Genomic DNA, 55557 nt, shown 5'->3' on the forward strand with positions numbered 1-55557 from the left:
AGGATGACCGCTTCATCATGGCCACCAGTCTGATTGCATTGATCGACGACATCGCCACCGTGCTTGACGATGTCTCCATCCTGACCAAGATTGCGGCGCGCAAGACCGCCAGCGTGCTGGGCGACGATCTGGCGCTCAACGCCGAACAGGTGCGCGGGGTCCGCGCCGAGCGCGAGCTGCCCGTGGTCTGGGCCGTCTTCAAGGGCTCGCTGCGCAACAAGCTGATCCTGGTGCCGACCGCCCTGACGATCAGCGCCTTCGCGCCCTGGGCCATCCTGCCCTTGCTGATGATTGGCGGGCTCTATCTCTGCTTCGAGGGGGTCGAAAAGATCGCCCACAAATGGCTGCATCACGACGCCGGGGCGGATGCGCATCACGCCGAACTGACCGCCGCGCTGGAGGATCCGGCAGTCGATCTCGCGGTCCTGGAGCGCGACAAGATCAAAGGTGCGGTGCGCACCGATTTCGTCCTCTCCGCCGAGATCATCGTCATCACCCTGGGGACGGTCGAGAGCGCGGCCTTCACCACGCAGATCCTGGTGTTGAGCGGCATCGCCGTCATCATGAGCATCGGCGTCTATGGACTGGTTGCCGGGATCGTCAAGCTGGATGACGCCGGGCTCTATCTCAGCCAGCGTCCGGGCGCGGACGCCTTCGTCCGTCTGCAACGCGCCATCGGACGCGGCCTGCTGCGCGCGGCGCCACTGTTGATGAAAACGCTCTCGGTTGCCGGGACGATTGCGATGTTCCTGGTCGGCGGCGGTATCCTGACGCACGGCATCCCGCTGCTGCATGACTGGATTCACCATGCCAGCGAAGCGGTCGCTGTGCTCCCCGCGCTGGGTGGCACGCTGTCCGCGCTCGTCCCGATGACCCTGGATGCGCTGGTCGGCGTGATGGCAGGGGCGGTCGTGCTGGGTCTGGTCAGTCTGGTCAAGCGGGTGCGGATGGCGGCGGCGGGACAGGGAGGCTCTTTGATTTAGACAGGATTAACAGGATGAAAAACAGTTGCTTAAAAAATCCTGTTCATCCTGTCGAAAAAGATTTTGATCGCAGGTGCGAATACCCCGACCTTCATTCCCGAATCTCAACCGGCATCCCGATCCGGGTCTGGTCGAAGAGTTCGATCAGATCCCGGTTGCGCATGCGGATACAGCCATGCGAACGGGGTTCGCCCATCGGTTCGGTATCCGGGCAGCCGTGGATATAGATATAACGGCGCAGCGTATCCACGCCGCCGCCGCGATTGCACCCCGGCTCGCAGCCGGTGAGCCAGAGGATGCGGGTGAGGATCCAGTCGCGCTCGGGATGGGCGGCGGCCAGTGCGGCATCGTAGATCTCGCCGGTTGGGCGTCGCCCTCGAAAGACCGTACCGGGCGGACAACCCGCGCCGATCCGCAGCCGCACCCGATGCAGACCGCGCGGGGTGCAGCCGCTGCCGGATTGCTCGCCGACGCCATTGCGGCCCGTCGAGACCGCATAGACCGCCAGTGGCTGATCGGCTTCCCAGATGGTCAGCGATTGGCGACCAAGGTCGATCGTGATACGTTTTGTCATGATTTCATGCTAAACCGCAGGCAAATGACTATGACGTTGAATTCAATCGCACGGCGGGCAGTGCTCGCCGCTCTCGTTTGGTGTGGCGGATCGATTGCCACCATCGCCGCCACGCCGGACGAGATCCGGCCCCTGCACACCGCCGTCATCAAGTCCACCACCGGGCTCTGTCATCGCGGCACCATCTGTCACAAGGATCGGGCGGGCGTCTGGATCCCTGAGACGCCCATCGCCATCCTTGGCGTGCTGGTCGCCGAACAGGCCGACATCGGGCTCTATACCGACCTGGAAGTGAGCACCCGCCCTGAGATGTATCAGTGCAACGGGGGCGATGCCCAGGGCTGCATCTTCCGCATGAAATACGCCGGCCCAGGGCTCTTCGACTACGGCGCTCAGTCAGGCAGCACCTATCTGGGTTCCAACATCACCAACACCAGCATCACCTTTCCGCCGGGCTATGGCATTCTGGTCCCGGCTGGTACACCCATCCATGTCCATCTGGACGTGCGCAACAACAGCCTCATCGACCTCAAGGTGGATCAGGATGCCTGGATCTATTATGTGCCGGTGAAGTGACGCCGGACAGTTTCTTTAAACCGCACCCGGTGCGGTATCTGATGTGTGGGGATTGGGTCGGTCTTGGCAGAATCGACGACGGTTGGATCTGGCGAGGTTTAAGCTATTCAATATTATGCAATTTTAAACCGCGTTCCCATGAGATTGTTGACCTCTCCAGAATTAAACACAAACTGAAAATGACGCATATCGCGCTGGACGCGGTTTAGATCTGACATACCCAGTTGCTCTCGCCGATCGAACGCCACTCATGTCCATTGCGTTCCAGCAGCCTGTCTGCCTCCGCCGGACCTTCACTGCCTGCTTCGTAGGTGGCCAGCGGCGTGTCGGTGTCCTTTGCCCAGGCGTCTTGGATCGGGGTGATCACCCGCCATTGCGCCTCGACTCCATCGCTGCGTGTGAACTGAGTCGAGTCGCCGCGCAGGGCGTCGAGCAGGAGCACGGCGTAGGCCGAGGGCGGGTCTTCGGCGAAGGCTTCCCGGTAGCAGAAATCCATGCTGACCGGGACCGCGTTGCGTGAGGTGCCCGGCTCTTTGGCGCCGAAGGTGAGGCTGATGCCCTCGTCCGGCTGGATGCGCAGGATAATCACGTTGGATTGCAGGCAATCCGTGCAAGGGAAGAAGCTCAGCGGTGGGCGCTTGAAGTGGACGGCGATCTCGGTCGCCTGCGCCGCGAGCCGCTTGCCGGTACGCAGATAGAAGGGGACGCCGCCCCAGCGCCAGTTGTCGATGCGCAGGTCGAGTGCGGTGTAGGTCTCCGTCCGCGAGTCGGGCCTGACACCTGGTTCTTCCAACCAACCCGGCACCCTGTCGCCATTGACAGCACCGGCGACGTATTGGGCACGAACGGTTCGCGCCGCCACGTCCGCCGGCGTCATGGGGCGGATGCTGCGCCAGACATCGGTCTTCCTGTCATGGACCGCGTCCGCATCGAGCGCCACGGGCGCCTCCATGGCCGTGAGCGCCAGCAGTTGAAGCAGGTGATTGGCCACCATGTCCCGGAGTGCGCCGGCTTCCTCGTAATAGCCGGCGCGGTGGCCCGCACCGAGCGGTTCCGCCGCAGTGATCTCGACGAACTCAATGTGGTTGCGGTTCCAGACCGATTCGAACAGCGCATTGCCGAAACGGAAGAAGAGGACGTTCTGGACGGTCTCTTTGCCCAGATAGTGGTCGATGCGATAGACCTGGGATTCCTGGAAACCTGCGGCGATCAGGCGATTGAGTGCCTGCGCGGAAGCCAGATCCTGTCCAAAGGGCTTCTCGATGACGAGACGCGAGAATCCATTGTCCTCGCAATTCAGCCCGACGGTCGCCAGCTCCCGAACGATGGTGGAGGTCGCGCTCGGCGCGGTCGCCAGGTAGAAGATCCGGTTGGCGGGCGGCGCTGAGGCTAAACGCTCTGCCAGCCGATCCAGCGTCTGCCTGTCGTTGAAGTCACCGGACAGGTACGAGATCTGCGCGGCGAAACCGCTCCAGAGGCTTGCATCGACGTGCTGACTCTCCGCCGACTCTTCGATACCCTGGCGCTGTTGCTCGCGAAAATCGTCATCGCTCAGTGCGCGCCGCCCGATCCCGATGATCTGGAACTCAGGCGGCAGACACCCCTTCCTGGATAGTGAATAGAGTGCAGGGATGAGCTTGCGTCGCGTGAGATCACCCGTCGCGCCGAAGATCACCAGTAAACAAGGCTTGGCCTGGGGCAGTTTGACGAGCGGCAGGTCGATGTGGGTCGTGAAGTCGATTTGCGGAGACATGGATGGTATTACTCCAGATCAAGGAAGACATCGACGCCTGCGTTCGCGCGGATGCGACTGGCCGGCGATCCGGTCCCGGCTCGCCAGCGGTCAACCGCCTCTCGCTTGTCACTTCCCGTGATGAGAAAGAGACATTGACGGGTGCGGCTCAAACGCGCCGGGCTCAGGGAGACGCGCTCGGGCGGTGGTTTGGGTGCATCCTGCACCGGGATGGCGTCCGGCCAGCTCGCGGCTGACTCCCAATCCCCATCGGGAAAGAGACTGGCGGTATGGCCGTCTTCTCCCAGGCCCAGCAGCACCAGATCAAAGGTATCGACTCCGGCAAGCTGCCGCGAATAGTGATCCGCCCCGCGTTCAGGACCAAGCTCGGCGGGGATGACATGGATCTGCCCGGCGGGAATGGGCACATGATCCAGCCATGCCTCAGCCGCCATCCGGCTGTTGCGGTGCGGATCATTTTCCGGCAGGCAGCGTTCGTCGCTGAAGTAGAGCACCCAGGCGGACCAGTCGGTTTGCGCCAGCCGCAGCGACGCATAGAGGCGGCGCGGTGTCCGGCCCCCGGACAGCACCAGTCTGAATCGCCCGGTGTCGTCAATCGAACGCATCGCCGCGTCGAGAATGAAGTCGTGCGCCGACCGCTCGAAGTTCGCGCGGCAGGAAAAGCGGTGCCATCGGTGATCGCGATGGTGCTCGACCTGCGTGCTCATGTCTTGTCCGGTTCCTGATGACCGCCGAACCCGTGCCGCATCGCCGACAGCATCTTTTCGGCGAAGGTGTGCTCCTGACGTGAGCGGAACCGCGCATACAGCGCGGCGGTGAGCACCTCGGCGGGCACCGCCTCATCGATTGCGGCCTGCACGGTCCAGCGACCCTCGCCAGAGTCCTGAACGAAGCCGCTGTAGCCGGAGAGGGTCTGATCGTCGGCGAGCGCCGCAGCCGAGAGATCCAGCAGCCAGGAGGTCACGACACTTCCGCGACGCCACACTTCGGCGATATCGGCAAGGTTCAGGTCGTAACGCTCGTCAGCCGGCAGCGATTCCGGATTCGCGTTGCGCAGGATGTCGAACCCCTCCGCATAGGCCTGCATCAGGCCGTATTCGATGCCATTGTGGACCATCTTGACGAAGTGACCTGCGCCTGCGGGGCCGCAGTGCAGATAGCCGACCTCGGCGCTGCCGCCGGGCGTGCGGCCGGGCGACGGCGGGATACCGGAATCGCCAGGGGCCAGTGTCGCGAAGACGGGATCCAGACGCGCAACGGCCTCGTCGGGACCGCCAATCATGAGACAGTAGCCACGTTCCAGACCCCAGACGCCGCCGCTGGTGCCCACATCGAGGTAGTGGATACCCCGGTCAGCCAGGGTCTTTGCCCGTCGCACGTCATCTTTGAAATAGCTGTTGCCGCCATCGACGATGATGTCGTCGGCGTCCAGACAGCTCGCCAGGGCGAATACCGCCTCGTCGGTGATGGTCCCGGCAGGGAGCATGACCCAGGCGGCGCGGGGTCGCCTGAGCTGGTCGGCCAGTGCGCTGAGGCTTGCGGCCCCAACGGCACCCTCGGCCACCAGCGCGGCCACTGCTTCAGGGTTGCGGTCATAGACCACGCATTCATGCCCGGCACGCATCAGACGACGCGCCATATTTCCGCCCATACGTCCCAAACCGACCATTGCGATCTGCATTTGCATCACTGTTCCATTTATCTTGAGCAAACTTGCTCATATGGATTTATCCGCACTTGGTTGACGTGGCGAGCCGCCCAACTCAAGCCTCTTGACGCTCAGTGGCGCCGGAGAACGGGCCAGCAGCAGCCGCTTCACGTCCCGATACGGCGTGAACCGCTTGATCTCGGGATCGGCGAGCCTTGCCAGCACGTTCAGAGCCGCGTTGTGGTCCGCCTGAAGAACGTCCCCGGTGACCCGGTAAAACTTATCGCCCACCCGACGGCCTTGCAGCCGGCCGGTGGTCGAGTCCATTTGCGACGTATAGGCGCCATTCACCAAGACATGCTCGGCGTCACGCTGCTCGCACACCGAGTCGAGGGCTTCAGCGAGTACGCCTTTCGCCCATCCACTCATACGTCGGTTGTATCGCTTCCATTGCTGCTTTTTGGCAATGGCCTGACGGACCTTGAGCTTGGCCGCCGCCTTGTAGGTCAGGAGATCGTTGACGACATCCTTGGTCGTTTCATTGCGAATCGTCCCGTCCACCGGAAGCCCGCCGTACAGGTTTCGCGTGACGATGTCCTTGCGAATGTCCAGCGCAGAACGCCCTATGTTGCCCAGCGCGCCGTAGCGCCGCCAGATGTCTGCACGCAGATAACCCATCGCCTGACAGATCGGCGTCAGTTCGGCGGGAACATCGGCGTGCAGGGTGCGCGTGACTTTCATTCGCAGGCTTTTTTCGGTGTGCCGATCTTCATGTTCGGGAAATCGTCCTTGATGGGTCCCATCGAATCGACGGTTTATCACATGTTTTCAGGCGGAAGCGGCTCTCCATCGCTGAACAGCCAATACGCCAGACCGCCGACCACAGCGGCCATGACCACGGGTGCCGCGATCACGGCCACGGCTCCCGCCGCCATTCCGCCGCCAACGAGTCCGCCGATGGCTGCCAGTTCGCCCGTCCCGGTGCCGACGAGCGCCAGGGTGCCCAGCGAACCCGCCGTGCCGACGACCGCACCGGTATAAGTGCCAATCTGCGCCATGTCATCGGCCTGGGTGCCCTGGGTGTAGAGATAGCGGTTCATCAATGATGCCGCACCCAGCCCCCCGAAACCGCTCATCAGGGCCGTTCCGGTCAGCACCCCGCCACCCAGCACTTCACCGGTTGCCGACAGCGTCACCAGCCCGGAGCGCGAGGCATCGACTGCCGCCATTCCTGTGCGACCAACGATGGCGGCATTTCTGACATCCCTGACTGCCTCGATCACCTCCTGTGTATCGGTGCTCAGGGCGAACGCAGCGGACGAGAAGGGAATGGCAAGCAGAAGACAGGTTCGGAACGCGGTTTTGATCTTCATCGTTCAGGCTTCTCATGTCAGAAGAGAACAGCCGCATTAAGCGGCGTCAAACACGCCATCAGGTCACGGCCGGTGCCTGATGCAGAAAGCTGTCACCGGTGAGCTGCCGCAATACGAAATCGGCGACATCGGCGCGACTGACGCGCCCGGCCTTGAGGGTCGGATCGGTCCCATAACGATAGGCGCCCGTGCGCGGGCCATTGGTCAGCCCGCCGGGGCGCACGATGACCCAATCGAGACCGCTCGCCTTCACCAACCGCTCCTGCTCCGCCTTGGCTTCGAGAATCGATTTGAGCGTGAGGTCCATGATCACCCGCCATACCCAGGCGAGTTGGGCGCGACTCTCGCCAACCCCCAGCGAGGTCACGACCACCAGCCGGCGCACGCCCTGGTCGTGCATGGCGGCGAGGATCCGTTCGGTGCCGCGCGCCTCAATCGGGGTCTTGGCCCCATGCGAGCCGAGCACGCAGACCACGGCCTCGGTGTCGGTCAGACATTCGGCCACCGCCGCCGTATCAAGGACATCGCCGACGACGAGCCTCAGGTCTGGATGCGGGGTGAGTTTGACGGGGTCGCGCACGAGGGCCGTGATCCGATGGCCCTGCTCCAGGGCTTGAGTGAGCACCTGCTGACCGGTGCCGCCGGTGGCGCCAAAGAGAGCGATGTGCATAGCCGTCTGTTCCTGTCGGTTGCCTGCAAAGATTCAGTTGCAGGATGAAGGATGGACGCGGGGAGGTTCAAACCGTTCCGGACGGGGCGAATGTCCTGTCCGGTTTGAGCATCCACGCCCGTCCTCAAGCCGGAACCGCTTTTTTCAGGATCAGCCGTCGGCGTTGATCCGCGCGATGAGTTCGCTCAAGACCTGCTCGGCGCGGTCATTGTCCACCTGACAGGTGCCGGCGGCCTGATGGCCGCCGCCGCCGTATTCAAGCATGAGTTCGCCAACGTTGGTCTTTGATCCACGGTCGAAGATGGATTTGCCGGTGGCGAAGACGGTGTTCTGCTGTTTGACGCCCCACAGTACATGGATGGAGATGTTGCACTGCGGGAAGAGGGCGTAAATGATGAAGCGGTTGCCGGCCCAGATGGTGTCCTCGCCGCGCAGATCCAGCACCACCAGATTGCCGTGGACGGTGGCGCAGCGCCGGATCTGTTCCTTGCACTTTTCCTCCTGCTCGAAATAGAGATCGACCCGCTCCTGGACATCGGGCAGGGCGAGGATCTGATTAATGTCGTGGTTCTTGCAGTAGTCGATGAGATCCATCATCAGGTTGTAGTTGGAGATGCGGAACTCGCGGAAGCGTCCGAGCCCGGTACGCGCATCCATCAGGAAATTGAGCAGCACCCAGCCGGTTGGATTCAGCACCTCGTCCTGATCGAACTGCGCCGAGTCGCCCTTGTCCACCGCCGCCATCATGTCGTTCCAGGCTGCCGGGAAGGCATCGTGACCGCCGTAATGACGCCACACCACGCGCGCCGCCGAAGGGGCGTCCGGGTCGATGATGTGGTTGTCATGCTGACCGGTGCGCAGGGTCTCGGACAGATGATGATCGAAGGCGAGATAAACGCCATCGACATAGGGCAGGTTGGTGGTGATGTCATGCCCGGTGATCGCGATCTTGCCATCCTGCATGTCTTTGGGATGGACGAAGGTGATGTCATCGATCAGATCCAGGTGCTTGAGCAGGACGGCACACACCAAGCCGTCGAAATCGCTGCGCGTAACAAGGCGGAACTTCTGGTCGGGCATGGGGACTCTCCGGCTGGATTGGATGGCTGTCTGGCAGCCATGATACGCAAGTCAGTTGTCAGTTAAACCGCGCCTCGTGCGGTATGTGATATTTTTGGTTTGAATCGGCCTTGGCAGCATCGACGATCATGTGAGCTGGCGCAGTTTAAGGCATTAAAAATTTAAAATTTTAAACCGCATCCCCCATCGATTCTCAAAAATTCCGGATATTTCAAAAAATTTTCGAGGACAATCAGTGCCAACTGCCAACTCATCCCTCCGGCAACCCCTTCCCCGGATTGAGAATGCCCGCCGGGTCGAAGCGGTCTTTGATCTCCCGCATGAGCCTTAGCGCGACAGGATCGATCTCTCTGGCGACGAAATCGCGCTTTTCCAATCCCACGCCATGTTCGCCCGAGAGCGTGCCGTCCAGCCGCAGGACCAGCGCGAAGACGGCATCCAGACAGCTCGCGGCGCGCGCGACCTCCTGCGGATCGTCGGGATCGATCAGCAGATTGACATGGATGTTGCCGTTGCCGGCATGACCGAAATTGACGATGCGGATGCCGCTTTCATCCGACAGCCGCGCCAGACCATCAATGAATTCACCCATCCGCGACACCGGCACCACCACGTCTTCGTTGATCTTTTTCGGGGCGATGTGACGCAGGGCGGGTGAGAGCGCCTTGCGTGTCTTCCAGAGCGCGGCAACCTCGGCGGCCGTCTCGGCCCGGCGCAGCTCGATCAGACCCGCGTTGCGGGCGGCGGCCATGACGGCGGACAGCGCCTCGTCGATGCCGGCGGATGGCCCATCGACCTCGATCATCAGCAGCGCCCCGGCGCCGTCCGGCAGATCCAGCCCGGCATAGTGACGCACGGTGGCGAGGGCGGCGCCGTCCATGAATTCGAGCGCGCAGGGTGTGACCGGCTGCGCCATGATCGCCGAGACCGCGTGCGCAGCGGCATGGATATCGGCATAGACGGCGCGGAGTGTGCGGCTCGTCTCCGGCAGCGGGGTCAGTTTGAGCGTGGCCTCGGTGATGAGCGCCAGGGTGCCTTCGGAGCCGATGATGAGCCGTGTGAGATCGTAGCCGACCACGCCCTTGGTGGTGAGCACGCCGGTGCGAAAGGTGTCGCCGTGACCGTCGATGGCGCGCAGACCCAGTGTGTTGTCGCGCGGGGTGCCGTATTTCACTGCGCGTGGGCCAGCCGAGTTATAGGCCAGATTGCCACCGATGGTGCAGGTCGCCGCGCTGGTCGGATCGGGCGGCCAGAAGAAGCCCGCTGCTCCCGCCGCCTGTTGCAGTTGCGCATTGAGCACGCCGGGCTGCACGACCGCCAGCCGGTCGCCGGGGGCGATGCGCAGAATCTGGTCCATACGCTCGAACGACAGCACGATACCGCCGCGATCCGGGACCGTGGCGCCGGTGGTGCCGGTGCCGCGTCCGCGTGCGATGAGCGGCACGTCGGATTCACAGCAGAGTCTGACCAGTGCCGCGAGCTGCGCCTCGTTCGTCGCGAAGACGACCGCCTGCGGTCGCGCATGGCGACGGCTGTTGTCGTAACCGTAGGGCCAGCAGTCGGCGGGGTCGGTGAGCAGACAGCCGTCCCCGGCGATCCGCGCCAGCGTGGCGCGGAAGCCGGCGGACAGCTCAGGCGGCGGATTGCTTAGTGTATTCAAAGAGTTTGACCACGCGCTTGACGCCGGGGACATAACGGATCTTTTCGACCGCTGCATCGGCCTCCTGTGGGCTGACCAGTCCCATGAGATAAACGACACCATCTTCGGTGACTGCCTTGACCCGGAGCGGAGTGAAGTCGGGCAGCGAGATTCCGGTCAGGGCCAGCTTGGCGCGCGAGGTGATGTAGGCGTCTTCCGATTTGCGGGTCAGGTCGAGGTTGGGGCCAATGGCGATTTCATCGACGACGCGCTTGACCTTGGGGAGTTGGCTGACCAGCAGGTTGGCCCGTTGCGCGACCTCGGTCGATTCGGCGCGTCCGCCGAGCAGCACGGTCTGGTTGTAGCTGGTCACCGAGATCCCCGAATGACCCTGTACCGCCGGATCCTGCAGGAGTGCATGGATGGCGGCGAGTTCGATCTGCTGATCGTTGGCGATCACCTCATAGGGACGACGGTCGTAAACGGCAGAGGCGCCAACCGCTGCCGCGCCGCCGACGATCAGTGGGACGCAGCCGGACAGGGCAGGGGCCAGTGACAGACAGAACAGGAGCGCCAGCAGTCGTCGGAGTCTAGTTGGAATCGAGTGTGAAGGCATGTTTGATCCATTGAATCTGATTTTCGCCACTGATGGCGAGGACATCGAAACGGCAGGCCAGTGACGTGGGATGGCCTTGCAGATAGTGCCGGGCGGCGGCGATCAGCCGTCGCTGCTTGCGTGCATCCACGGTGTCGGCGGGGCTGCCGAAGCGCGTCGAGCGGCGAAAACGCACCTCCACGAACACCAGCACCGCCGCCTCGCGCATGATCAGATCAATCTCGCCATAACGACAGCGATGATTGCGCGCCACGGGCCTGAGACCCTGATTGATCAGAAATGATTCCGCCAGCCGCTCTTTCTCCGCCCCGACCATCCCGGCAGTCGGCGGCGCGCCCCGTTCAGCCATGGTAGCCCCTTTCATATTTTTTAAACCGCGCCCAGCACGGTATGCGATCTTTGCGGATCGGGTCGGCCCTGGCAGACTCAAGGATTATCGGAGCTGGCGCGGTTTAAGGTATTAAAAAATATAAAATTTTAAACCGCGTCTCCACTGATGTCGTTGACATCCGCAGGGCCAAACACGAACTGAAAATTACGCATACCGCGCTGGACGCGGTTTAACGGTCGTCGATTCTGCCAAGGCCGACTCAATCCTCAACGATCACATACCGCGCCGTGCGCGGTTTAGTTTGCAGTACCATTTGTGCACTGCAAAAGCCTCATTCTCTGGTTCCTGATGATGTCCGACTCCGCCGCCCGTCTCCGCGAAATCCCCTATAACTATACCTCCTTCTCTGATCGCGAGATCGTCATCCGCTTTCTCGGCGAACCACTCTGGCGTCTGATCGAGGAGCTGCGCGGCACCCGTCGCACCGGGCGCTCGGCACGGATGCTGTTTGAGGTGCTGGGCGATATGTGGGTGGTGACCCGCAATCCCTATCTCCAGGATGACCTGCTGGACAATCTGGGTCGTCGCCGGCTGCTGCTCCAGGGTCTGACGCATCGGCTCGACCAGTTCGAGCGGCGCCTGAACGACAACCATCTGGCGGCTGAACTCCTGACAGCGGCGCGCGCTGCCGTGCAGCGGTTCGGCGACTGGTTCGAGACTGAACGGCAGCAGCGGGCGCGTCTGCGTCAGGCGCTGGCCGGGGTGACGCGCGCCGATAATCTGGATTTCGGCGGTCTGGCGCGGGTCTCCCATGCGACCGATGCGACCGACTGGCGCGTCGAGCTGCCCTTTGTGGTGATCTCGCCGGATACCGAGTCCGAGGTTGCGTCCATCGTGCGCGCCTGTATCGACTGCGGTCTGACCCTCATTCCGCGCGGGGGCGGGACCGGCTACACCGGTTCCGCCGTGCCGCTGCACCCGCTGACAGCGGTCATCAATACCGAAAAGCTTGACCGGCTCTCCGGTGTCGAGCGGGTCGGACTGCCGGGCGTCGAAGGTCTGGTACCGACGGTGCGCTGCGGCGCGGGCGTGGTCACGCGCCGCGTGTCGGATCTGGCCGACGCCAACGGGCTGGCCTTCGCGGTCGATCCCACCTCGCAGGATGCCTCCTGCATCGGCGGCAATATCGCCATGAACGCGGGCGGCAAGAAGGCGGTGCTCTGGGGCACGGCGCTGGACAATCTGGCCTCCTGGCGGATGGTCACGCCGGATGCCGACTGGCTGGAGGTCGAGCGGCTGGAGCACAACCTGGGCAAAATCCACGATCAGGCGCTGGCGCGTTTCCGTCTCAGTCGTTTCGAGCCGGACGGCGTGACCCCGAAGGGCGAGCCGGAGATCCTGGAGATTCCGGGGCGGTCGTTCCGCAAGGCCGGACTGGGCAAGGATGTGACCGATAAATTCCTCTCCGGTCTGCCGGGCGTGCAGAAGGAAGGCTGCGACGGACTCATCACCTCGGCGCGTTTCGTGCTGCACCGCATGCCAGACCATGTGCGCACGGTCTGCATGGAGTTCTTCGGTACCGATCTGGATCTGGCCGTGCCGGCCATCGTCGAGATCAAGGACTATATCGAGAGCCTGCCGGGCGTGCAGGTGGCGGGTCTCGAACATCTGGACGAGCGTTATGTCCGCGCGGTCGATTACACCACCAAGTCGGCGCGGCGCGAGCTGCCCAAGATGGTGCTGATCGCCGATCTGGTCAGCGACGAGGAATCGGCGGTCGCGGCGGCGGCGGCGCGTGTGGTGGAGCTGACCCAGGCGCGCGACGGTGAGGGCTTCATCGCCATCAGCCCGGAGGCGCGCAAGCGGTTCTGGCTCGACCGCGCCCGCACTGCCGCCATCTCGCGTCACACCAACGCCTTCAAGGTCAACGAGGACGTGGTCATCCCGCTCGACCGGCTGGCCGATTACAGCCGGGGCATCGAGCGGATCAACATCGAGCAGTCGATCCGCAACAAGGACGCCGTTCTGGCGGCGCTCCTGGATTATCTGAACGCAGAGATGCCCGGATCGCGTCTCGCGGGCGATGACGACGGCTCGGACGAGTCCGCCGCCATCCTTGCCGCCAAGCGCGAGGCCGCGCGCGAAGCGGTCAGCCGCGCACGGGGGCGCTGGCAGGACATCCTCGAACGGCTCGATCAACCCGCTGCGGATCATCTCGATCTGCTGGACGGGACGGCGCGCGAGCGGATGCGTGAAGGCGATACGCTGATCGCCATGATGCTGCGCCGCGATCTGCGTCAGTCGATGCGCGCCGAGGTGGCGGAGCGGCTCGATGAGATCTTCTCCGGTCAGGAGCTGGCCCGCGTGCGCGAGCGGCTGCGCGAGATTCACCGCCAGATCCGCGATTCGCGTCTCTTCGTCGCCCTGCACATGCATGCCGGCGACGGCAACGTGCATACCAATATCCCGGTCCATTCAGCCGATTACGCCATGCTGCACGAGGCGGATCGGGTGGTGGCGCGCATCATGGCGCTGGCGACCGGGCTGGGCGGGGTGATCTCGGGCGAGCACGGCATCGGCATCACCAAGCTCCAGTTTCTCGACCGGGACAAGCTGGATGCCTTCGTCGCCTACAAGCAGCGGGTCGATCCCCACGCGCGTTTCAATCGCGGCAAGCTGATGCCGGGCTCCGGGCTGGATGGCGCCTATACCCCCTCGCTGCGACTGGTGCAGCAGGAGGCCATCATCCTGGAAGAGACCGAGCTGGGCGCGCTCAACGACGACGTGAAGCACTGTCTGCGCTGCGGCAAGTGCAAGCCCAAATGCATGACCCATGTTCCGCGCGCCAATCTGAGCTATTCGCCGCGCAACAAGATCCTGGGGACCGGACTCATCATTGAGGCCTTTCTCTATGAGGAACAGACCCGGCGCGGTCTGTCGCTGCGGCACTTCATCGAGATGAACGACGTGGCGGACCACTGCACCGTCTGTCATAAGTGTCTGACCCCCTGTCCGGTCGATATCGATTTCGGCGATGTCACCATGCGCATGCGCCGCATCCTGGTCGAGCGCAAACAGAAACGCTTCAGCCCCGGCGCCTGGGTGGCGATGCAGTTCCTCAATGTCACCGATCCGCGCGCGATCCGCATCCTGCGCAAGGGGCTTGCCGAATGGGGTTTCAGCGCGGTGAATCTCGCGCATCGCACGGCGAAATGGCTCAGGCTGACGGCGCGGCGCACCAGCCATCCGGGCGCGACGAGCGGTCGCCCGGCCCTGGCGAGTCAGATGGTGGAACTGGTGGCCCGGCCCATCCGGGTCGATCTGCCCCATCGCACCTTCCGTCAACTGCTGGCGCTGGAGGACAGGGCGCAGGTGCCCATCCTGCGCGATCCGAGGGTGGCGGCTGAGGATGCAGAGGCCGTTTTCTATTTTCCGGGCTGCGGCTCGGAACGGCTCTTCTCGGACATCGGTCTGGCGACCCTCGCCATGCTCTGGGAGCAGGGTGCGCAGACCGTGCTGCCGCCGGGTTATCTCTGCTGCGGTTATCCGCAGCGCGCGTCCGGGCTGGAGGAACGCGGACGCCGGATCGTCATGGACAACCGGGTACTTTTTCATCGGGTCGCCAATGCCTTGAACTATATGGACATTCAAACGGTTCTGGTGTCCTGTGGAACCTGTATGGACCAACTGCTCAAATACGAATTCGAGCGGATATTCCCCGGCTGCCGGCTGCTCGACATCCATGAGTGGCTGATGGAGAAGGGCGTCAGCCTGGGTGGTGTCGCGGATGTCCAGTATCTCTACCACGATCCCTGTCATACCCCGATGAAGAGTTATTCGCCGACCAGGGTCGCGACCAGTCTAATCGGGCAGACGGTCAGGCTCTCGGATCGCTGCTGCGGCGAGGCCGGCACCCTGGGGGTCACGCGCCCGGACATCGCCAATCAGGTGCGTTTCCGCAAACAGGAGGAACTGACAGCGGGCATCCGTGACCTCACCGGTCAGGAGCGGGTCGCGCATGGCGAGGTCAAACTGCTCACCGCCTGTCCCGCCTGTCAGCAGGGTCTGGCCAAATATCAGGACGACACCGGACTCAGGACGGATTACATCGTCATCGAAGTGGCCAACCGCCTGCTCGGTGCGGACTGGCGAGAGCGGTTTCTGGAGCGGGTGCGGGCGGGCGGGATCGAGCGCGTCTTGCTTTAAACCGCGCCCGGTGCAGTATGTGGTGTTTCTGGATTGGTCGGCCTTGGCAGCATTGACGACGGTTGGAGCTGGCGCGGTTTAAGATATTCAATAATATGAAATTTTAAATAGAGCGATTGTTTCTTCACTGGTTGAGGCGGCAGCAATGCTGATGCTGGGAGACAGGGTCGAACTCATCGACACCCACTGTCATCTGGACGTGGCCGATTTTGCTCACGACCGCGAGGCGGTGAGGTGGCGGAGCGGGGTGGCGGGCCTGGTGGGGATCGTCATCCCGGCGATCCATGCCGCAGGCTGGGCCGATCTGCTCGCGCTCTGTGCCGATTCATCGGCTGACGGTCCGGTGCTCTATCCCGCACTGGGGCTGCATCCGGTCTATCTGGATCAGCATGCCGATCAGGATCTTGCCGCGCTGGAGCGGACGGTGGCCGATCAGCGTCCGCTCGCCATTGGCGAAATCGGGCTCGACTTTTTCGTTCGCGACCTGGATCGCACGCGCCAGCAACGGTTATTTGAGTCGCAGTTGACGATTGCCCGCGACGCGCGCCTGCCGGTGCTGCTGCATGTGCGCAAGGCGCATGACGAGGTGCTGGCGATCCTGCGGCGCATCCGGGTGTGCGGCGGGATTGCCCATGCCTTCAACGGCAGTCTGCAACAGGCCCGGCAGTATCAGGATCTGGGATTCAAGCTCGGCTTCGGCGGCATGCTGACCTTCGAGCGTTCGGCGAAACTCAGACGGCTGGCGGCGGCGCTGCCCCTGGAATCCATCGTGCTGGAAACCGATGCGCCGGATATGACGGTCGCCGCGCACCGGGGCGAGCGCAACAGCCCCGAGTATCTGCCGGATGTGCTCGCCGCGCTCGCCCAGGTTCGCGAGTCGAACCCCTTCGATCTGGCGGCGCAGACCACGACCAATGCGCGCGAGGTGTTGGAGCTTGGGAAGTAATATTTCACATCGATCCATTGCCGGAGGTGTTCAATGGAGGCACTGAAGCTCAAGACCCTTGATGATCTGTTTCTGTCCCCGGACGAGCGGGTGGAATTGATCGGTGGAGACATCGTGCGCCGGCCAATGGCGCGGTTTGCCCACGGTCGCGCTCAGAACCGCACGGCGCTCACGCTCGGGCCTTTTGACGAGGGCGGGGGAAGCGGCGGCGGCTGGTGGTTCGCCACCGAGGTCAGCGTCGCCTACGAGATCCACGAGTGCCCGTCGCACGACCTCGCCGGCTGGCGCCGGGAGCGGTTGCCCCGGCTTCCTGAAGGCGTCATCGACCTGCCGCCGGACTGGGTCTGCGAGATCGTCTCGCCCGGACACGAGAGGAAAGACACCCTGGTTCTGCCACTGCTGCTCAAGCGGCATTGTGTGCCCGACTACTGGCTGATCTGGCCTGAGACGCGGACGCTGATCGCCTACCGGCTCGTCGATGGCGATTGGCGCGTGATGGCAACACTCGAAGGGAGTGGCAGCGCCCGCATCCCGCCCTTCGAGGCCATCGAGCTGGACCTGGATGCTCTGCTTGGCGCTGGATGAACCGACCCTGTTATGCCGAATCGCCAGCCTGATCATTGGGGTCGTGTTTCCCGAATGATTCGCTGGTATAGCGCAACACCCGCAGACTGTTGGACCAGTAGCCGCCGGGCAGGCCGGCCTTGCGCTTGAGATGCTCCAGAAAATCGACCGGATCGGGCAACTGCTCCCAGACCGATGGCAGGAAGGTGCCGCGATGCCTACGGTCCTGAAGGATGAGCCCATCGATTCCGGGTCGGATCTGGCTCAACAGTTCGGCTTCTGACGCAAATGTCAGTGGTTCGGCTGGAGTAAGGATCGAAATTTTCAGATCCAGTCCGGCGAACTCGGTGGGGCGCAGCCGGGGGAAGCGCGGATCCTCGAAAGCCGCTGCGAAGGCGTTGTGCGCCACATCCTCTACCAGCGGGCGGAAGGCCTCCAGCACGCCGATGCAGCCGCGCAGATTTCCCGCCATCTCAAGGGTGACGAAGGTGGCGCGGATCGCTCGCAGCGGCTGGGGATAATCCGCCGGATCCACTTCCAATGGGATGCCGCGTTCCAGTCCGTGCGCGATGGAGCGCGTGGCGATCTCCAGCAGGGTGCGACGCTGTTCGCCGTCATACTTCGCTGTGGTATCAATGAAAGACATAGGAGCCATACCCCACGACCCGATCCCGGTTGCCGGCGGTGTCGCCTGAATGGCGCAGATCCAGGGTTTGCGCCCGGAGTCCGCGCCGTTTCGCCAGTGTCAGCAGGCCATTGACCGGGTTGCGCCCGCAGGCCTGATCGCAGCCGATATCCTGCGGTTGCAGCGATTCGATGGCGGCAGAAGTGGCAGCGTCCAGGTTTCGGGCGGCCTGATCGTCCAGATAGTGGCTCAGATCGGAGCTGATGACGATGAGCGTCTCGGGACCGCCCCAAAGCAATTCCAGCACCTCGGCCACCATCTCCGGGCTGGCGTCGCCGACGACGAAGGGCGCCAGACTGAAGGCGTCCAGCATCCGTTGCAGGAAGGGGATCTGCACCTCCAGGCTATGTTCGAGCGCATGGGCCTCGTCCAGCAGCCGGACCTGGGGAAGCGCCAGCGCCCGTTCGATGGCAGGCCGGTTCAATGGCACCACGCCCAATGGGGTGGCAAAGTGGCCGGCACTGCTCGCCGCCAGTCCGTTGAAGGCGACCCGATGACTCGGTCCCATCAGCACCACCTGCGTGATGTGTTCCCGTGCCGCTGCCAGCGTGGCATAGGCGGTTGCGGCGATGGGACCGGAGTAGATGTAACCCGCATGTGGGACAATCAGCGCCTTGGGCGGCGGGGTCCGGGGCACGATGCCGTTCAGATAGCCGTCCAGTGCCCGTTTGAGTTCGTGCGGGTCGCCGGGATAGAAACGGTCGGCCACCGCCGGTTGTCGAATCGGCGACATGGGTAAGACCTCCCATACAGATCAGGGTGGATGGACATCGGTTTCATTGAACGCTGACCACGCCCAAAGGGCGTGTATTTCTACGTTACGATTTAAAGATACATCATGCGACATCTTACAATTGCCAGCGTCCTGATCTGCGCGACGATGGCCGTTCAAGCCGACGGGCGGACTGATTTTCTCGCCGCCGAACAGGCGCTCAAAAACGGCGACCGGGGGCGTTTCGAGCAGTTGTCGGCCAGTCTGCGCGATTACCCGCTCTATCCCTATCTGCGCTTCGCCGATCTGACGCGCAATCTGGATGCGGTCCCGGATGACGCCATTGAGTCCTTCATCGCCGACGACCCGGACTCCCAGCTTGCGAGTCGTCTGCGTCTGGCCTATCTGAGCCGTCTGGCGAAGGCGGGCCGGTGGTCGGACTACGTGCGTCTCTATCGGCCGGACGATTCGGTCGAGCGCCGCTGTCTCTTTCTGCATGCGCTGATCGAAAGCGGTCGCGCCGGCGAAGCGTTGCCGCAGATCGAACCTGTCTGGCTTGTGGGCCGCTCGCAGCCGGCCGCCTGCGATCCTGTTTTCACTACCTGGCGACAGACCGGCCAGTTGACGACCGCGCTGGTCTGGCAGCGGATCCGGCTGGCGATGGAATCCGGCGAGGTCAGTCTTGCCCGCACGCTGGGCAGGCTGCTGCCCGAGACCGAGCAGGTCTGGCACCAGCGGTGGCTGGCGGTCGATCAGGATCCCGCGCTGGTGCTGGATTCAGATCAGTTCAGCGAAAACCATCCGTTGCGGGCGGCGATCCTGGCCCATGGGATCGTCAGGCTGGCGTCGCGCGCACCGGATCGCGCCGCTCAGGCACTGACGCGCCTGAGCCACTGGCTGGAGGTCGATCAAGGGGCCAAAGACCGCGTCCATGCCGCCGTCGGTCGCGCCCTGAGCCGCACGGGTGATCGGCTGGGGCTGGCCTATTGGGACGGTCTGCGCGCGACCGGCGGGAATCTGCCCGAACAGGAGACACGGCTGCGTGCAGCCATCGACCTGAAGGCGTGGGACTGGCTGGTCAAATGGATCGCCGCCATGCCGGACGGCGAGGAGAAACGCGAACGCTGGCTCTATTGGCAGGGACGCGCCGAGGAACGGCTCGGGCGTGCGGTTGAGGCGCGGGCCAGCTTCGAGCAGGCGGCGGCTCAACGCAGCTTCTGGGGCTTCATGGCGGCGGATCGCATCAACCGGCCCTATCGTCTGGACCATGCGCCGACCCCGGCTGAACCGGCGCGGATTCGTCGGCTCGTCCAGAGTCCGGCGTTCCGGCGTATTCAGGAACTGCATCGACTGGAGCGGGAGACCGACATTCGCCGCGAATGGCGCGCCCTGACCCAGGATCTGGAACCGGCGGACCTGCTGGCGGCGGCCTATGTGGCCGATGCGCTGCGCTGGCACGATCAGGCCATCTTCACGCTGGCCCGCACCGGTTACTGGGACGACCTGGAACTGCGTTTTCCGCTCCGCTATCGCGATCTGGTGGCGGAGCAGGCCTGGCAGATCGGGATCGCTGACGACTGGATCTTTGCCGTCATGCGTCAGGAGAGCGTCTTCGCGCGCACGGTCGCCTCCGCCGCCGGAGCCATTGGTCTGATGCAGCTCATGCCCAAGACGGCGGCGGAGGTTGCGGCGGAACTGGGTCTGGGTACGCCCTCCCGTTGGGCGCTCTTTGATCCCGGTCTCAACATTGCGCTCGGCGCCAGCTATCTGGCGCGCATGCGGGATGGTTTCGGTCATGTCGCGCTGGCGACGGCGGCCTATAACGCGGGGCCGAGTCGGGTCAGGCGCTGGCTGCCCGAGAATTGCACCGAGGCGGATCTGTGGATCGCACGGATTCCCTTCACCGAAACCCGTGGCTACGTCGAACGGGTGCTGACCTATCGGGTGATCTATGCCGACCGGCTAGGTCTGGAGCCGATCCGGTTGCGCGATATGCTGCCGCCGGTGCCGGGGGCTGATTTTTGGCGTTCAAAATAATTGGTTCGATCGCGATGTCCATGCCGTTTCCCCGTTTTTTTTCATTGAGCGTGCGCAGCCTGCCGATGCTCGCGTTTGTTCTGATTCTGACGCCGCCTGCCGCAGCGCAGGAGACGATGGCGCAGGCCATGGGCAACGCGATTGCGCGGATGATGGAATCCATGGGCTTGACGCACATTGGCGGGCCCAATTCGGCGCTGTCGGGGTGGCCATCCGCCTTTGGCAACCTCTCGCTGCCGAGCGGAGGAGGGGCGATGCCCTGGGGCGGTTCGGTGCTGGAAGGGATCTGGGAGGACAACCAGGGCGGTCTGCTGATCGTCCAGGGGCGGTTCTATCGACTCTATGCGCTCGGTCGGGGCGCCATCGACGGTGAGATTCGCGTTGAGTCAAATCGCGTTGATCTGGCCAATCGACGGGAGAGCTTCATCCAGACCTTCGAGTTCGCCCTGGATGATGGCCGTCTGGCGCTGCGCAACCAGAGTGGTCAGGTGTTTCTTTACCGGCGGCTGGTGTTGGGGCGAGGGCGTTGAGCAGTCTGCTATTGCTTTTTTTACAGGGTGAATTGCCAGGAAAAGGCGTGAGACCTGATCTAAATTCAGTCTGTCAATCCGATTGGAGTTCAATCACGGAGACGCTGGGGTATCCGGGGCTGATGGATCAGGGCCGCATCATGCAACGCGCTGAAGGACCGACCTATACCACCACTGTCGCCAACGCCGGACGGCTTTGGCAAGGCAGCAACTTCACGGGTGGGTCGAGCGGTGGACCTTGGGTGGTGAATTTCTCGGGGCGCAATGCCTCACTTTCCGGTGGCACGGTGCCGAAACATGGCGGTGATCGGGGTCACATCCTGGGGGGCGGCTGACCCAAATGGTCGCAAGGATAACTACTCGTCTCAATTCCGCCAGAACTCTGCCTGTTCCAATGCCAGCTACTGAACCTATGGCGCTGACAACACTTTGAATTCGCGATGGATCAGAGGTGTCTGACGCGGCGTACCGCCAGAGCGATCAGACGTTTCCTTACTGGCGGCTGGCGCTTGAGTCGGCGCGCTTAAACAGACGCCGGAAGACCCATGTTCATCCACTTTAACTCAGATGATATTTTGTTGAGTAAAGTACTGGAAAAATCGTCGTCTCGGTATAAGCTCAAGTGCAGCGATCTGCTGGCTGTGTCGCTGCAAGAGTTTGCGTGATTCGAACCATCCTATCTTGAATCAATCGGGAAATGCCATGAAAAGCCCAAAATTATTATCTTTATCAATGCTTGGCGGCATATTGGCAATCAGTGGCGCGAACGCGGCACCGATACCGGGCGTGGTCTCGGAAGCGGATGTAACTGGAAATCAAAGGCAGGCAAACCCGCAGGCGATTGAGAATTACTGGACACCCGAGCGGATGCGACAGGCGCAACCGCGGCCTGTGCCGACGGTCATCGTCGATGAGCAATCTCTTGCCTACCCTCCCGATCCTCAGATGATTGATGGCGAGCCGGGATTTGTGCCCGGCTGTCCTCCAAAAGCGACGAATTGCGATACGCAACCACGCTCGCTGCCAATGAATGGCATCGACTCATCGACGGGGTCTTTTGAAGCCTTTGGGGATCAGATCAGCCCCATGCATGGCGCGAAACCGATCAATCCCAAAACGGGTCCTTATGGGCCTTTCCAGCGTTGGAGAGAGGCTGAACCGATCACGGCTTATCCGAAATCCGCCATTGGTAAACTGTTCTTCACTTTGGGAGGAAAGAATTTTGTTTGTTCGGCATCGGTCATCGGTCGCAGCACGGTTATCACAGCCGGCCACTGCAACTCGGATGGCAATGGCAAGTTTGCGACCAACCGGCTCTTCTGCCCAAGTTACAACGGCGCGCCACATCCGACACGCGATTGCTGGGCCGTCACGACGAGTGTTGTTGCCGCTCCCTGGCACAACGGGGGCGATCCCGATTATGACTATTCCTGTCTGGTCATGAACACTACCGGCAGAAAGATGGCCAGCAAGATCGGCAATGTGACCGGCACGCTGGGACGGGCTTGGAACTTTGCGCCGCAACAGGCGGAACGCACTTTTGGTTATCCGGCTGGAGCCCCGTTCAATGGGAATACGCTGCAAACAACGGCTTCCACTGAATGGTATACCCATGATTTTAGTTCAGGTGGTCAGGTTTCAAAGGTCATCGGCAGCGATCTGACCGGCGGTTCGAGCGGTGGCCCCTGGATCATCGGCTGGACGGGAGGACTCGCCGAAACGGCTGATACCGATGGGTCGGCTGACACGGATCCAGGGTCGAATTGGGTCAATGGCGTCAACAGCCATAAACGCTGTCTCGGCAGTTGTTTCACGCCGCCCACGACAACGAGCGGTACCTTCTGGCAGGAAATGACCTCGCCACCATTTAGTAAGACATCATCGGATAACAACGATTCGGAAGATGTCATCGCTATTTGTTTGGCGCATGCGAATAATCAGTAAAAACCGAGTTCAGTATGCGCTGCATGCCCCCTCCTCGGGTAGACCCGAGGAGGGTTGAAGTTGATGACATCTTCAAGCCTAAACGCAAAATGAAAATGATGCATGTCGCTCTGGACGTAGTTTAGACTTGACCCTGCGGACTACATCTGGAGAGAAACCATGAGAAATACCCTGATAAAATCTGCCGTGATGGTCACGGCGCTTTCGTCGGTCGCCTCCTTTGCACCAGCCGTTTTTGCTGATGGGGCGACTGTGCAGCAACAAGGTCAAATCACCACCTGGTCTGTCCCGAGTCAGCAGGCCAATGCCGCAGCAAACAGCATCGATTACGCCAGCGCACGCGCCATGCCCTTGCCTCAGGCGAATATCGATGTCTCCAGTCATGATCTGGCGACTGAGGAAGAGGTCGGCTCCTTTGGCTCTCCGGGTTCTGTCGGGGGCGCAACAGGAAACGGCAAACAAACGCCGGTTCGTCTGGTCCCGAAGGAACAGCTTAATCTGAACAGCCTTGAAGTGGATGAATCGCTGGATTTGGGTGGTGTCGCTCCATCTGAGTACGGCACGGGAAACCTCCCCTTTACCACGTCGCGGGTCGATTTGGTATCATCGCAAAACGTCTCAAAGCTTTATCCCTACTCGCCAGCCGGAAAGCTTTTTTTCAAAATAGGCAGCAGCAACTATATTTGTTCTGCCTCATTGATTAAGCGAGGGATTGCAGTGACGGCGGCGCATTGTGTTTCCGACTTCGGAAAGAAAAAATTCTTCACCAGCTTCAGTTTCGTTCCAGCCTATTATGATGGCGTTGCGCCCTATGGTGCCTGGTCAGTGACCAAGGTTCATGTCATGGCGTCCTATTTCAATGGAACGGACCCCTGCGCATCAGGCGCGAAGGGTGTTGTCTGCAAGAATGATATCGCCGTTTTGCAATTGACGCCAAAAAGCGGCGCCTATCCTGGAACCCAGACCGGTTGGTATGGCTATGGCTGGAATGGCTATGGTTTTACGGGCAGCGGGTTCACGGTAGGGAAGATCGCATTGATCAATCAGTTGGGTTATCCTCGTTCACATGATGGCGGGCGGCGGATGCAGCGCACGGATAGCGAGGGCTATATCAGTGGCAGCAGCAATGTCAATAACACGATCTGGGGTTCCCGGCAGACCGGCGGTTCGAGTGGCGGTCCTGAACTGGTCAATCTTGGAATCTCGGCTGTTCTGAGTGATGGCGTTACATTGGGATCAGAGGCCGGATTCAATCGGGTCATTGGCACCACAAGCTGGGGCTATACCAACCAGGCTGTTAAGTTGCAGGGAGCCAGTCCATTCCTTAGCACCAATATCGTGCCCTTGATGAACTTGGCCTGTGCAAGCAACAACCCGCGCTGCAAGTAGTTATCAGGATCCGCCGGGGCGTCTCCGTCCCGGTTTGCTCTAAACCGCCAGCCGCCACGCGACCGCCAGCAGCAGCAAGCCAAACAAGCGTTTCAGCAGATCGACCGGCAGCGCATGGGCGAGACGTGCCCCCAGTGGCGCTGTTGGCATGCTGGCGAGCAGCATGACCAACACCGCTGGCCAGTACACAAAACCGGTGCTGAGTTCAGGCAAGCCCGCGTGTCCCCAGCCAGCGACCATGAAACCGATGGCGCCCGCGATGGCAATCGGCAGACCGCAGGCGGCGGATGTCCCAACCGCCTGACGCATGTCGATCCCGCGTCCGTTCAGAAAGGGAACGGTCAGGGTGCCGCCGCCGATCCCCACCAGTGCCGAGAGCATCCCGATTCCGCCGCCGACGCCCCAGAGACCGACCCTGCCCGGCAGCGGACGGTTGTGCTGTGATCTGATCCGTATCAGCATCCGCATACCAATGAAAAGCAGAAAGACAGCAAAGATACGTTTCAGCCAGAGATCGGCGATCAGGGCTGCCAGTCCCGCCCCGGTCCAGGCGCCGATTACGATGCCCGGAGCCAGCCTGCCGGCCAGATCCCAGCGCACCCCGCCGCGTCGATGATGAGCATAGGCTGAGGCCGCGCCTGTGCCGATGATGGTCGCCAGTGAGGTGCCGACCGCCAGATGCGGGATCCAGTCGCCGCCAAGGTTCAGCGGGGTAAAGACCAGGATCAGCGCTGGCACCATCACCACCCCGCCGCCGATGCCAAACAAACCGGCCAGCAGGCCAGACAGGCTGCCGATGAACAGGTAGGCGGCGAACTCAACCATGTTTGTCGTCGGTCTCTTCGGTTTCGATGGCGGCGGCGCTGTAGCGCTGGCTGAAGCGGATGATGAGGATGGCGAGACTGACCAGCAGGATGGCGCCGCTTTCGTAGATGAGATTTTCGGGGGCGATGTTCTTGCCCTGAAGCACGATCAGTCGCGAGAGCGCGGTGACGGCGATGAACATGGGATAGGTAAAGGGTACCGAACGTCTGACGAAATAGACATTCGCCATCGCCATGATTTCGATGAAGATGAACATCAGCAGCAGATCTTCGAGCCTGACCTCGCGGTTGGCAGCGATCTCCAGGAGGATCTGACCGATGCCGACCAGCGCCAGTCCGCCGACGCCGACCAGCACCAGTTTTTCGACATAATGAAAGAGGATCGAGAGCCAGCGGTCGATGGGTTGTTGTGGCGCCATGATGGGAGTCTCCGGGCAGGGCGGCGGGCGGTCAGGAATGGCTCAATGGGGTCGGCGACCAGGGGTTTCCAGTCGTCGCTTTCAGTCAGTCCAGGTCGTGTCCGGTGCCATTCAAGGTGCTGCGTTTTCTCCCGCTGCGGTCCCACTCACGCGCGGCGCCCCTGCCACAGCCGTCTGAAATCGAACTCGATCTTGCAGCCCGACAGATCGAATGACAGGGATTCGTCGTAAAAATCGCCAACCTTGCGGTATTGGCCATCGATCAGCCGATAGACCTTTGCCCTGGACGCCGCTGGATCCACCACCACATACCAGCGCACACCTTCCTCGCCATAGAGCTGAAACTTGGTGTACTCGTCACGCCGGGCGGTCGCTGGTGAGAGCACCTCGAAGATCAGATCCGGGGCACGGGTCAGGCGGTCGCCGACGGGCTCGAAGCAGATGACGATGACATCGGGGCGCACCACCGTATCCTGCGAGAACTCGACATCGATCTCGTAGAGGGCTTCACAGTTGGGACAGTCACCCAGCGCCTCGTCAAGCTGGAGGACGATGCGCTTGGCGATCCGCTGATGCTGGATGACTGGCGATGGCGACATCGCCAGGGGCATGCCGTGGATCAGCTCCCAGTCGCCCTCCCACCGGCGGTAATCCTCGACGCTGTAATGTTCGATCAGTGATTGTGCAGGCATGGCCTGAGTCCCTTGATGTGATGGCGGAAGCGCGCTCAATCATTGCGCGCGCTTCCCAAACTGGCAAGCGCGCCGGTCATCTCACAAGGCGGCGATCCTGTCGCGCTGAGTTTGCAGATTGGCGATGGCCGCCGCATGCTCAGCGAGCTTGGCGCGCTCCTTATCGACCACTGCCACCGGGGCCTTATCGACGAAGGCTGGATTGGCGAGCTTGGACTCGGTGCGGGCGATATCGTCGGTCAGCCGCGCGATCTCTTTGTCGAGACGTTTGAGCTCGGCGTCCTTGTCGATCAACCCGGCCATCGGGATCAGGATTTTCATCGCCCCGACCAGGGCGATGGCCGACTCGGGCGCCTGCGATTCGTCATCAAGCACGCCGATCGACTCGGTGCGGGCGAGGAAATCCAGATAGGGTCGCGCCGTCTCCAGCCACTGCCGCTCCTGCCCGGAGGCATTGGCGACCAGCACCGGCAGCGGTTTGCCGGGCGCGATGTTCATCTCGCCCTTGATGCGTCGGATGCCCAGGATGCACTGCTTGACCCAGTCGATCTCACCGACCGCCTGAGCGTCGTCGGCGGCGGGATCCTGAATGGGGTAGGGCGCGAGCATGATGGTGTCCCCATCGACACCCGTCAGCGGTTTGATCTTCTGCCAGATTTCTTCGGTGATGAAGGGCATGATGGGGTGCGCCAGACGCAGCAGGGTTTCGAGCGTGCGCACCAGGGTCTGACGGGTGCCACGTCTGGCGGCGTCGCTCGCCTGCTCGCCGGTCAGTACCGGCTTGGACAGCTCCAGATACCAGTCGCAGAACTCGTTCCAGGTGAAGTCGTAAATGGCCTGCGCGGCGAGATCGAAGCGATAGCTCTCGATGGCGCTGGTGACGGTGACGACCGTGGCATTCAGGCGGGCGCGGATCCAGCGGTCGGCGGCGCTCAATTCGATGGGTTCAGACCCCAGGCCGCAATCCTGACCCTCGGTGTTCATCAGCACGTAGCGCGAGGCGTTCCAGAGCTTGTTGCAGAAGTTGCGATAGCCCTCGGTGCGGCCCAAGTCGAACTTGATGTCGCGTCCGGTGGTAGCGAGCGCGGCGAAGGTGAAGCGCAGTGCATCGGTACCGAAGGCGGGGATGCCGTCGGGGAAATCCTTGCGGGTGTCCTTCGCGATCTTGGCTGCCAGGTGCGGCTGCATCATACCCTTGGTGCGTTTCTCGACCAGGGTCTCCAGCTCGATACCGTCGATCAGATCGATGGGGTCGAGGACGTTACCCTTGGACTTGGACATCTTGTCGCCGTGGGCGTCGCGCACCAGTCCATGGATGTAGACCTCGCGGAAGGGTACGTCACCCATGAACTTGAGCCCCATCATGATCATCCGCGCGACCCAGAAGAAGATGATGTCGAAACCCGTGACCAGCACCGAGGTTGGATAGAAGGTCTTGAGCCGCTCGGTGTCTTCAGGCCAGCCGAGTGTGCTGAAGGGCCAGAGCGCGGAGCTGAACCAGGTATCGAGCACGTCTTCGTCCTGGCGCAGCGCAACCTCGGGACCGAAGCCGTGTTGCTCGCGGACCTCCTGCTCGGAGCGCCCGACATAGACATTGCCTTCCAGGTCATACCAGGCCGGGATGCGATGTCCCCACCAGATCTGGCGGCTGATGCACCAGTCCTGGATGTTGCGCATCCACTCGAAATAAGTGTTCTTCCAGTTGTCGGGGACGAAGCGGATGTCGCCATTCTCGACCGCTCTGATCGCCGGCTCGGCGAGCGGCTGCACCCGCACATACCACTGATCGGTCAGATAGGGCTCGATGACTGCGCCCGAGCGGTCGCCGCGCGGCTGCTGGAGCTTGTGATCCCTGACTGCCGCCAGCAGGCCGAGCGATTCCAGATCGGCGACGATGCGCTTGCGGGCCTCGTAACGGTCGAGCCCGATATAGGCGGACGGCAGCAACTGGCCTTCTTCCGGTTCGTTGTCGCGGATGGCGGCATCCGGCGTGAAGATGTTGATGAGTCCGCCATGCGGCTGCTCGGCGATGGCGATCTCGTCGCGATGACGCAGCCAGACCTGATGGTCGTTGAAATCGTGCGCCGGGGTGATCTTGACGCAGCCGGTGCCGAACTCGGGGTCGGCGTGCTCGTCGGCGATGATGGGGATGCGCCGTCCGGTCAGCGGCAGCTCGACGAATTCGCCGATCAGGTGTCTGTATCGCTCGTCTTCGGGATTGACCGCGACCGCGCAGTCGCCCAGCATGGTCTCGGGGCGGGTGGTGGAGACGACCAGATAGCGGGGACCATCGACGCCCGGCGGCAGGATCAATGGGTAACGCATCTCCCACATGAAACCGCTTTCTTCCTCGGACAGCACCTCCAGATCCGAGACCGCCGTGTGCAGCACCGGATCCCAGTTCACCAGCCGTTTGCCGCGATAGATCAGACCTTCTTCATAGAGACGGACGAAGACCTCGCGCACTGCCTCAGACAGACCCTCGTCCATGGTGAAGCGCTCATGCGCCCAGTCCAATGAGGAGCCCATGCGTCGGAGCTGGCGGGTGATGGTGCCGCCGGATTCGGCCTTCCACTCCCAGATCCGCTCGATAAAGGCGTCGCGTCCGTAGTCGTGGCGAGTCTTGCCCTCGGCCTCAATCAGCCGTTCCACGACCATCTGCGTGGCGATGCCCGCGTGGTCGGTACCGGCCTGCCAGAGTGTTTGCTGGCCCTGCATCCGGTGATAACGGATCAGGGCATCCATGATGGTATCCTGGAAGGCATGACCCATGTGCAGACTGCCGGTGACGTTCGGCGGCGGGATCATGATGCAATAGGCGCTGTCCCCATCGCTGTTGGCGGTCGCGGGTGGCGCGAAATGGCCCTGCTCCTCCCAGTTGCGATACCAGTGGGCTTCCAGTGTGTGTGGGTCGTAGTGTTTATCCAGCATGGGGCTCGGGCTCGTGATCGGACGCTTGCGAAATGGCGGAGTATAACGGATGGGCGGTCAGTGCCTGTCCTGGCGGTCAGCGGAGGTTGGGCAGGCCGGCGGCCCTGGCAACGGCATCCACGATCTGAACCTGCGTTTCCTCGGACAGATAGGGGTGCATCGGCAGACTGATGACCCGTTTGGCAATCGCCGCGCTGATCGGCGTTTCCTCTGCGACCAGACCGACATGAAACACCGGCTGTTCATTCAGTGGCACCGGATAGTGCACGGCGGTCGGGATGCCCTGTTGCTGGAGCTGCGCGGCGACGGCATCCCGATCAGGCACCTGAATGGTGTACTGGGCGTAGACGGACAGATTCTCCGGCTGGATGAAAGGGGTGAGCACCGACGCCCCGCCCGCAGCGCTCGACGCCGCTCCCCGCTCATGAAAAAGCTGCGTATAGCGTGCGCCGATCGCTGAACGAGCGGCGATTTCATCGGGGAAGATAGCCAGTTTGGCGAGCAGGATCGCGGCCTGTAAGGTATCGAGCCGTCCATTCACGCCCAGACGCGGGTGATGGTAGCGCCGATCCTGACCGTGGTTGAGGATTTCGCGCATCCGTTTGGCCAGATCCGCGTCGTCAGTGAAACAGGCGCCGGCGTCTCCATAGGCGCCCAAGGGTTTGGACGGGAAAAAGGAGGTGCAGCCGATGCGCGACAGCCCGCCCGAGCGTCGCCCTTTATAACCTGCGCCAAAGCTCTGCGCCGCGTCTTCGATGACCGGCAGCCGATGATGTGCCGCGACGGCATTGATGGCGTCCAGGTCGGCGCACTGTCCGTACAGCGACACCGGCATGATGGCGCGGGTGCGCCCGGTGATGGCCCCTTCGATCTGCGCGGGATCCAGGTTATAGGTGGCCGGGTCGATGTCCACGAAGACCGGACGCGCACCGAGCAGGGCGATCATCTCGCCGGTGGCGATGAAGGTGAAAGGGGAGGTGATGACCTCATCGCCCCGTCCGATCTCCAGCGCCATCATGGCGATCAGCAGGGCGTCGGTTCCGCTCGACATCCCGATGCAGTGAGAAACGCCGACAAACTCGGCCAGTCGCGTCTCCAGCTCCCCGACCTCCGGCCCCATGATGTACTGGCCGTGATTGAGTACCGACTGGATTCGGGACTGAACGTCCGGTTCAATCCGACTGTATTGTGATTTCAAATCGATAAATTGCATGGATATCGCCTGTTGTGGGGGTGGCGGGTAGCGGATCCTGTCGGAGTTGCGCCCGCACAGATTGGAACGCCCGCCATGGCAGATGTCCAGACCCAGCATCAACCTTCCGCACCACAGAATCCATGGTCGGTTTAGACTGAGCACTCCTGGCTGTTGCCGGACGGATTCGTCAAGGCGGCGGCCCATGATCCAGACATTTCCGCCAACAGAGCCTGATTCGGGAGATTGTTCATGCAGCAGACCCACTCTTGTCTTGCCGTCGCGATGATGGTCGTGGCGTTATCCGGCGCGGTCAGCGCGGCTGAACCGGTTGCGGAGTCGCCAGACCGCCAGCCGGTCAATCTCGCAGGCCGTGGCTGGCAACTGGTTGGCTACCAGTCGGCCAATGGACTGGTCGAGATCGCCGCCAATGCCGGGGTGACGCCTTTTCGCTTCGAGGACGGACAGGTTTCCGGTCGCGCTGGCTGCAATCAGTTCTCCGGATCCTACACCCTCGATGGTGACAGGCTCGTCATCGGGGCCAGTATGGCCTCGACCATGATGGCCTGCCCCGAACCACTGATGCAGCAGGAGCAGGCGGTCATCGCTGCGCTGACAGCGGCGAAAACTGTTCGTCAGAGTGGCGAACGGCTGGAATTGCTGGATGACACGGGTGTGACATTGCTTGTCTGGCGGGCGCTTCCGGCATCGCCGCTGGTGGACAATGTCTGGATGCTCGAAGCCTATCGGCATGACCGGCAGGGGCTGGTTGCACCCATGGAAAACACCCAAATCAGTCTGGATTTCCATGATCAGGGTACGCTCAACGGCTCCGATGGCTGCAATCGCTATGTCAGCGGCTATGTGCTGGAGTCTGGCCGTCTGCGCATCGGTCCCCTCGCGACGACCCGCATGGCCTGTCGGGGGCCGGACGCGGTGGCTGAACAGGCCACTGCTTACGCCAATGCCCTGAGCCTCGTATCCGGCTACCGGATCGAAGGCCCCAGACTGACGCTCATCGACGCTAAGGGCGAGGTTGTCGCGCGCTTCCAGGCACGGAGCGATTGAGCCAGTCGTGCGATCATTTGCCCCACAGCACATGATCGATATATTCCTTGATCCTGCCATGACCAGGGGTGCCGACGGTGGTGAATTGCAGACTGGTGCGATAACGCCCCTGGTTGCTTTTTGCACGCAGCACCCTGGCATAGACCTCCGCCGCCTGACCCGTGCCGAGTTCCGGCGTCAACGACATGAGGATCTCGGAATAGGTGGGCAGGATCAGCGGCAGATCGGCGCTCATGCCGTCATAACTCATGTCGTTGACCTGGCCGACGAAGCGCTCGGCGAGGATCCGCTTGGATTCGACCTTGCGGAACAGGATCGGGAAATCGACCTGGATCCGGGGCGATCTGCGGATCTCGATCTCAGGTACCGCCAGCGTTTCGGGATAGGTGACGGCCTTGAGTTCGTAGAGTGTGACCGGATTCGTCTTGCCCTTGACGAGCACGTCATTGACCGCGCCGATCTCGATCTGATCGCGTGCGCCTCGATAACTGGCCTCGCTGATCAAGACCTGACCGCGCAGGCTGTAACCTTCGATGCGGGCCGCGAGATTGACCGGATCCCCGATGGCGGTGTACTCGCTGTGGAAAGGCGAGCCGAAACTGCCGGCCATGACCTTGCCGGTGCTGATGGCGATGCCCGCGTAGAGACTCGGTTCATCGTTCTCCTCACTGGCGGCGTTGAGTTTCACCATGGCCCGCTGGATCTCGACCGCGCAGACCAGCGCCCGCAGGAGATCGTCGGCGCGACGCACCGGGGCGCCGAACAGCGCCATGACCGAATCGCCCATGAACTTATCGATGAATCCGCCATGACGCACAATCGTCTGCGCCGTCAGGTGGTAGAAACGGTTCAGCGCCCCGACCAGGGCGGCCGTCGGCAATGACTCCATGAGCGCCGTGAAGCCACGCAGATCGGCGATCAGGATGGTTGCCTCGGTTTCGCGGATGGGTTGCGATTCCAGTAGAAACCCGTCCAGGGCGGTCAGAGGCTCGCCCGGTGCGACATCGAACTGCCGACGGGATGTCGGCCCGGACAGATCCTGGAGCACTCCGGCTGCATCGGAAACAAACGGCTGACGGTCGTGGTGTTGCATGGCTGCGCGATCTCCATCCGGGTAAAACTGATTGATATCGTGGATCCCTTGACGCCGCATGACAGTATATGACCTGGCCTCGTTGCCATCCTGGCGCTTTTTGGGAGTCAGGGCGAAGGCAGGGTCGAGCCAAACCCGCTATAGTTGTGCGCTCGAAATCGGTCGCTATTCGCCCCGGAGCACTTCGCATGCAGAACAACGCGCGCGCCAGACAAAACCCTGACGTCGCCACCCATCCCCGGCGAAGGCTGATCTACAACCTCCTGGCCTGGCTCTGTTTCGGCCTCGGCTTCGTCGGCATGGTCGTGCCCCTGATGCCGACGACGGTTTTCTGGATCGCCGCCGCCTGGCTGTGGCTGCGCAGCAAGCCGCAACGGGTGCGCTTTCTGGTGGAGCATCCGCATTTTGGGGCCTCCATTCGCGGCTTTCTCGAACATGGCGAGATCTGCCGCACCGGCAAAATCGCCGCTATTGGCGGCATGGCCGGCAGTTACCTGATCTGGTTCGGACTCGTCCAGCCCGGCTGGGTGACCGCCGTCCTGGTCGCCACCATCCTCGCCTCGGTGGCGCTCTGGATCGGCACCCGCCCGGACAGCCAGCGTCCGCCTGCTTCATCTGTCGCGGTGACGCTCGATCTGAGCTCCCTGGCGCGCGTCCAACCGGCGGCGAAACCACCTGCCGATCCCTCGGGCTAGGGCATGCGGACCATCCTGCTGCTTGATAACGGCTCGCGCCGGGCCAACTCCATTCTGAATCTGCGGCGACTCGCCGGGCGGCTGGCCGAGCGGATCGGCGAGCCGGTCCATCCGGTCTCATTGCTGCATGCCGATCAGATCCCTCCCGCGCAGCTCGACGATCAACCCGCTGACATCCTTGCCCCCAGCCTTCGACGCCTGCTCACCGAAGGCGTCCGCGATCTGGTGCTGATCCCACTGTTCTTCGGTCCCAGCCGTGCACTTTCCGCCTTCGTCCCCGAGACCGCCGCCGCGCTGGCCGACGAATTCGGTCCCTTTCGGCTCCGCATCGCCCCCGAGCTCTGTCCATTGCCGGCTGGCGAACCGCGTCTGGTTGACATCCTCACCGATCATATCCGACAGACCGCCGAATCGGCAGGCTTCATGCCGCTTCGTGTGGTTCTGGTCGATCATGGGTCGCCCCTCCCAGCCGTGACGGCGGTGCGCCGCTGGCTGGGCGACGAGTTGAGGCAACGGCTGGGACGGGAGATGCGGATCGATGAGGCGGCGATGGAGCGGCGCGCGGGAGTGGAATACGACTTCAACGGGGAACTGCTGGAAGATCAGTTGCGTCGTCTGGCCGACGCCGACCCGATGACGCCCATCGTCCTGGCCATGCTCTTTCTCTCCGCCGGTCGTCATGCCGGTCCGGGTGGCGATATCGACGCGATCCGCACGCGGATCGAGGCCGATTATCCCGGTCTGCGGATTCATCCCTCGCCGCTGGTCGGCAGTCATCCGGGACTGATTGAGATTCTGGTGTCGCGGCTGAAGCAGACGGGCCGGCTCTAAACCGCGTCCAGCATCAATCCAAATTCAGCCTGAAGCGGCGAAACCCGCTCCAGCACTGCAACAGCAGCCAGCTCTGGAGCAGCGACGCAAGGATGAGCGCCAATCCGCCGGGTCGCGTCAGGCCGATTCCGGGCCAGGCCGCTGCCGCCGCCAATAACCCCAGCGCCACCAGATAGACGCCGAACTGAATCCGCGCCTGGGTCTCCGGGATGAAGCTCTGCATGTGCGGCAACCGCACACTGAAGCGGCGCATCGCGACCTGACGGTGCTGGAGATGGAACCAGCTCAGAAAGGGCATGATCTTGAACAGCATGCCGCTCGGCAGACCGACACCGACGCCAACCAGGAGCAACACGCCGGTCAATTCAGCCCGACCGCCGGTCAGCCAGACGAGTGCCGCCAGCATGGCGGCGAGCATTGCCGAGCGCCAGTAGAGCAGCGTGACATCGAGCCGTGGTCGCTCGCGGCGGTGCTGGCGGTCGAGCGTGGCGGCGGCGAAGACGACGAAGATGATCGCTGACAGCCCCATGCCCCGGATGGCGAGGTCGGTCCGACCGGTCGCCGTCAGAACCGTCGCGGCCAGCAGGCCAATGGCGGCAAGCGGCGCAGCCCAGCGCATCAGCCAGGACGGATAAGAGGGTGTGACATGGAACATGGGCACGACCTGATAGCCCACGCCCATGATGAGGATCCCGGCCCAGCCCAGCAGTCCCCAGCCGAGATGCAGATCCACCCAGCCGGCAAATCCCGACAGACTGGAACCGCCTGCCAGCACGGCGACCAGCATGAGTCCGAGCAGGGCCGTGACCGTCAGCGCGGCGAGCGCCAGACGCATGGCGATGACCGTCTGTCGCACGCCTTGGGCGCGCCAGAGCGCCATGCCCACCGCGACGATCAGGATTGTCAGACCCAGACCGAGCGCACCCGCGCCCGTCGTCAGCCAGATCACACCGCCCCACCGGAATCCGGCGGAGAGCGAGAGCGTTCCCAGAATCAGGAGCATCTGCGTGGCGCGACCGATCGCCACCACGCGCGGCACCGGTGAGCCGGCGAGCACCGGGAGCATCTGTAACAGCGCGCCGCACATGATCTGGGTGAGAAAGCCCAGCGCCAGCAGATGGGTGACGGCCAGTGCCACCGGGGTCCAGCGCGAGACCAGAACCGCTTCGCCCTGCCACAGCAGCAGACCGCCAGCGAGTGCGGCAAAGAGCGGTGCCACCAGAAAGAAGGCAAAGGGCACACCGATTGGCGGCGCCTGATCCAGGCTGAGTCCGGCGGTTTTCAATCCGGTTGCCCCTCGTCCGACTCGCGGCGGGAAGGTGGCGCCTCGCGCGGCCAGATCAGGATCTCGAAGCGGTCATCCTGTCCCTGTGTCCGCCAGTCATAGCCCATGCGTTTGAGCAGATCGTAAAGCGGAAAAGGCTCGCGCCGGTGCAGGACGCAGAGCGGCTCACCGGCTGGCAGATCGGCGAGCGCGTCGAGAATGCGCTCCAGCGGCTCGGGCGGTTCCAGCCGGCGGACGTCCAGAACCGGGACCATTGCCAGCTCAGACATCGGCGATGGCCGTGGCGAACTCCGCCGCGCGCCCGGTCAGCGCGTTATCGGCCAGGGGATAGAGCACGCCTTCTTCCTTGTGATTGTGCTGCTGCACCAGGAAATGCAGGGTCTCCAGAATCCCCTGACAGGCAGTCTGGTCGCGGATAGCGACCGCTTCGCCGAGTTCAGCGAAAAGTTGGCGCATCTGCGCATGCTCGCCGCGCATGACGTCGATGGGCTGTTCGGCCATCGGCAAGACTTGCGCCAGCGCCGGAAACAGCGACTCTTCTTCCTGGGCGAAGTGATGGTTCATGGCATCGATGAGCGTTTCTGCGGCGGTGCTGATCACGCTCCAGTCGCTGTCCCCAAGACGGGTTTCGACGGCGGCGAGCAGATGGTCGCAGCGATGATGATCCTGGGTGAAGGCGTCGGCGATAATGGGCGGCATGGTGTGAAAATCCGGTCTGACAGAATGCAGGAGGCGGCGATTCTGCGGTCCGCGCATCGCCCGCGCCTTGATCTGGATCAGGGCGGCGGATCTAAAACCATCGGGTTAAGACAGGATTGGCAGGATTAACGGTATTTAAAACAGTGGCTTAAGGGCTTCGTCAATCCTGAAAAATCCTGTTAATCCTGTCTATTCATCCCCGCCCGTCGGTATCGACCGTTGTGGAAACGGGTTTGGGGCTCGGGCGCACCCACCGCCACTCGCGCCAGAGCAGTGGCTGCGAGAAACCATCCCAGCCCCAGCGCAGCCAGTTCAGCAGACGGAAGGCCAGCCACAGCGCCCAGCCGAGCATGAGTGCGCGATAGATCCATATCGGCACCGAGAAGACCCAGACCGCCGGCAGGGTCGGCCCGCCGCGATCCTGATACCAGTTGAGCAGACTCGCGGACGAGCCGTTGCCGCTGATCTGCATCGCCGGATGGCCCAGCAAACCCTGTTGCACCGCACCGAGCAGCGCCGCCAGCGCCGCCAGGGTCAGCAGGATCAGACCGATCTGAGTCAGATTGAAGCGCCAGGGCGAGGTCTGCGCATTGAGCTGGCGACGCAGACCGAGCGCGAAGAGCCAGCCGGCGACCAGCAGCACCACCCACACCTGCGACAGACTGAGACCGATGCCAAGCAGGAACCAGTCGTGCGTTCGCAAGGGTGTGAGACGGCTGCGGCCCAGCGCCGCAGCCAGACCCGCGATGACCAGGAGCACGCCCCAGAAGAGCACAGCCGGCCCCATCTGTGGTCCGCCGGCAAAGAGCACCCAGCGGTCAGGGGAAAGGCGCAGCGACAGGTTCAGATTGACCGCCGGGGCGCCCAGATCGGGACTGGCCGGGCTGAAACCGGGTCCGGGCACGGCTGATTCGCGCCACGCAACCTGCATCGACTGGCTGCCGGGAATCAGCGGCAGGTCGATGGCGGTCCCCGGCGCGGGAACCGGCAGGCTCCGGCCATCGACACTGAGACGCAGCGGCTCGGCCCCATCCGGCAGACGAATGGCGTGACGCCCGCCCTGACTGCTGCGCACCGCCAGCGTCAGGTTGGACTCGCTGCCCCGACGCCCCGGTTCGACCCGATAATCCACCCGGTCGATGGTGAGTGTGGGACCGGGCACGCCGGACGGACGGCTGATGGTCAGCGCCAGGGTTTCGCCGGGCAGCGGTCGCCAGGTGGGCAGCCAGCGGTCCGACGACTCGCGCTGATGCACCGGCGCGAGCCCCTGCGGTTGCAGATGCCACATGGGACTGAGATCCAGCGACCAGACCTCGTTGAGCCGGCTGTCCGGGCTTGCGGTCAGCGTCAGTGCAGTGACCGGCTCCAGGGTGGAGGTCCAGGCCAGTTCGCTCATGCCGGGCGCCAGTCCCGCCAGCACCCGATTGCCCTCGACCTGAATGCCGGGGGTCTGGACCGATTCGCCGGGCAGGAGCGGCACCGGCAGCAGGAGCGGGAACTCGGGTGCGGACAGACGCTGGATCCGGGTCTCGACCCGCCAGTCGATGCCGATCTGCAGGCGACGCTCGACCCGCAGCAGCGGCGGCAGCGCATCCTGAGTCAGGGGCTGGTCGGCGGGAAGACCGGCCTCGGACAGCCTGACCAGTTGCAGTTGCGACCCCGCGCGACCGGCTGCATCCAGCCCTTCGACCCGCCAGCCATCGGCCTGAACCGTCACCTGACGCGGGGCGAGGCTCAGTGGGATGTCGATCTGATTGCGGCTCGGCAGCGGCCCGGCGAGCAGGAGCCGATGGCGACCGGCGGCGAGCGGCACCCGCAGCCGGTCTTCGGCATCGCGGCTCAGACGATCCAGCGGCGCGCCATCCAGATGAATTTCATTCGGCGTCCAGCCGCCCGCACCGCCCGGAAGCGCGGCCGCGACCGCGACCGCCGCATCCAGGGTCAGGTCCAGGGTCAGGCGATCAGGCTCGGCCCGCAGCGCGAGATGCGACAGATCCAGACACTCGGGCAGACAGTCGGGCGGCGCGAGCAGACGCTCGCGCAGTTCCTGCAAGAGTTCGGGTGTCGGCAGCTCGTCGGCCTGGGTCGGCGTCGCGACGCCACCGGCGCCCAGCCCCACCGCCAGCAGCAGGGCCAGACCCGCATTCGCGCTGGCCTGCTTCGGTATGACGTCAGTCAGCCGCAGACCGAGCAGAACCAGCAGCAGGCTTCCCAGCAGCGAGACCAGGAGATTCCAGCCCGGCGTCAGCAGCCACAGCCGCGCCTGTTCGTCCTGTCCGACCGGCCCGGTCCAGGCCAGCTCGAAACGGTTCCAGCTCCAGGTCGGGATACCGGGGCCGGTCTGTACCTGCGCCTCGGGGTCGATGATGTCCAGGGTCTGGGGAGCGGAAGGCGCTGATTGATAGAATCGGCCTTTGCTGTAGCTGTCGCCGCCACGTTCATATTGAACGGTGGCGTTATCGTTCTCAGCCGCCTCATTGAAAGTGAGTTCCGCCGTGGCGGGGGAAGGCGCGGACGGCGTCGGCACAGCATCGAACGCACCAGCCAACTGCGGCGTCAGATCGCCCATGCCAGCCCAGGGCGTGCGCTCAAGCTGCGGATAGAGTCCGCCGCGCACCTCGCCGACCAGGAACGGCAGACCGACGAACAGCAGCGCCAGCAGGCTCAGACGGAAATACCACGTGACCAGACCACGCAGCCGCGCCGCTCCAGTCTGAACCGACGTCGCCGGGAGCAGACGCAGCAGCGCCGCAGCGGCAAGCAGGTGCAGCCACACCAGACGCGGCGCATCCGGCGCCTGCCAGGTCAGCCCCAGGGCAAAGAGGGCGAGCAGACCCCAGCCCCAGCCCCAGAGCCGACCGATGCCGATGATGAGGATCAGCACCAGAAAGAGATCAAGCAGGGTCCAGCGCGCCAGCCAGGTATCGGGCAGGTTATCGACGCCCGAGGCCGCCAGCAGATCCCAGCCGGGCGGCAGATGCAGGGTGGCCTGCGCGGAATCGAGCGCCAGCGCCCAGCCGGAGGCCGGCACCCGGTTGGGTGCGGCCTCCAGACGCCCATCGGCAAGCAGATCCAGACGACCGCGCCGCACCTCGACGCCGGGCGCGCCGGGCGCGTCGTCGCTGCCAAGACGGTTGATCGGCACCGGCTTGCCATCGATCTGCACCTGTCCCAATTCCAGACCCTGCCCCGATTCCAGACGCCAGGTGCGGACCAGTTCGCCGCCGATCCGGTCCTGCACGCTGTAGCCGGCGCCGTCGAAATCCAGCCAGAGCGCACGCTTCAGGTTCAGACGATCCGGTCCCGGATCGGGATCGCCGCGCCGCTGTTCGGTCAGGGTCAGAACCTCGTCCGGTCCGACCCGATAGACCGGCAGACGCGACCAGTCGTCCGGGAGCCGGGTCTGACGCGGATCGATCAGCGGCGGACCGCCGATCTCGACCTGACGCAGATCGGGGCGCGCCTCAAAGGCCCAGATTTCATGCTCGGGCCAAGGCGCGACCGGCGCGGCGCGTTTGAGTTCGCCGATCGATCCGGCGTGCCAGGTCGTCACGTCCAGCACCCAGCGACCGGGCCGGACCTGGACCCGCAGCGTACCGTCGGACTCCAGCCGCGCTGGCAGCGGGCTGTCGAGCGCGAGCGGCACGCCGCCCGGCAGGGGCACGGGACCGACACGCACCTCGCGGGCGCGGCCCGAGACATCCAGCTCGATCCGGGTGAGCACCCGCAGCGGCAGATCGTCCTCAATGCGGCGCAGGACCGTGAGCGACAGCCGGTCGCCCTCGTCTGCCGTCTGCGAGGCGGCCGGATCGCGGAGCCAGAGACGACCGCCGCGTTCGATGCGCGGCTGTGGTCGCTGTTCGCCGTCGAGCATGAGCGACACCAGCCCGGTCGTCGCGGGCAACGACAGCGCGTCCGGGCGCTGGGTCCACGACAGACGCCCGGTCAACCGCCAGACGCCGACGGGCAGCTTCACCGCCGGTCGTCCCTCGTGCATCACCACCGGCAGTGCCTGTCCGCCAGACTCGACAGCCTGCGGCCAGGCATCCGCATCGCCCGGCAGCATGACCCAGGACTCGGCGAAGACCTGCCAGGATTGGGCAAAGTCACCGCCGTTCGCGTTCAGATCCAGATGCAGCTCGCCGGGCCAGGCGCACAGCCAGGCACCGTCGCGCGGATCGAGCGGACAGGCGCGCCGATCCTGCCCATCCGGCCCCGTCTCCAGCACCCAGGGGATCCAGGGGCGCAGCGGCTCGGGAACGGATGGCTCGGCGAAGATCGGTGCCGGAGACGTAACCGCATCGGCTGGCGGCGCGACGAGTGCATCCGGGGACGTCTCGGTCAGCGCCGGGGCCGAGAACAGGAACAGGATTGACAGGAGCGAACCGACGCAGGAACGGAACATGGTGGCGACCTCCAACGGATGCTTTAAGCGATGACAGGGACGATCTGACAGGTCGGGTCAGGCGTGCGCCACCACCCGACTTTGTGCCACGGAGTCCTGTCAGGTTGCGCTGGTACGACATCTTAAACCGCGCCCAGCACGGTATGCGATCTTCGTGGATCGGATCGGCCCTGGCAGACTCAAGGATTATCGGAGCTGGCGCGGTTTAAGATATTAAAAAATATAAAATTTTAAACCTCGTTTCCACTGATGTCGTTGACTTATTCCCAGAGCTAAACACAAATTGAAAATTACGCATATCGCACTGGACGCGGTTTAACTGTTCCTGTGCGTCGCGCCGCAGGATTGATCAGACCTGATCACCTGCAAAGAAGTCTTCACGTTTTCCCGCTTCGCCGGACGGCTCTTCATAGCGATAACCGACGCCATAAACCGAATGGATAAGCTCGCACGCGGGCAGCAGTCCGGTGAGTTTGCGCCGGAGTTTTTTGACATGGCTGTCGATGGTGCGATCCGAGACGATCCGGTGATCGGGATAGATGCGGTCCATGAGCCGGTCGCGCGAGAAGATGCGTCCGGGTGCGGCATGGAGCGTTTCGAGCAGGGCAAATTCCACTGCCGTCAGCTCGATTTCGCTGTCTCCGGCGCGCACCCGCAGACGGTCGGCGAGCAGGGTGAGCGGGCCGCTGTCGGCGGGCGGGGCAGGCGCCTGGGTGCGTCGCAGCACCGCCTTGACCCGCGCCACCAGCTCGCGCGGGCTGTAGGGTTTGCAGACATAATCGTCCGCGCCCAGTTCGAGTCCGAGCAGTCGGTCGATCTCCTCAACGCGGGCGGTGGTCATGATGATCGGCACCGGGTTGTCGGCCCGCACCTCGCGGCAGATGCTCAGGCCATCCCTGCCGGGCAGCATCAGATCCAGCAGAATCAGATCCGGGTGCTGATCGCGGATCCAGTCGACCGCTGACGCGCCGTCATGGAGCGCCTGCACCTGATAGCCGGCGGCCTTGAGATAATCCGCCACCAGCGCAGCCAGACGCTCTTCGTCTTCGATAATCAGGATCAGGGGGGCGTGGGGGTTCATGGTTGTCATCTGGTGGTTGGTCGGTATGAATTCATGCCGGCAGCAGGATGCGGATCCAGAGTCCGCCACCGGGCGCGGCGTCGGCGCTGATGGTGCCGCCGTGGGCCTCGACCACGTTGCGGGCGATGGCGAGTCCGAGCCCCGCACCGCCGCTGTGGCGATTGCGTGAGTCCTCGACCCGGTAGAGCCGCTCGAACAGATGGGGCAGGGCGTCCTTGGGCACGCCGGGGGCCGTGTCCTGAAAATCGATGCAGAGTTGATGGTCGGTGCGGCTCAGTTGGATGCTCAGGCCGCCGCCGGCATCGGTGTATTGACGGCTGTTGCGCAGCAGGTTGCGAAAGAGCTGCGACAGACGCTGTCCGTCGGCATGCAGGAGGACTGGGCCGGGCAGGGTGTTGTGATAATCGAGCGCGAGCCCGGCCTCCTGGAACGAACGGCGGAAGGCGTCGATGTCCGCGCTCAGGATCTCCGCGACATCGGTTTCCTCCAGTCGGTAGCCGAGCGCGCCCATGTCGGTGATGGACAGTTCGTAAAGGTCGTCCACCAGTCGCCCCAGTCGCATGACATCGCCGTGCAGGGTGTCGAGCGCCGACGGTTCCAGCGGGCGCACGCCATCCTGCAACGCCTCCAGCTCGGCGCGCAGCAGGGCGATGGGCGTGCGCAGCTCGTGCGAGATGTCCGCGACCCAGCGTCGACGGGCGGCTTCGTTGTGTTCCAGCGCGGTGGCGAGTGCGTTGATGTCGCGTCCGAGACGGGCGATCTCATCATGGCCGTGAGTGGGGACGCGGGCGCTGAAATCGCCGGTCGCCAGCCGGCGGGCGGCGTGCTGGAAGTTGCGTACCGGGCGGACCAGGCGCCGCGAGAGCGGATAAGCCAGCGCGGCGGCCAGCAGCAGCATCGCCAGGGCGATGATCCAGAGACGATCCCCCTGACTGGCGTGAAAGCGCAGTTCGGCCATTTCGGGGGCCGGGGAGCCGGGCATCAGGGCCAGGGTGCCGATCATCTGTCCGTCGAGCTGGAGTGGATAGGGGCGACTGGTGGCGATCAGCGCGGGGCGTCCGTAGAGGATGGCGCCGCTGGCATCCAGGAGCATCAGTCGCAATTCAAGCGGGATGGGGCGTTGACGGCGTTGGATATGATCCAGCGCCTCCTGCGGCGGCCAGACGCCGGGCGAGCCCGGTTCATCACGCAGCCAGGGCGGATGACGAAGGAAGCGTCTGTCATCCGGTCGGCGGTTGGCGAACGAATCCTGGCGATCCAGCAGAATCATGACCCAGCGCCGCGAATCCTGCGCCAGCGGCTCCCAGGAGCCATCGTGCCGATAGGTATCGATCAGACGTTCGGCGATGCGTTCGATGCGCTCCTGCTCGCGCGCATCGGCCAGCTCCACCAGTCCGCGCTGAAACGACCATTGCACAAACGCCTGGGTGCCGAGCAGTACCACGACACAGGCCAGCAGGAGGGTCAGAAAGACTTTGGTATGGATCGACAGACGCATGCCGGGATGATGACGGGGGAGATTGCAAGAAAAATGGAGCGGATCGTCGCGGTATGATCCGAAACTGCGTCTAAAACGAGACGCCATGCCTTGGGCGAGCGCATCTCCCGGCTGGATTCATGTCGGGCGGGTGGTTGGCTGACGGCCGTCATCCGCACGGTGACAAGCAGGCGTCCGGGAAATACAATCCCCTGAATCCTGTGGGCAAAACCTGTTCGCGACGACTGCGGGCTGTGCTGTTCACCGAATTATCATGCCATGCATGCCATCGGCCGCGTGTTCACCCCATTCAGCCAGCTCCAGTGGGCGATGCGGCAAGGCTTCGTCGTTGGTCCATTCGAGAGGAAATGCTAGTGAAGTATGCGGCAAAAAGAACCTGGCCCGAAAAATCGGCAGTTTGGGAACATCAGGGCGAAGCGGAGACAGCGCAGGCGTTCGCGGTGGAGTTCGCCACCATTGAGCAGCTTGGTGTGGATGTGGAGTTTCTGGTGATGGAGCGGGAAGGGGGTGGTGAAATCCAGTTTTTCCGGGTTGCCGGCACATCCCCCTTCCGGGTTCTCCCCGCTGAATCGCGGGCCGGAGGGGTAGTGGCTCCAGCGGCTACGGCTGTGGATGAGTCCGAACCCGAGCCCATCGCCATGCCCAGTATGAGTCCCGTGATCTCCATGCTGACGTACATGGCGAGAGTGGCCTTCATGGCGATTCTGGTCATCGCGGTTTTGGGATTTGCCATGAAATACATCCGGGCATGGCTGAGCTGACGGTTGATGTAAAATCAGCTTGACATCCTGTCATGTCAAGCTAAGATGACACCCAGGATCACGGAATGGATCCACAAGATTTTCGAGATTGAATTTGGGCGTGGCGTGCGACTGGTGGTTGCCAGCATGAGAGCCTCCCGGCGCGCAAGTACTGCATCATTCATTTTGTGACGGAGGCCTATTGTGGCTGAGCAGAAAAGTCTGTCGGGTCTGACCGATCAGCAGGCAAAAGAATTTCATGAGCAGTTCAAAGTGACCTACACCGCTTTCATGGGTCTGGCAGCACTGGCTCACCTGTTTGTCATTGCTTACAATCCCTGGTGGAATTAAGGAGTTATTGTCATGCAATTCATGGGCTATAACCCGACCGAAAACGATTACAAATTCTGGCTGGTCGTGAATCCTTCGACCTGGCTGATCCCGACGCTGTTTGCCGTCCTGGTCACTGCCATCCTGATCCATGTCCTGGCCTACTCGCTGCCGGGTCAGGCCTATCGCGCCAAGCCGGCTGTTGAAGCCGCCGCTCCGGCTGTCGAAGCAGCTCCTGCTGCAGCGCCTGCTAACTGAGTTCGTTTCGTCGTGGCGGTTTTCGTCGCGATCAATAACTGCCAACTGTTTCGATAGTGGCACTGTCAAACATCCTTTGGGAGAAAAACGATGGCTGAGCAATCCTTGTCGGGTCTGACCGAGCAGCAGGCGAAAGAATTCCACGAACAGTTCAAGGTTACCTACACTGCGTTCGTTGCAATCGCAGCCGTAGCTCACCTGTTCGTTCTCGCTGTCAAGCCCTGGTTCTAAGCAACCACGGTTTTAAGCGGTTCCGATTCATTTATAATTCGAGGTTAATACAATGAGCGACGTTGCAAAGCCCAACAATCCTGCTGACGATTGGAAAATCTGGCTGGTCGTTAATCCGGCTACTTGGCTGATGCCCATTTTCTTTGCTGCGCTGGCTGTCGCCATCGCTGTTCACTGGATTGTGTACAAGGTTGGTCTGGCCTACGTCTGAGCACCCTTCGTGCTTCGATAAGATGGTCCTGGGTTAGACGCCAAACGCTTTGTATTTGTAGCGTTTGTCTGTGATCTGGCCGTTAACCGGGGGCGAGCAGTCATCTGCTCGCTCCCGGTTGCGTTTTGCTTTCTGCGATTTTTAATCGTAACGTAGAAATCCACGCCCTTTAGGCGTGGTCAGCGTTCAACGGCTCTGCCGGTTGAACAAACGGCTTCCGTTGAGGTTGTCAGCTCCATCGCGTACAGGCCAGTTAGAACGACTCGCCGGGGCCAGTTGCACCGATATTGAAGCTTGGCACAGACTGCCCTTCAAACCAGCTTCATCCGTCATTGGATCTTGGTGACAGATCGTGCAGCGCCTTGGAAATCACAAGACTTTTACTGCCCCGGCTTTCGCGTCTGCGTATCCGGTTACTGCGCCGTATCTTTTCCCTTCTGAAACGGCGGATTTTGAATGCCTAAAATAATCTGTCCAAACATCTTGACATGCGCTGCTGTCAAGCTAAGATGACAGCCAGGATCCACGCTGGATCCTAGATGTTGAGGCCGGCAGGCATGGTAAAAACCTGTGCGTTCTGCCGGGTGACATAAAAGTGCAGTCCTAAGTAAAACGGAGGCCAACAATGGCTGAGCAGAAGAGTCTGTCGGGTCTGACCGATCAGCAAGCAAAAGAATTCCACGAGCAGTTCAAAGTGACCTACACCGCCTTCATGGGTCTGGCGGCGCTGGCTCACCTGTTTGTCATCGCTTACAACCCCTGGTGGAATTAAGGAGTTACTGTCATGCAATTCATGGGCTATAACCCGACCGAAAACGATTACAAATTCTGGCTGGTCGTGAATCCTTCGACCTGGCTGATCCCGACGCTGTTTGCCGTCCTGGTCACCGCCATCCTGATCCACGTCCTGGCTTACTCGCTGCCGGGTCAGGCTTATCGCGCCAAGCCGGCTGTTGAAGCCGCTGCTCCGGCTGCTGCTCCGGCCGCTACCCCGGCTGGCTGATTCATCCTGTCGTGGCGTCATCCGCTGCGATCAATTAACTGTTTAATTTGGGAGACAAAACGATGGCCGAGCAATCCTTGTCGGGTCTGACCGAGCAGCAGGCGAAAGAATTTCACGAGCAGTTCAAGGTCACCTACACTGCGTTCGTTGCAATCGCAGCCGTGGCTCACCTGTTCGTTCTCGCTGTCAAGCCCTGGTTCTAAGTAACCACGGTTTCACGCGGTTTAATCCATCAAATTAGAAGGTAAATACAATGAGCAACGTTGCAAAGCCGAACAATCCTGCTGACGATTGGAAAATCTGGCTGGTCGTCAATCCGGCTACTTGGCTGATGCCGATTTTCTATGCGCTGCTGGTTCTGGCTATCGCTGTTCACTGGATCGTGTACGCTGCGGGCCTCGCTTATCCTATCTGATCGCCTCCGGTCGATAGTGATTTAAGCCGATGGTGGATGGGTGGATACTGAAGTATGCGATGTGCTTGTCCCATCCGCCATCGGGTATGAAATGATGATTGTTGAGTATTGAGCCAATCCGCATCAAATCAGTGGATTGGCTTTTGTTTTTCAGGGTTCCACCCGATCTCTCTGCAAATCGAACGCACTTGCCTCCCCGGCAGCCGCCGCTCCCGCCCTTCCTAAGCGACTCGTAGCGGCGTACCATCGCCCTTTTTCTTGACGTCTGGCGTCACTGCCTGATCATCCAGGTGAAATATGGAGGCGAGTCAGTCTGAGCCGCGCCTTCCGTGCGCCATGATTCTGTTTTCCCATCTCAACATTTCAAATTCGGAGACGATTTCGGCATGAGTGAGCCTCTTGATCCGTTAGATCCACGGTTACTCGCCTGGCGTCAGTTTATCCGCAAGATTCTGCCTTTCGCTGATGTGGCGACGGCCGATCTGCCCCTGCGTCGTCTGCTGCGCCTGTCGCTGTTTCAAGTCTCGGTGGCGATCGCCATGGTGCTGCTGACCGGAACGCTCAACCGGGTCATGGTCGTCGAGCTGGGCGTGCCGACCTGGCTGGTGGCGACCATGGTGGCGCTGCCCCTGGTTTTCGCGCCCTTCCGTGCCCTGATCGGACATCGCTCCGACTATCACCGCTCGGCCTTCGGTTTGCGCCGTATCCCTTATATCTGGCTGGGGACCATGTTGCAGTTTGGCGGCTTCGCCATCATGCCCTTTGCCATCCTGCTGCTGTCCGAAGCGGACAATGTCTTTAATCTGATGGGCAAACTGGGTGCCGGGCTGGCGTTTCTGCTGGTTGGCGCCGGTCTGCATATCACCCAGACCGCCGGTCTGGCGCTGGCGACGGATCTGGCTCCTGAGGACAAGCGTCCGCGCGTGGTCGCTTTGCTCTATGTGACGCTGCTGTTCGGCATGTTCCTGAGCGCCCTGCTGTTCGGTCAGTTGCTCACCGAATTTTCGGATCGCCTGCTGATTCAGTTGATTCAGGGCGCGGCGGTCGCAACGATCGTCCTGAATGTCGTGGCGCTCTGGAAACAGGAGGCGCTGAACCCCGAGCGCGCTGCGGCGAAGGAAGAGCGTCCGCCCTTCCTCGAAACCTGGCGTGCCTTTATCAGCGGCGGTCGTGCGAGCCGTCTGCTGGTTGTCGTCGGTCTCGGGACGGCCGGTTTCACGATGCAGGATATTCTGCTTGAGCCTTACGGCGGTCAGGTCTTGGGGATGACGGTTGCCCAGACCACGGCGCTCACGGCCCTGCTTGCCGCCGGTACGCTGGCGGCCTATGCGCTGGCTGCGCGCGTGCTCAGTCGCGGCGGCAATTCCTACCGGCTTTCGACCCTGGGTGCGGTGGTGGGTCTGGTGGCCTTTACGGCGGTGATCGCGGCGGCTCTGATCGAATCGACCTTTCTGTTCCGGATCGGAACCGCTCTCATAGGGTTTGGCGCCGGCCTGCTGGCTGTTGGTACGTTGACCGCTGCAATGGGGTTGTCCGAAGGTGGTCACAGCGGTCTTGCGCTGGGTGCATGGGGTGCCGTGCAGGCGACGGCGAATGGTGTGGCGATGGCGCTTGGCGGCGGTCTTCGTGACGTGGTATCCGGCTTTGCGCTGGCTGGAACCTTTGGTCCTGACTGGGCTGGAATCGAGGTCGGCTATGTGTTCGTCTACAGTATCGAGCTGCTTCTGCTGGTCGCCACCCTGATCGTTGTCGCGCCACTTGCCCTGAGACGGGAAGGGTCGGTTGCCCGATCATCGAAGATGGCACTGGATCAGTTTCCGTCTTAAACCGCGTCCCCACCAAGGGCCGTGAATGCGCCAAATGTCGAACTCACTCGAAACTCAGCATTTCGCTCTGGACGCGGTTTAACCCGACCGCTTCATGTCTGTGAAGCGGTCGGGGCCGGCGGTCATCCAGCCGCGCCTTCCGCCCGCGCCTTCGCGATGAGCGCGTCAGCGGTCGTCAGCAGTCCAGGCAATCCTTTGCGCGGCTGACTGATGACCACATAGCGTCCGGCGACTGCGATGGTCGGCACCGCATCGATCAAATAGCGGCCAACCAGATAATCGCTGCGACTCAACTGGGTCTGTACGTCAAAGGAATCGAAGGCTTCGGCGAATGCCTTGGTATCGACGCCCTGAGTCGCGATCCACTCGATAATCGCCTCTTTGGTGAACAGCCTCACGCGCTCTTTGTGGAGCGCATCGAAGACGGCCTGATTGAGCCGCCCCAGGTTGTCCGTGCTGTCCAGCGCAAAATAAAGCCGCGACAGATTGGCCCACTGCGCACGCCCGAAGGAGACCGGAACGCGGCGGAAGGCCACGTCGGCAGGCAGTTCCTTGACCCAGGCATCGATCAGCGGATTGAGATCGCTGCAATGCGGGCAGCCATAGGAGAAAAATTCCAGCACTTCGATCTTGCCGGGGGCATCGCCCGGTTGTGGCGGATCGACGGGGCGCCAGTCCTGGCCCTGGACCAGCTCCGCGCCGGCTGTCGGCAGCATGGAAGCGCCCAGGGCGCCAATGAGAAACTGATTGAAGCGACGGCGGTTCAGGGTCATTGAGTGCTCTCCAGGGATTGAGGGTCGTTCGATTCAGATCATCGTCCACAGGGGCGATCGGCCTGAAATCATACCGGAACCGGGTTGTCCGGTCTTGATGAGGGCTCGGCATGATGACGACCAGGGCGCTTCGGATTTGCTCGGACAGCCCCTTGGGCTCAAAATGGCGAATCACCCCCTGAACCGTGGAGAACGACCGATGTCCGACAAGGCCCCCTGGATCACCTTCCGCCCCGAACTCAAGGTGCTCGACTGCACCGTGCGGGACGGCGGGTTGGTCAACGCCCATCAATTCAGCGACGATTTCGTCAAGGCCGTCTATCGCGCCTGCGTTGAGGCGGGCATCGATTACATGGAGATCGGCTACAAGAACTCCCCGCGCGTCTTCCCCAGGGATAAATTCGGTCCCTGGCGTCACTGCGACGAGGCGGACATCCGGCGCATCGTCGGCGATCACGATCCGGTCAAGACCGGGCTCAAGCTGGCAGCCATGGCTGATGCCGGCAAGAGCGACTGGGAGACCCAGATCGTGCCCGCCGCCGAGAGTCCGCTGTCGATGATCCGCGTCGCCTTCTATGCCCATCAGGTGTCGGAGGCGGTCGACATGATCCGCCACGCCCATGAACTCGGCTACGAGACCACGGCCAACCTCATGGCGATCTCCAACATTACCGAAGAAGAGATCGATACCGTCCTGGAGGCCATCGCTGAAACGCCGGCCACGACCATGGTCATCGTCGACAGCTTCGGCTATCTCTACCGCGAACAGATCGACCGGCTCTACAAGAAATATGCCGGGGCGATGGAAGGCACCGGCAAGGAGATCGGCATCCACGCCCATAACAACCTCCAACTGGCCTTTGCCAATACCATCGAGGCTATCATCCTGGGCTGCAACCGGGTCGATTCGACCCTGTACGGCTTCGGGCGCGGCGCGGGCAACTGTCACACCGAATTGCTGCTGGGCTTCCTGCGCAACCCCAAGTTCGACATGCGCCCGGTGATCGAGGTGATCCAGAACTATCTCCTGCCGCTGCGCAGGGAACTGGATTGGGGGCCGTCAATCCCTTACAACATCACCGGCCAGCTCAACCAGCATCCGCGCACTGCCATCGAGTGGCGGGAAGGACCGACCCCGGACGATTTTCTGACTTTTTACGATAAGGTTGTATCGGAGATCTAAGCTATGCCGACTGAAGCAACCCTGACCATTGGTGATTCACAGTACCAGTTTCCAATCATTGAAGGCAGCGAAGGCGAGCGCGCCATCGACATCCAGGATCTGCGGGCAAAGACCGGTTACATCACGCTTGACCCCGGTTACGGCAATACCGGCAGTTGCGAGAGCGCTATCACCTTCATCGACGGCGAGAAGGGGATTCTGCGTTATCGCGGGATCCCCATCGAACAGTTCGAGCAGGCGCCCAACTTCGTTGAAGTGGCCTGGCTGCTGATCTTCGGTCATCTGCCCTGCCCGGATGAATACAAGACCTTTTCCGACGATCTGACGGCGACCGCCAACCTCGATGAGAGCATGAAGCATCATTTCGAGGGCTTTCCGCGTTCGGCTCCGCCGATGGCCATCCTCTCGGCCATGATCAATGCGCTCTCCTGCTTCCATCCCGAATTTTTCGAGCTGGAGGACAAGGATGATTTCCGGGAGGCCGCCGCCGGACTCATCAGCAAGGTCCGCACCATCGCGGCCTATGCCTATCGTCAGTCCATTGGTCTGCCTTATATCTATCCCAACCCTGCGCTGCGTTATGTGCCCAATTTCCTGCACATGATGTTCTCTCAGCCCTATGCGGAGCATGTCTGCGATCCGCTGGTGCGGGATGCGCTCAATCTCATCCTGCTGCTGCACGCCGATCATGAGCAGAACTGTTCGACCTCCACCGTGCGGATGGTCGGATCCAGTCAGGCCAACCTCTTTGCTTCCTGCGCAGCGGGTGTCTGCGCGCTCTGGGGGCCGCTGCATGGTGGGGCGAATGTCGCCGTGCTGGAGATGCTGGAGCAGATCCATCAGGGCCAGATCAGCCCGGAGGACTATGTCCGGCTGGCGAAGGACAGGGACAGCAAGGTGCGTCTGATGGGCTTCGGGCATCGGGTCTACCGCAATTTCGATCCGCGCGCCAAAATGCTGGCGCGAGTCGCCGACAATCTGCTGCCGACGTTAGGCGTTCATGATCCGTTGCTCGACATCGCGCGCAAGCTGGAGGAAATCGCCCTGGAGGATCCCTATTTCATCGATCGTCAGCTCTATCCCAACGTCGATTTCTATAGCGGTATCATCCTGCGCGCCATTGGCATCCCGACCAACATGTTCACCGTCATGTTCGCCATCGGTCGTTTGCCGGGCTGGATCGCGCACTGGTGGGAGCAGTCCGAGACGCAGGGGACCAAGATCGCCCGTCCGCGTCAGATCTACATGGGGCCGAACGAGACCGATCATGTGCCGAGAGGCGAGCGTTGCGGCTGCTGAGATAACGGCGATCCGGGCCGAAATGGACAGAATGAGCAGGGTTGACGGCATGGTTAATGCCATGTTTCGGATGCTGTTCATTCTGTCTCAATGTGAGCGTTTGGATCGGCATGACCATGTCAGTCATTTCAGCCACTCAACCTGTTGAGTCTTGGAGGCGCTCGTGGCGCTGCGGATCAAAAGTCACTGGATGAACGAAGGCCGGGAGCGATCGCTCCCGGAGATCGCCAGTGCGCTGGCCTCCATCGCCTGGCGCATCGCCCTGGACAAGGCCATCACCCTGCACTGCGAGCGCTTCACGTACGCGAGCGACGTGCAGCGTCTGGAGGTGATTCAGGAATATCTGGCGTTTCTGATCCAGATCGCCGACCGGCTCGCGTATGCGCAGCTGAACGACGCGAATCGCCGGGAGCTGATCACCGCCTTTGCCAGCAAGTTGTGCGGACATGTCCAGGACAACAGCCAGGATCTGCTGGGTTCAGGCGATTACGGCAGCCCATTCATTGCGCGGCTCAATCAGCGTGCGGATGAGTATGCCGAATTTCAGTTTGACGACGACGGTCCCGGTTATGCCCTGCTGCGTCATCTCGGTCTCGCGATTCAGACCCTGGTGGGGGATGCGCCGGAAAATCGCTGGGTGATCGATCAGGTCATGGACCGTGATGGCAGCGATGCCAGTCGGATTTTTGCCAAAGCCTTTGCGGATCTGTGCGGCTGACGCATCGGACACTATTCAGGTCTTGCTTTTCGCGCGATTGAACGCCATGATCCGCGCCACGTCACTCGTCTCGTTCCGCGCCATCCCGCCTCAGAGACACCTCAGCGACGTTCATCCATCGAGGCTGGTTCTCATCCGGCCCTCATCTGTTCAACCCGGTTTTCGACACACGCGGCAAAGATCGCGGGATACCACCGGGTTTTTGGAGAAAATCATATATGTACATGAAGATAGGTGGCGATACGCTGGCGCTTGACGGCGCTATCCGTGGTCAGATCGAATCCGAAGCGCAGAAGCTTGCGAACCGGTTTCCTGACGAACGGATTGAGGCGCACGTCACCATCCAGGAAGAGTTCGATCCGCTGCACGGGCATCGTGTGCGCTGCGAACTGAGCGCAAAGGTGGGGTCAGGGCGTCAGATGGTGGTGCGCGATGCCCGCAAGACCGCCGATGAGGCCATCAACGAGGTCTTCACCGCCGCCCGTCGCAGTGTCCGCCGTTTGCGTCGTCCCAGCGTCCTCCACGCAAATCCCGTTTCCCCTGCAACCTTGCGCGCCGCACCGGCTACCACGCATTGAAGTCGCCGCGTTTGACCCACCCCTCGCCAAGCCCTGTCTTGACTGACGCCGTTCAGTACCTATGTTCGAGCGAATCCACCATCGAACAGAGACCATCGCTCAGGAGTTTGGCATGAAGGTAGCCATTATCGGCGGAACCGGATTTGTCGGTTTCCATCTCACGCGCCATCTGCTCGCCGCCGGTCATATCCCGCGCCTGCTGGTGCGTCCCGGCAGCGAAGGCAGGATTGAAGAGCGTGACGCCTGCGAGATCGTTCAGGGTGATGTCGAGGATCGCGCCAGCCTGAACGACTGTCTCGCGGGTGCGGATGCCGTCATCTATCTCATCGGTATCCTGCGCGAGTTTCCCGCGCGCGGCGTCACCTTCGATGCTTTGCAGCATCAGGGTGTGGTGAAGACCATCGCCGCCGCTCAGGCGCAGGGCGTGGAGCGTTTCCTGCTGATGAGCGCCAACGGCATCCATGCCGACGGCACGCCTTATCAGCGCACCAAATATCAGGCCGAACAGGCGCTCAAGGCATCCTCACTGCGCTGGACCATCTTCCGTCCATCGGTGATCTTTGGCGACCCGCAGGGACGCATGGAGTTCTGCTCCCAGCTCAAAAAAGACATCATCGACAGCCCCTTGCCGGCGCCGCTGTTCTATCGGGGTCTGCTGCCGACGAATGCGGGTGGCTTCGAGCTGGCGCCGGTCAGCGTCGGTGATGTGGCGGCCGCCTTTACGCTGGCGCTTGCCGAGTCACGCACCGAGTCTCAGACCTACAGTCTGTGCGGTCCCCAACGCTATAGCTGGAAGGCGATTCTGAACACCATCGCGGCGGCGTCCGGCAAGCACAAGCTCATGATGCCGGCCCCGGTGCTGCCCATCCAGGCAGCGGCGAGTCTCTTTGACCGCTATCCCTGGTTCCCGATCTCGCGTGACCAGATCCAGATGCTGATGGAAGGGAATGTCTGTCATGACAATGACAGCTTCGCCCGCCTGGGGCTGACGCCCACGCCATTCGGGGTGGATCAGTTGACCTATCTGTGATCGGGGCAGATGAGCAATCTTCCCGAGACCGTTCGTTGTCGTTGTCGTAATCGAAGATTCGCAAGCCGAAGACGACAACGACAATGATTGGAGACGGTCTCGGAACATCTGCACTGCGGTACTCGCGTCACATCTTCAGCCCCAGCATCAGGTCCATCACATTGGTACCGGTTGGCCCGGTGCAGATCAAATCGCCGCTGGCCTCCAGCAGACGCCCTGCATCGGCGCGCGCCAGGCTCTCCCGCACGTTGAAGCCGGCCAGTTCGGCGCGCTCCACGGTACAGCCATCGACCAGCGCGCCGGCATCCTCGGTCGGGCCGTCCGTGCCATCGGTCCCGGCACTGAGCAGCAGGCAATCGTTCCGCCCGGTGATCTCGATTGCTGCGGCGAGCGCCAGATGCTGATTGCGTCCGCCACGTCCGGGTGTCGCTGGCAGTCTGACGGTCGTTTCGCCGCCCCAGATATGCAGACCTGGCGGGCCTTCAAGCAGCTCGCGGGCCAGCGTCTGGCCGCATTGCGCCGCATCGCCAGCGATGAAGGCCTCATGCAACCGGTACGGCAGATCCTCTGCCGCCGCTGCCCTGGCGACGGCGGCCTTGGCCTCGTCAAGCGTGGCGATCAGTTCCACCGCAGGACCAGCGCGAGACATCGCCCCGCGTTCACTCAGACCGCGCCGAACCCAGTCCGCCAGCCATTCAGGCAGATCCAGATCAGCCACCGTTTCAGCGAGGTTCGGATCGGGCACCAGCAGACCCGATCCGATGACGCCCGGATCATTGCCCGGCACATCCGAGATCGCCAGACACCGCACCGCTCGATCCGCCAGACTGTGCAGCAGACCACCGCCCTTGATTCGCGACACTGACTTGCGCACCCGGTTGACGGCGTCGATGGGCAGACCGCTGCCGAGCAGCCAGCGGTTCACCCGCTCCAGCTCCGCAAGTCCGAACCCCTCAATCGGCGCCTCCGCCAGACTCGATGCCCCGCCTGAGATCAGACAGAGCAGCGTGGCATCGCGCGGCGCCTCCCGCATCGCGTCGATCAGGCGTGTTCCGGCCGCCAGACTCCCGGCAGTGGGGACAGGATGGCCGCCAACATGCGACTCGATCCCGAGCGCCGCGAGCCGTTCCCGGTTCAGATGCCCCGTCTTGGTGATGAGGATACCGCCGACGCAGCAGTCGCCCAGCGCGTCGCAGGCGCCCTGGGTCATGGATTCAGCCGCCTTGCCGATGGCGCAGAACCAGACCGGGCCGCTGATCGGACGCGCGGCGAGTGTCCGGCGCACCGCCGCACGCCCGCCGACCGCCTTCAGAGCGACGGCGAAGAGACGCAGGATCTGTCGGCGTGAGTCGGCGCGGCCAGACATTCAGATCACCGTGTGACCTGATCCCGCAGATAAACCGGCGTAGCCAGTTCGGGTGGCAGATGCCGGCCCGCTGTAAAGTCCGCAGCGGCCAGCACGGCGATGTCGCGAGCCTCGCAGAAGGCCGCCGGATTCGCGCCGTCCAGGGCATCGCCAACCTGGGTTTGCAGGGTCAGATCATAGGCCGACCATCCCGGCCCCACACCGTACCAGCCCGCTCCAGCGGGAATCGCGATCCGTTCAGGCGGGCAGACCCGTTCTTCACCCTGCGCCACGGCGAGGTCGTGCTCGCCGATCTCGAAGCAGCCCCAATAGACCTCGTCCATACGGGCATTCAGCGCCGTCAGCAGTCGCCGCTGTCCGCCGCGCCGGAATTGACCCTGCGCCAGCGCGCCCAGGGTCGAGACCGGCACCACCGGCAGCCCGGCGCCGAAGGCCGCGCCCTGAATCACGGCGGTGGCGATACGCACGCCGGTGAAGGAGCCGGGACCGCGACCAAAGGCCAGCGCGTTCAGATCGGTCAGAAGGAGTCCGGCCCCATCCAGCAACGCCTGCATCATGGGCAGAATGCGTTCGCCATGCTGGCGCGGGGCGGTTTCAAGCAGTTGTTCGACACCGCCATCCAGCAGC

Annotated in this window: 56 protein-coding genes (1 of these 56 cut by a window edge); 28 read left to right on the forward strand and 28 right to left on the reverse strand. The window is 62.5% G+C overall.

Annotated features, from left to right (window positions below; genetic code table 11):
* Positions 1-17: 17 nt before the first annotated feature.
* Positions 18-983 carry a DUF808 domain-containing protein gene (locus EDC35_RS10900; RefSeq protein WP_132977290.1) on the forward strand — a complete coding sequence of 322 codons (966 nt, stop codon included), beginning with the start codon at positions 18-20 and terminating at the stop codon, positions 981-983.
* A gap of 91 nt (positions 984-1074) precedes the next feature.
* Here the strand turns inward: EDC35_RS10900 and EDC35_RS10905 are convergent, their stop codons facing one another.
* Entirely contained in the window at positions 1075-1557 is a 483-nt protein-coding gene (locus tag EDC35_RS10905) for a L,D-transpeptidase (protein WP_207896183.1), read from the reverse strand.
* A 30-nt stretch (positions 1558-1587) separates the two neighbouring features.
* Here EDC35_RS10905 and EDC35_RS10910 point away from each other — a divergent pair, with 30 nt between their 5' ends.
* A complete protein-coding gene (locus EDC35_RS10910) occupies positions 1588-2133 on the forward strand; it encodes a hypothetical protein (RefSeq protein WP_132977292.1) in 546 nt (181 codons plus the stop codon).
* A gap of 205 nt (positions 2134-2338) precedes the next feature.
* Here the strand turns inward: EDC35_RS10910 and zwf are convergent, their stop codons facing one another.
* The 10 genes from zwf to EDC35_RS10960 all read right to left on the reverse strand — a co-directional run bounded on the left by zwf (position 2339) and on the right by EDC35_RS10960 (position 11261).
* The gene (gene zwf / locus EDC35_RS10915; protein WP_132977293.1) at positions 2339-3886 is read right to left on the reverse strand and encodes a glucose-6-phosphate dehydrogenase; all 1548 of its coding nucleotides are present in this window, start codon (positions 3884-3886) and stop codon (positions 2339-2341) included.
* Positions 3887-3894: 8 nt separating this feature from the next.
* Positions 3895-4593 (reverse strand): 6-phosphogluconolactonase, encoded by a 699-nt coding sequence (gene pgl / locus EDC35_RS10920; protein WP_132977294.1) that lies wholly within the window; start codon positions 4591-4593, stop codon positions 3895-3897.
* Positions 4590-5567 carry a phosphogluconate dehydrogenase (NAD(+)-dependent, decarboxylating) gene (gene gnd, locus EDC35_RS10925; protein WP_132977481.1) on the reverse strand — a complete coding sequence of 326 codons (978 nt, stop codon included), beginning with the start codon at positions 5565-5567 and terminating at the stop codon, positions 4590-4592. The genes pgl and gnd overlap by 4 nt, the downstream gene beginning before the upstream one ends.
* Positions 5568-5603: 36 nt before the next feature.
* On the reverse strand, positions 5604-6275 hold the full coding sequence (locus EDC35_RS10930; RefSeq protein WP_165903414.1) for a hypothetical protein: 672 nt from the start codon (positions 6273-6275) through the stop codon (positions 5604-5606).
* A 77-nt stretch (positions 6276-6352) separates the two neighbouring features.
* The gene (locus EDC35_RS10935; protein WP_132977295.1) at positions 6353-6907 is read right to left on the reverse strand and encodes a hypothetical protein; all 555 of its coding nucleotides are present in this window, start codon (positions 6905-6907) and stop codon (positions 6353-6355) included.
* Positions 6908-6965: 58 nt separating this feature from the next.
* Positions 6966-7577 carry an NAD(P)-dependent oxidoreductase gene (locus EDC35_RS10940; protein ID WP_132977296.1) on the reverse strand — a complete coding sequence of 204 codons (612 nt, stop codon included), beginning with the start codon at positions 7575-7577 and terminating at the stop codon, positions 6966-6968.
* 150 nt (positions 7578-7727) lie between these two features.
* On the reverse strand, positions 7728-8657 hold the full coding sequence (locus EDC35_RS10945; protein ID WP_132977297.1) for an exopolyphosphatase: 930 nt from the start codon (positions 8655-8657) through the stop codon (positions 7728-7730).
* 250 nt (positions 8658-8907) lie between these two features.
* Positions 8908-10350 carry an FAD-binding oxidoreductase gene (locus EDC35_RS10950; protein ID WP_132977298.1) on the reverse strand — a complete coding sequence of 481 codons (1443 nt, stop codon included), beginning with the start codon at positions 10348-10350 and terminating at the stop codon, positions 8908-8910.
* Positions 10289-10912, reverse strand: a complete 624-nt coding sequence (locus tag EDC35_RS10955) for a BON domain-containing protein (RefSeq protein WP_132977299.1) — start codon at positions 10910-10912, stop codon at positions 10289-10291. Before EDC35_RS10955 ends, EDC35_RS10950 begins: the two co-directional genes overlap by 62 nt.
* Positions 10887-11261 carry a YraN family protein gene (locus EDC35_RS10960; protein ID WP_132977300.1) on the reverse strand — a complete coding sequence of 125 codons (375 nt, stop codon included), beginning with the start codon at positions 11259-11261 and terminating at the stop codon, positions 10887-10889. The genes EDC35_RS10955 and EDC35_RS10960 overlap by 26 nt, the downstream gene beginning before the upstream one ends.
* Positions 11262-11594: 333 nt before the next feature.
* Between EDC35_RS10960 and EDC35_RS10965 the strand changes: the two genes are divergently transcribed.
* The 3 genes from EDC35_RS10965 (at position 11595) to EDC35_RS10975 (ending at position 16980) form a co-directional block, all read left to right on the forward strand.
* A complete protein-coding gene (locus EDC35_RS10965; protein ID WP_424565294.1) occupies positions 11595-15449 on the forward strand; it encodes a DUF3683 domain-containing protein in 3855 nt (1284 codons plus the stop codon).
* A 145-nt stretch (positions 15450-15594) separates the two neighbouring features.
* Complete coding sequence (locus tag EDC35_RS10970; protein WP_243651624.1) at positions 15595-16395, forward strand: TatD family hydrolase; 801 nt, start codon at positions 15595-15597, stop codon at positions 16393-16395.
* Positions 16396-16428: 33 nt separating this feature from the next.
* Positions 16429-16980 carry a Uma2 family endonuclease gene (locus tag EDC35_RS10975; protein WP_132977301.1) on the forward strand — a complete coding sequence of 184 codons (552 nt, stop codon included), beginning with the start codon at positions 16429-16431 and terminating at the stop codon, positions 16978-16980.
* Positions 16981-16990: 10 nt separating this feature from the next.
* On the opposite strand, the gene amrA is transcribed toward EDC35_RS10975, so the two are convergent.
* Both amrA and amrB read right to left on the reverse strand, forming a co-directional pair.
* On the reverse strand, positions 16991-17614 hold the full coding sequence (gene amrA, locus EDC35_RS18560; RefSeq protein WP_165903415.1) for an AmmeMemoRadiSam system protein A: 624 nt from the start codon (positions 17612-17614) through the stop codon (positions 16991-16993).
* On the reverse strand, positions 17592-18377 hold the full coding sequence (gene amrB, locus EDC35_RS18565) for an AmmeMemoRadiSam system protein B (RefSeq protein ID WP_165903416.1): 786 nt from the start codon (positions 18375-18377) through the stop codon (positions 17592-17594). Before amrB ends, amrA begins: the two co-directional genes overlap by 23 nt.
* 105 nt (positions 18378-18482) lie before the next feature.
* On the opposite strand from amrB, the gene EDC35_RS10985 reads away from it, so the two are divergent.
* The 5 genes from EDC35_RS10985 to EDC35_RS11005 all read left to right on the forward strand — a co-directional run bounded on the left by EDC35_RS10985 (position 18483) and on the right by EDC35_RS11005 (position 24256).
* Complete coding sequence (locus EDC35_RS10985) at positions 18483-20393, forward strand: transglycosylase SLT domain-containing protein (RefSeq protein WP_132977302.1); 1911 nt, start codon at positions 18483-18485, stop codon at positions 20391-20393.
* A 20-nt stretch (positions 20394-20413) separates the two neighbouring features.
* The gene (locus EDC35_RS10990) at positions 20414-20923 is read left to right on the forward strand and encodes a hypothetical protein (RefSeq protein ID WP_132977303.1); all 510 of its coding nucleotides are present in this window, start codon (positions 20414-20416) and stop codon (positions 20921-20923) included.
* Positions 20924-21063: 140 nt separating this feature from the next.
* Positions 21064-21258 (forward strand): hypothetical protein, encoded by a 195-nt coding sequence (locus EDC35_RS10995; RefSeq protein WP_132977304.1) that lies wholly within the window; start codon positions 21064-21066, stop codon positions 21256-21258.
* 367 nt (positions 21259-21625) lie between these two features.
* Positions 21626-22867 (forward strand): trypsin-like serine peptidase, encoded by a 1242-nt coding sequence (locus EDC35_RS11000; protein ID WP_132977305.1) that lies wholly within the window; start codon positions 21626-21628, stop codon positions 22865-22867.
* A 159-nt stretch (positions 22868-23026) separates the two neighbouring features.
* Positions 23027-24256 (forward strand): trypsin-like serine peptidase, encoded by a 1230-nt coding sequence (locus tag EDC35_RS11005; RefSeq protein WP_207896189.1) that lies wholly within the window; start codon positions 23027-23029, stop codon positions 24254-24256.
* Between the two features lie 39 nt (positions 24257-24295).
* On the opposite strand, the gene EDC35_RS11010 is transcribed toward EDC35_RS11005, so the two are convergent.
* The 5 genes from EDC35_RS11010 to EDC35_RS11030 all read right to left on the reverse strand — a co-directional run bounded on the left by EDC35_RS11010 (position 24296) and on the right by EDC35_RS11030 (position 30335).
* On the reverse strand, positions 24296-25081 hold the full coding sequence (locus EDC35_RS11010; protein WP_132977306.1) for a sulfite exporter TauE/SafE family protein: 786 nt from the start codon (positions 25079-25081) through the stop codon (positions 24296-24298).
* The gene (locus EDC35_RS11015; RefSeq protein ID WP_132977307.1) at positions 25074-25499 is read right to left on the reverse strand and encodes a phosphate-starvation-inducible protein PsiE; all 426 of its coding nucleotides are present in this window, start codon (positions 25497-25499) and stop codon (positions 25074-25076) included. Before EDC35_RS11015 ends, EDC35_RS11010 begins: the two co-directional genes overlap by 8 nt.
* Before the next feature lie 146 nt (positions 25500-25645).
* Positions 25646-26191 (reverse strand): Uma2 family endonuclease, encoded by a 546-nt coding sequence (locus tag EDC35_RS11020; protein WP_132977308.1) that lies wholly within the window; start codon positions 26189-26191, stop codon positions 25646-25648.
* Positions 26192-26272: 81 nt separating this feature from the next.
* A complete protein-coding gene (locus EDC35_RS11025) occupies positions 26273-29122 on the reverse strand; it encodes a valine--tRNA ligase (RefSeq protein ID WP_132977309.1) in 2850 nt (949 codons plus the stop codon).
* 76 nt (positions 29123-29198) lie between these two features.
* Entirely contained in the window at positions 29199-30335 is a 1137-nt protein-coding gene (locus EDC35_RS11030; RefSeq protein ID WP_207896190.1) for a DegT/DnrJ/EryC1/StrS family aminotransferase, read from the reverse strand.
* Positions 30336-30566: 231 nt separating this feature from the next.
* On the opposite strand from EDC35_RS11030, the gene EDC35_RS11035 reads away from it, so the two are divergent.
* A complete protein-coding gene (locus EDC35_RS11035; RefSeq protein ID WP_132977310.1) occupies positions 30567-31382 on the forward strand; it encodes an META domain-containing protein in 816 nt (271 codons plus the stop codon).
* A 13-nt stretch (positions 31383-31395) separates the two neighbouring features.
* Here EDC35_RS11035 and EDC35_RS11040 read toward each other — a convergent pair whose 3' ends face one another.
* Positions 31396-32475 carry an adenylate/guanylate cyclase domain-containing protein gene (locus EDC35_RS11040; RefSeq protein ID WP_132977311.1) on the reverse strand — a complete coding sequence of 360 codons (1080 nt, stop codon included), beginning with the start codon at positions 32473-32475 and terminating at the stop codon, positions 31396-31398.
* Between the two features lie 188 nt (positions 32476-32663).
* Between EDC35_RS11040 and EDC35_RS11045 the strand changes: the two genes are divergently transcribed.
* Together EDC35_RS11045 and EDC35_RS11050 are read left to right on the forward strand one after the other, a co-directional pair.
* Entirely contained in the window at positions 32664-33170 is a 507-nt protein-coding gene (locus tag EDC35_RS11045) for a YbaN family protein (protein ID WP_132977312.1), read from the forward strand.
* Between the two features lie 3 nt (positions 33171-33173).
* On the forward strand, positions 33174-34001 hold the full coding sequence (locus EDC35_RS11050) for a sirohydrochlorin chelatase (protein ID WP_132977313.1): 828 nt from the start codon (positions 33174-33176) through the stop codon (positions 33999-34001).
* A 13-nt stretch (positions 34002-34014) separates the two neighbouring features.
* Here EDC35_RS11050 and EDC35_RS11055 read toward each other — a convergent pair whose 3' ends face one another.
* The 6 genes from EDC35_RS11055 to EDC35_RS11080 all read right to left on the reverse strand — a co-directional run bounded on the left by EDC35_RS11055 (position 34015) and on the right by EDC35_RS11080 (position 42969).
* Positions 34015-35286: a hypothetical protein gene (locus tag EDC35_RS11055; RefSeq protein ID WP_132977314.1), complete on the reverse strand. Its 1272-nt coding sequence runs from the start codon at positions 35284-35286 to the stop codon at positions 34015-34017.
* Positions 35283-35555 (reverse strand): DUF2249 domain-containing protein, encoded by a 273-nt coding sequence (locus EDC35_RS11060; protein WP_132977315.1) that lies wholly within the window; start codon positions 35553-35555, stop codon positions 35283-35285. Before EDC35_RS11060 ends, EDC35_RS11055 begins: the two co-directional genes overlap by 4 nt.
* Positions 35548-35985 (reverse strand): hemerythrin domain-containing protein, encoded by a 438-nt coding sequence (locus tag EDC35_RS11065; protein WP_132977316.1) that lies wholly within the window; start codon positions 35983-35985, stop codon positions 35548-35550. The genes EDC35_RS11060 and EDC35_RS11065 overlap by 8 nt, the downstream gene beginning before the upstream one ends.
* A gap of 193 nt (positions 35986-36178) precedes the next feature.
* Positions 36179-40390: a hypothetical protein gene (locus EDC35_RS11070; protein WP_207896191.1), complete on the reverse strand. Its 4212-nt coding sequence runs from the start codon at positions 40388-40390 to the stop codon at positions 36179-36181.
* A gap of 349 nt (positions 40391-40739) precedes the next feature.
* Positions 40740-41471: a response regulator gene (locus EDC35_RS11075; RefSeq protein ID WP_132977317.1), complete on the reverse strand. Its 732-nt coding sequence runs from the start codon at positions 41469-41471 to the stop codon at positions 40740-40742.
* A 31-nt stretch (positions 41472-41502) separates the two neighbouring features.
* Complete coding sequence (locus EDC35_RS11080) at positions 41503-42969, reverse strand: ATP-binding protein (protein WP_132977318.1); 1467 nt, start codon at positions 42967-42969, stop codon at positions 41503-41505.
* A 347-nt stretch (positions 42970-43316) separates the two neighbouring features.
* Here EDC35_RS11080 and EDC35_RS11085 point away from each other — a divergent pair, with 347 nt between their 5' ends.
* The 10 genes from EDC35_RS11085 (at position 43317) to EDC35_RS11130 (ending at position 47983) form a co-directional block, all read left to right on the forward strand.
* The gene (locus EDC35_RS11085; RefSeq protein WP_243651625.1) at positions 43317-43730 is read left to right on the forward strand and encodes a hypothetical protein; all 414 of its coding nucleotides are present in this window, start codon (positions 43317-43319) and stop codon (positions 43728-43730) included.
* A 183-nt stretch (positions 43731-43913) separates the two neighbouring features.
* A complete protein-coding gene (pufB, locus tag EDC35_RS11090; RefSeq protein WP_132977320.1) occupies positions 43914-44060 on the forward strand; it encodes a light-harvesting antenna LH1, beta subunit in 147 nt (48 codons plus the stop codon).
* A 12-nt stretch (positions 44061-44072) separates the two neighbouring features.
* Positions 44073-44297 (forward strand): light-harvesting antenna LH1, alpha subunit, encoded by a 225-nt coding sequence (gene pufA, locus EDC35_RS11095; protein ID WP_132977321.1) that lies wholly within the window; start codon positions 44073-44075, stop codon positions 44295-44297.
* Between the two features lie 90 nt (positions 44298-44387).
* On the forward strand, positions 44388-44528 hold the full coding sequence (pufB, locus tag EDC35_RS11100) for a light-harvesting antenna LH1, beta subunit (RefSeq protein ID WP_132977322.1): 141 nt from the start codon (positions 44388-44390) through the stop codon (positions 44526-44528).
* 52 nt (positions 44529-44580) lie between these two features.
* The gene (gene pufA / locus EDC35_RS11105; RefSeq protein WP_132977323.1) at positions 44581-44739 is read left to right on the forward strand and encodes a light-harvesting antenna LH1, alpha subunit; all 159 of its coding nucleotides are present in this window, start codon (positions 44581-44583) and stop codon (positions 44737-44739) included.
* 625 nt (positions 44740-45364) lie between these two features.
* A complete protein-coding gene (gene pufB, locus EDC35_RS11110) occupies positions 45365-45511 on the forward strand; it encodes a light-harvesting antenna LH1, beta subunit (protein ID WP_132977320.1) in 147 nt (48 codons plus the stop codon).
* 12 nt (positions 45512-45523) lie between these two features.
* Complete coding sequence (gene pufA / locus EDC35_RS11115) at positions 45524-45742, forward strand: light-harvesting antenna LH1, alpha subunit (protein WP_132977324.1); 219 nt, start codon at positions 45524-45526, stop codon at positions 45740-45742.
* 62 nt (positions 45743-45804) lie between these two features.
* Complete coding sequence (gene pufB, locus EDC35_RS11120) at positions 45805-45945, forward strand: light-harvesting antenna LH1, beta subunit (protein ID WP_132977322.1); 141 nt, start codon at positions 45805-45807, stop codon at positions 45943-45945.
* A 50-nt stretch (positions 45946-45995) separates the two neighbouring features.
* On the forward strand, positions 45996-46157 hold the full coding sequence (gene pufA / locus EDC35_RS11125) for a light-harvesting antenna LH1, alpha subunit (RefSeq protein WP_132977325.1): 162 nt from the start codon (positions 45996-45998) through the stop codon (positions 46155-46157).
* A 386-nt stretch (positions 46158-46543) separates the two neighbouring features.
* A complete protein-coding gene (locus EDC35_RS11130) occupies positions 46544-47983 on the forward strand; it encodes a BCD family MFS transporter (protein ID WP_132977326.1) in 1440 nt (479 codons plus the stop codon).
* Between the two features lie 122 nt (positions 47984-48105).
* On the opposite strand, the gene EDC35_RS11135 is transcribed toward EDC35_RS11130, so the two are convergent.
* The gene (locus tag EDC35_RS11135; RefSeq protein ID WP_132977327.1) at positions 48106-48756 is read right to left on the reverse strand and encodes a thiol:disulfide interchange protein DsbA/DsbL; all 651 of its coding nucleotides are present in this window, start codon (positions 48754-48756) and stop codon (positions 48106-48108) included.
* A 199-nt stretch (positions 48757-48955) separates the two neighbouring features.
* On the opposite strand from EDC35_RS11135, the gene EDC35_RS11140 reads away from it, so the two are divergent.
* The 5 genes from EDC35_RS11140 to EDC35_RS11160 all read left to right on the forward strand — a co-directional run bounded on the left by EDC35_RS11140 (position 48956) and on the right by EDC35_RS11160 (position 53564).
* The gene (locus EDC35_RS11140) at positions 48956-49939 is read left to right on the forward strand and encodes an aldolase catalytic domain-containing protein (protein ID WP_132977328.1); all 984 of its coding nucleotides are present in this window, start codon (positions 48956-48958) and stop codon (positions 49937-49939) included.
* A gap of 3 nt (positions 49940-49942) precedes the next feature.
* The gene (locus EDC35_RS11145) at positions 49943-51238 is read left to right on the forward strand and encodes a citrate synthase (RefSeq protein WP_132977329.1); all 1296 of its coding nucleotides are present in this window, start codon (positions 49943-49945) and stop codon (positions 51236-51238) included.
* Positions 51239-51401: 163 nt separating this feature from the next.
* Complete coding sequence (locus EDC35_RS11150; protein ID WP_132977330.1) at positions 51402-51956, forward strand: hypothetical protein; 555 nt, start codon at positions 51402-51404, stop codon at positions 51954-51956.
* Positions 51957-52174: 218 nt separating this feature from the next.
* Positions 52175-52534 (forward strand): HPF/RaiA family ribosome-associated protein, encoded by a 360-nt coding sequence (locus tag EDC35_RS11155; protein WP_132977331.1) that lies wholly within the window; start codon positions 52175-52177, stop codon positions 52532-52534.
* A 112-nt stretch (positions 52535-52646) separates the two neighbouring features.
* Positions 52647-53564 (forward strand): SDR family oxidoreductase, encoded by a 918-nt coding sequence (locus tag EDC35_RS11160; RefSeq protein WP_132977332.1) that lies wholly within the window; start codon positions 52647-52649, stop codon positions 53562-53564.
* Positions 53565-53691: 127 nt separating this feature from the next.
* Here the strand turns inward: EDC35_RS11160 and EDC35_RS11165 are convergent, their stop codons facing one another.
* Together EDC35_RS11165 and tsaB are read right to left on the reverse strand one after the other, a co-directional pair.
* Entirely contained in the window at positions 53692-54930 is a 1239-nt protein-coding gene (locus tag EDC35_RS11165) for a glycerate kinase type-2 family protein (RefSeq protein WP_132977333.1), read from the reverse strand.
* Positions 54931-54935: 5 nt separating this feature from the next.
* Positions 54936-55557 carry the 3' portion of a tRNA (adenosine(37)-N6)-threonylcarbamoyltransferase complex dimerization subunit type 1 TsaB gene (tsaB, locus tag EDC35_RS11170; RefSeq protein ID WP_132977334.1) on the reverse strand. It continues 50 nt past the right edge of the window, so only the last 622 of its 672 coding nucleotides appear in the window; the start codon falls outside the window, past its right edge; its stop codon occupies positions 54936-54938.

Origin of the sequence: Thiobaca trueperi (assembly GCF_004342175.1) — a bacterium.
Taxonomy (GTDB): Bacteria; Pseudomonadota; Gammaproteobacteria; order Chromatiales; family Chromatiaceae; genus Thiobaca; species Thiobaca trueperi.

Excerpts from the sequence above, each read along its gene's own strand:
- EDC35_RS10990 (WP_132977303.1), top strand. The coding sequence starts at position 20,414 with ATGCCGTTTCCCCGTTTTTTTTCATTGAGCGTGCGCAGCCTGCCGATG.
- EDC35_RS11070 (WP_207896191.1), bottom strand. The coding sequence starts at position 40,390 with ATGTTCCGTTCCTGCGTCGGTTCGCTCCTGTCAATCCTGTTCCTGTTC.
- EDC35_RS10975 (WP_132977301.1), top strand. The coding sequence starts at position 16,429 with ATGGAGGCACTGAAGCTCAAGACCCTTGATGATCTGTTTCTGTCCCCG.
- EDC35_RS10910 (WP_132977292.1), top strand. The coding sequence starts at position 1,588 with ATGACGTTGAATTCAATCGCACGGCGGGCAGTGCTCGCCGCTCTCGTT.
- EDC35_RS10945 (WP_132977297.1), bottom strand. The coding sequence starts at position 8,657 with ATGCCCGACCAGAAGTTCCGCCTTGTTACGCGCAGCGATTTCGACGGC.
- EDC35_RS10985 (WP_132977302.1), top strand. The coding sequence starts at position 18,483 with ATGCGACATCTTACAATTGCCAGCGTCCTGATCTGCGCGACGATGGCC.
- EDC35_RS11135 (WP_132977327.1), bottom strand. The coding sequence starts at position 48,756 with ATGACCCTGAACCGCCGTCGCTTCAATCAGTTTCTCATTGGCGCCCTG.
- EDC35_RS11155 (WP_132977331.1), top strand. The coding sequence starts at position 52,175 with ATGTACATGAAGATAGGTGGCGATACGCTGGCGCTTGACGGCGCTATC.
- EDC35_RS11000 (WP_132977305.1), top strand. The coding sequence starts at position 21,626 with ATGAAAAGCCCAAAATTATTATCTTTATCAATGCTTGGCGGCATATTG.
- EDC35_RS11045 (WP_132977312.1), top strand. The coding sequence starts at position 32,664 with ATGCAGAACAACGCGCGCGCCAGACAAAACCCTGACGTCGCCACCCAT.
- pufA (WP_132977325.1), top strand. The coding sequence starts at position 45,996 with ATGAGCAACGTTGCAAAGCCGAACAATCCTGCTGACGATTGGAAAATC.
- EDC35_RS11140 (WP_132977328.1), top strand. The coding sequence starts at position 48,956 with ATGTCCGACAAGGCCCCCTGGATCACCTTCCGCCCCGAACTCAAGGTG.
- EDC35_RS11015 (WP_132977307.1), bottom strand. The coding sequence starts at position 25,499 with ATGGCGCCACAACAACCCATCGACCGCTGGCTCTCGATCCTCTTTCAT.
- EDC35_RS11020 (WP_132977308.1), bottom strand. The coding sequence starts at position 26,191 with ATGCCTGCACAATCACTGATCGAACATTACAGCGTCGAGGATTACCGC.
- EDC35_RS10950 (WP_132977298.1), bottom strand. The coding sequence starts at position 10,350 with ATGTCCCCGGCGTCAAGCGCGTGGTCAAACTCTTTGAATACACTAAGC.
- EDC35_RS10965 (WP_424565294.1), top strand. The coding sequence starts at position 11,595 with ATGTCCGACTCCGCCGCCCGTCTCCGCGAAATCCCCTATAACTATACC.
- EDC35_RS10900 (WP_132977290.1), top strand. The coding sequence starts at position 18 with ATGGCCACCAGTCTGATTGCATTGATCGACGACATCGCCACCGTGCTT.
- pufB (WP_132977320.1), top strand. The coding sequence starts at position 45,365 with ATGGCTGAGCAGAAGAGTCTGTCGGGTCTGACCGATCAGCAAGCAAAA.
- EDC35_RS10935 (WP_132977295.1), bottom strand. The coding sequence starts at position 6,907 with ATGAAGATCAAAACCGCGTTCCGAACCTGTCTTCTGCTTGCCATTCCC.
- EDC35_RS11040 (WP_132977311.1), bottom strand. The coding sequence starts at position 32,475 with ATGCAACACCACGACCGTCAGCCGTTTGTTTCCGATGCAGCCGGAGTG.
- EDC35_RS11065 (WP_132977316.1), bottom strand. The coding sequence starts at position 35,985 with ATGCCGCCCATTATCGCCGACGCCTTCACCCAGGATCATCATCGCTGC.
- EDC35_RS10955 (WP_132977299.1), bottom strand. The coding sequence starts at position 10,912 with ATGCCTTCACACTCGATTCCAACTAGACTCCGACGACTGCTGGCGCTC.
- EDC35_RS10970 (WP_243651624.1), top strand. The coding sequence starts at position 15,595 with ATGCTGATGCTGGGAGACAGGGTCGAACTCATCGACACCCACTGTCAT.
- pufA (WP_132977324.1), top strand. The coding sequence starts at position 45,524 with ATGCAATTCATGGGCTATAACCCGACCGAAAACGATTACAAATTCTGG.
- EDC35_RS11005 (WP_207896189.1), top strand. The coding sequence starts at position 23,027 with ATGAGAAATACCCTGATAAAATCTGCCGTGATGGTCACGGCGCTTTCG.
- gnd (WP_132977481.1), bottom strand. The coding sequence starts at position 5,567 with ATGCAGATCGCAATGGTCGGTTTGGGACGTATGGGCGGAAATATGGCG.
- pufB (WP_132977322.1), top strand. The coding sequence starts at position 44,388 with ATGGCTGAGCAATCCTTGTCGGGTCTGACCGAGCAGCAGGCGAAAGAA.
- EDC35_RS11010 (WP_132977306.1), bottom strand. The coding sequence starts at position 25,081 with ATGGTTGAGTTCGCCGCCTACCTGTTCATCGGCAGCCTGTCTGGCCTG.
- EDC35_RS11030 (WP_207896190.1), bottom strand. The coding sequence starts at position 30,335 with ATGCAATTTATCGATTTGAAATCACAATACAGTCGGATTGAACCGGAC.
- EDC35_RS11165 (WP_132977333.1), bottom strand. The coding sequence starts at position 54,930 with ATGTCTGGCCGCGCCGACTCACGCCGACAGATCCTGCGTCTCTTCGCC.
- pufA (WP_132977321.1), top strand. The coding sequence starts at position 44,073 with ATGCAATTCATGGGCTATAACCCGACCGAAAACGATTACAAATTCTGG.
- EDC35_RS11025 (WP_132977309.1), bottom strand. The coding sequence starts at position 29,122 with ATGCTGGATAAACACTACGACCCACACACACTGGAAGCCCACTGGTAT.
- zwf (WP_132977293.1), bottom strand. The coding sequence starts at position 3,886 with ATGTCTCCGCAAATCGACTTCACGACCCACATCGACCTGCCGCTCGTC.
- EDC35_RS11035 (WP_132977310.1), top strand. The coding sequence starts at position 30,567 with ATGCAGCAGACCCACTCTTGTCTTGCCGTCGCGATGATGGTCGTGGCG.
- EDC35_RS11130 (WP_132977326.1), top strand. The coding sequence starts at position 46,544 with ATGAGTGAGCCTCTTGATCCGTTAGATCCACGGTTACTCGCCTGGCGT.
- EDC35_RS11080 (WP_132977318.1), bottom strand. The coding sequence starts at position 42,969 with ATGCGTCTGTCGATCCATACCAAAGTCTTTCTGACCCTCCTGCTGGCC.
- EDC35_RS11075 (WP_132977317.1), bottom strand. The coding sequence starts at position 41,471 with ATGAACCCCCACGCCCCCCTGATCCTGATTATCGAAGACGAAGAGCGT.
- pgl (WP_132977294.1), bottom strand. The coding sequence starts at position 4,593 with ATGAGCACGCAGGTCGAGCACCATCGCGATCACCGATGGCACCGCTTT.
- EDC35_RS10995 (WP_132977304.1), top strand. The coding sequence starts at position 21,064 with ATGCAACGCGCTGAAGGACCGACCTATACCACCACTGTCGCCAACGCC.
- EDC35_RS10960 (WP_132977300.1), bottom strand. The coding sequence starts at position 11,261 with ATGGCTGAACGGGGCGCGCCGCCGACTGCCGGGATGGTCGGGGCGGAG.
- EDC35_RS10930 (WP_165903414.1), bottom strand. The coding sequence starts at position 6,275 with ATGAAAGTCACGCGCACCCTGCACGCCGATGTTCCCGCCGAACTGACG.
- EDC35_RS10905 (WP_207896183.1), bottom strand. The coding sequence starts at position 1,557 with ATGACAAAACGTATCACGATCGACCTTGGTCGCCAATCGCTGACCATC.
- EDC35_RS10940 (WP_132977296.1), bottom strand. The coding sequence starts at position 7,577 with ATGCACATCGCTCTCTTTGGCGCCACCGGCGGCACCGGTCAGCAGGTG.
- amrB (WP_165903416.1), bottom strand. The coding sequence starts at position 18,377 with ATGTCGCCGATTCGACAACCGGCGGTGGCCGACCGTTTCTATCCCGGC.
- EDC35_RS11060 (WP_132977315.1), bottom strand. The coding sequence starts at position 35,555 with ATGTCTGAGCTGGCAATGGTCCCGGTTCTGGACGTCCGCCGGCTGGAA.
- EDC35_RS11160 (WP_132977332.1), top strand. The coding sequence starts at position 52,647 with ATGAAGGTAGCCATTATCGGCGGAACCGGATTTGTCGGTTTCCATCTC.
- EDC35_RS11145 (WP_132977329.1), top strand. The coding sequence starts at position 49,943 with ATGCCGACTGAAGCAACCCTGACCATTGGTGATTCACAGTACCAGTTT.
- EDC35_RS11050 (WP_132977313.1), top strand. The coding sequence starts at position 33,174 with ATGCGGACCATCCTGCTGCTTGATAACGGCTCGCGCCGGGCCAACTCC.
- pufA (WP_132977323.1), top strand. The coding sequence starts at position 44,581 with ATGAGCGACGTTGCAAAGCCCAACAATCCTGCTGACGATTGGAAAATC.
- amrA (WP_165903415.1), bottom strand. The coding sequence starts at position 17,614 with ATGGCTCCTATGTCTTTCATTGATACCACAGCGAAGTATGACGGCGAA.
- pufB (WP_132977322.1), top strand. The coding sequence starts at position 45,805 with ATGGCCGAGCAATCCTTGTCGGGTCTGACCGAGCAGCAGGCGAAAGAA.
- EDC35_RS11085 (WP_243651625.1), top strand. The coding sequence starts at position 43,317 with ATGCTAGTGAAGTATGCGGCAAAAAGAACCTGGCCCGAAAAATCGGCA.